54 protein-coding genes and 1 riboswitch (1 of these 55 only partly in view) are annotated in these 55,990 nt (G+C 65.6%); of the genes, 33 read left to right on the top strand and 21 right to left on the bottom strand.

Going from position 1 to position 55,990, the window contains the following annotated elements; translation table 11 throughout:
* Positions 1-13: 13 nt before the first annotated feature.
* The 4 genes from F3J43_RS11635 to tkt all read right to left on the bottom strand — a co-directional run bounded on the left by F3J43_RS11635 (position 14) and on the right by tkt (position 4,629).
* Positions 14-232 carry a hypothetical protein gene (locus tag F3J43_RS11635; protein WP_166885960.1) on the bottom strand — a complete coding sequence of 73 codons (219 nt, stop codon included), beginning with the start codon at positions 230-232 and terminating at the stop codon, positions 14-16.
* A gap of 32 nt (positions 233-264) precedes the next feature.
* On the bottom strand, positions 265-1,428 hold the full coding sequence (locus tag F3J43_RS11630; protein ID WP_166885958.1) for a phosphoglycerate kinase: 1,164 nt from the start codon (positions 1,426-1,428) through the stop codon (positions 265-267).
* Between the two features lie 12 nt (positions 1,429-1,440).
* On the bottom strand, positions 1,441-2,502 hold the full coding sequence (gene epd / locus F3J43_RS11625; RefSeq protein WP_166885956.1) for an erythrose-4-phosphate dehydrogenase: 1,062 nt from the start codon (positions 2,500-2,502) through the stop codon (positions 1,441-1,443).
* Between the two features lie 129 nt (positions 2,503-2,631).
* Complete coding sequence (tkt, locus tag F3J43_RS11620; protein WP_166885954.1) at positions 2,632-4,629, bottom strand: transketolase; 1,998 nt, start codon at positions 4,627-4,629, stop codon at positions 2,632-2,634.
* Positions 4,630-4,924: 295 nt separating this feature from the next.
* On the opposite strand from tkt, the gene F3J43_RS11615 reads away from it, so the two are divergent.
* From F3J43_RS11615 to F3J43_RS11605, 3 genes are all read left to right on the top strand, one after another.
* Complete coding sequence (locus F3J43_RS11615; RefSeq protein ID WP_166885952.1) at positions 4,925-5,917, top strand: ArsR/SmtB family transcription factor; 993 nt, start codon at positions 4,925-4,927, stop codon at positions 5,915-5,917.
* Between the two features lie 19 nt (positions 5,918-5,936).
* Entirely contained in the window at positions 5,937-7,127 is a 1,191-nt protein-coding gene (gene metK, locus F3J43_RS11610; protein ID WP_028688327.1) for a methionine adenosyltransferase, read from the top strand.
* A 180-nt stretch (positions 7,128-7,307) separates the two neighbouring features.
* A complete protein-coding gene (locus F3J43_RS11605; RefSeq protein ID WP_166885950.1) occupies positions 7,308-7,703 on the top strand; it encodes a DUF1090 domain-containing protein in 396 nt (131 codons plus the stop codon).
* Positions 7,704-7,762: 59 nt separating this feature from the next.
* Here the strand turns inward: F3J43_RS11605 and F3J43_RS11600 are convergent, their stop codons facing one another.
* Complete coding sequence (locus tag F3J43_RS11600) at positions 7,763-8,209, bottom strand: c-type cytochrome (RefSeq protein ID WP_166885947.1); 447 nt, start codon at positions 8,207-8,209, stop codon at positions 7,763-7,765.
* A gap of 119 nt (positions 8,210-8,328) precedes the next feature.
* Here F3J43_RS11600 and mltA point away from each other — a divergent pair, with 119 nt between their 5' ends.
* Complete coding sequence (gene mltA / locus F3J43_RS11595) at positions 8,329-9,480, top strand: murein transglycosylase A (protein ID WP_166885945.1); 1,152 nt, start codon at positions 8,329-8,331, stop codon at positions 9,478-9,480.
* A gap of 55 nt (positions 9,481-9,535) precedes the next feature.
* Here mltA and F3J43_RS11590 read toward each other — a convergent pair whose 3' ends face one another.
* Both F3J43_RS11590 and F3J43_RS11585 read right to left on the bottom strand, forming a co-directional pair.
* Positions 9,536-9,922, bottom strand: coding sequence for an MAPEG family protein (locus tag F3J43_RS11590; protein ID WP_166885943.1), 387 nt, complete (start codon positions 9,920-9,922; stop codon positions 9,536-9,538).
* A 31-nt stretch (positions 9,923-9,953) separates the two neighbouring features.
* The gene (locus F3J43_RS11585; RefSeq protein WP_166885941.1) at positions 9,954-10,787 is read right to left on the bottom strand and encodes a DMT family transporter; all 834 of its coding nucleotides are present in this window, start codon (positions 10,785-10,787) and stop codon (positions 9,954-9,956) included.
* A 274-nt stretch (positions 10,788-11,061) separates the two neighbouring features.
* On the opposite strand from F3J43_RS11585, the gene F3J43_RS11580 reads away from it, so the two are divergent.
* Positions 11,062-12,300 carry a cation:proton antiporter gene (locus F3J43_RS11580; protein ID WP_166885939.1) on the top strand — a complete coding sequence of 413 codons (1,239 nt, stop codon included), beginning with the start codon at positions 11,062-11,064 and terminating at the stop codon, positions 12,298-12,300.
* A 46-nt stretch (positions 12,301-12,346) separates the two neighbouring features.
* On the opposite strand, the gene F3J43_RS11575 is transcribed toward F3J43_RS11580, so the two are convergent.
* The gene (locus F3J43_RS11575; protein WP_166885937.1) at positions 12,347-12,748 is read right to left on the bottom strand and encodes an acyl-CoA thioesterase; all 402 of its coding nucleotides are present in this window, start codon (positions 12,746-12,748) and stop codon (positions 12,347-12,349) included.
* Positions 12,749-12,926: 178 nt separating this feature from the next.
* Positions 12,927-13,023, top strand: a riboswitch (S-adenosyl-L-homocysteine riboswitch).
* A 21-nt stretch (positions 13,024-13,044) separates the two neighbouring features.
* Between F3J43_RS11575 and ahcY the strand changes: the two genes are divergently transcribed.
* The 4 genes from ahcY (at position 13,045) to rhlE2 (ending at position 18,531) form a co-directional block, all read left to right on the top strand.
* Entirely contained in the window at positions 13,045-14,454 is a 1,410-nt protein-coding gene (gene ahcY / locus F3J43_RS11570; protein WP_166885935.1) for an adenosylhomocysteinase, read from the top strand.
* Between the two features lie 151 nt (positions 14,455-14,605).
* Entirely contained in the window at positions 14,606-15,451 is an 846-nt protein-coding gene (gene metF, locus F3J43_RS11565; RefSeq protein ID WP_166885933.1) for a methylenetetrahydrofolate reductase [NAD(P)H], read from the top strand.
* Positions 15,452-15,627: 176 nt separating this feature from the next.
* Positions 15,628-16,410, top strand: a complete 783-nt coding sequence (locus F3J43_RS11560; protein ID WP_166885931.1) for a substrate-binding periplasmic protein — start codon at positions 15,628-15,630, stop codon at positions 16,408-16,410.
* A 222-nt stretch (positions 16,411-16,632) separates the two neighbouring features.
* A complete protein-coding gene (gene rhlE2 / locus F3J43_RS24425; protein WP_205297791.1) occupies positions 16,633-18,531 on the top strand; it encodes an RNA helicase RhlE2 in 1,899 nt (632 codons plus the stop codon).
* 102 nt (positions 18,532-18,633) lie between these two features.
* On the opposite strand, the gene F3J43_RS11550 is transcribed toward rhlE2, so the two are convergent.
* The 3 genes from F3J43_RS11550 to F3J43_RS11540 form a co-directional block, all read right to left on the bottom strand.
* Complete coding sequence (locus tag F3J43_RS11550; RefSeq protein ID WP_166885929.1) at positions 18,634-19,233, bottom strand: YceI family protein; 600 nt, start codon at positions 19,231-19,233, stop codon at positions 18,634-18,636.
* A gap of 35 nt (positions 19,234-19,268) precedes the next feature.
* Positions 19,269-19,820 (bottom strand): cytochrome b, encoded by a 552-nt coding sequence (locus F3J43_RS11545; protein WP_166885927.1) that lies wholly within the window; start codon positions 19,818-19,820, stop codon positions 19,269-19,271.
* A 259-nt stretch (positions 19,821-20,079) separates the two neighbouring features.
* Positions 20,080-21,930, bottom strand: coding sequence for a flavin monoamine oxidase family protein (locus F3J43_RS11540; RefSeq protein WP_166885925.1), 1,851 nt, complete (start codon positions 21,928-21,930; stop codon positions 20,080-20,082).
* A gap of 202 nt (positions 21,931-22,132) precedes the next feature.
* On the opposite strand from F3J43_RS11540, the gene F3J43_RS11535 reads away from it, so the two are divergent.
* From F3J43_RS11535 to F3J43_RS11520, 4 genes are all read left to right on the top strand, one after another.
* Positions 22,133-22,618 carry a hypothetical protein gene (locus tag F3J43_RS11535; protein WP_166885923.1) on the top strand — a complete coding sequence of 162 codons (486 nt, stop codon included), beginning with the start codon at positions 22,133-22,135 and terminating at the stop codon, positions 22,616-22,618.
* An 81-nt stretch (positions 22,619-22,699) separates the two neighbouring features.
* Positions 22,700-24,106, top strand: coding sequence for an adenosylmethionine--8-amino-7-oxononanoate transaminase (locus F3J43_RS11530; RefSeq protein ID WP_166885921.1), 1,407 nt, complete (start codon positions 22,700-22,702; stop codon positions 24,104-24,106).
* Between the two features lie 87 nt (positions 24,107-24,193).
* Positions 24,194-24,913, top strand: coding sequence for a 16S rRNA (uracil(1498)-N(3))-methyltransferase (locus F3J43_RS11525; RefSeq protein ID WP_166885919.1), 720 nt, complete (start codon positions 24,194-24,196; stop codon positions 24,911-24,913).
* Between the two features lie 144 nt (positions 24,914-25,057).
* A complete protein-coding gene (locus F3J43_RS11520) occupies positions 25,058-25,657 on the top strand; it encodes a hypothetical protein (RefSeq protein WP_205297790.1) in 600 nt (199 codons plus the stop codon).
* 14 nt (positions 25,658-25,671) lie between these two features.
* On the opposite strand, the gene trhA is transcribed toward F3J43_RS11520, so the two are convergent.
* The 7 genes from trhA to pilG form a co-directional block, all read right to left on the bottom strand.
* Positions 25,672-26,289, bottom strand: a complete 618-nt coding sequence (gene trhA, locus F3J43_RS11515) for a PAQR family membrane homeostasis protein TrhA (RefSeq protein ID WP_166885915.1) — start codon at positions 26,287-26,289, stop codon at positions 25,672-25,674.
* Between the two features lie 109 nt (positions 26,290-26,398).
* On the bottom strand, positions 26,399-26,872 hold the full coding sequence (locus F3J43_RS11510) for a chemotaxis protein CheW (RefSeq protein ID WP_166885913.1): 474 nt from the start codon (positions 26,870-26,872) through the stop codon (positions 26,399-26,401).
* On the bottom strand, positions 26,865-32,150 hold the full coding sequence (locus F3J43_RS11505) for an Hpt domain-containing protein (RefSeq protein ID WP_166885911.1): 5,286 nt from the start codon (positions 32,148-32,150) through the stop codon (positions 26,865-26,867). The genes F3J43_RS11510 and F3J43_RS11505 overlap by 8 nt, the downstream gene beginning before the upstream one ends.
* Before the next feature lie 12 nt (positions 32,151-32,162).
* Positions 32,163-34,238, bottom strand: a complete 2,076-nt coding sequence (locus F3J43_RS11500) for a methyl-accepting chemotaxis protein (RefSeq protein ID WP_353618217.1) — start codon at positions 34,236-34,238, stop codon at positions 32,163-32,165.
* An 11-nt stretch (positions 34,239-34,249) separates the two neighbouring features.
* A complete protein-coding gene (locus F3J43_RS11495; protein ID WP_166885909.1) occupies positions 34,250-34,804 on the bottom strand; it encodes a chemotaxis protein CheW in 555 nt (184 codons plus the stop codon).
* Complete coding sequence (pilH, locus tag F3J43_RS11490; RefSeq protein ID WP_166885907.1) at positions 34,801-35,166, bottom strand: twitching motility response regulator PilH; 366 nt, start codon at positions 35,164-35,166, stop codon at positions 34,801-34,803. Before pilH ends, F3J43_RS11495 begins: the two co-directional genes overlap by 4 nt.
* A 47-nt stretch (positions 35,167-35,213) precedes the next feature.
* On the bottom strand, positions 35,214-35,615 hold the full coding sequence (gene pilG, locus F3J43_RS11485; protein ID WP_166885905.1) for a twitching motility response regulator PilG: 402 nt from the start codon (positions 35,613-35,615) through the stop codon (positions 35,214-35,216).
* A 259-nt stretch (positions 35,616-35,874) separates the two neighbouring features.
* Here pilG and gshB point away from each other — a divergent pair, with 259 nt between their 5' ends.
* The 14 genes from gshB (at position 35,875) to F3J43_RS11415 (ending at position 49,934) form a co-directional block, all read left to right on the top strand.
* Entirely contained in the window at positions 35,875-36,828 is a 954-nt protein-coding gene (gshB, locus tag F3J43_RS11480; RefSeq protein WP_166885903.1) for a glutathione synthase, read from the top strand.
* Between the two features lie 148 nt (positions 36,829-36,976).
* Positions 36,977-37,876, top strand: coding sequence for an energy transducer TonB (locus tag F3J43_RS11475; RefSeq protein ID WP_166885901.1), 900 nt, complete (start codon positions 36,977-36,979; stop codon positions 37,874-37,876).
* 118 nt (positions 37,877-37,994) lie between these two features.
* On the top strand, positions 37,995-38,564 hold the full coding sequence (locus tag F3J43_RS11470) for a YqgE/AlgH family protein (protein ID WP_166885899.1): 570 nt from the start codon (positions 37,995-37,997) through the stop codon (positions 38,562-38,564).
* Complete coding sequence (gene ruvX / locus F3J43_RS11465; RefSeq protein ID WP_166885897.1) at positions 38,564-38,989, top strand: Holliday junction resolvase RuvX; 426 nt, start codon at positions 38,564-38,566, stop codon at positions 38,987-38,989. The genes F3J43_RS11470 and ruvX overlap by 1 nt, the downstream gene beginning before the upstream one ends.
* Before the next feature lie 53 nt (positions 38,990-39,042).
* A complete protein-coding gene (pyrR, locus tag F3J43_RS11460) occupies positions 39,043-39,561 on the top strand; it encodes a bifunctional pyr operon transcriptional regulator/uracil phosphoribosyltransferase PyrR (protein ID WP_166885895.1) in 519 nt (172 codons plus the stop codon).
* 12 nt (positions 39,562-39,573) lie between these two features.
* Positions 39,574-40,578 carry an aspartate carbamoyltransferase catalytic subunit gene (locus F3J43_RS11455; protein ID WP_166885893.1) on the top strand — a complete coding sequence of 335 codons (1,005 nt, stop codon included), beginning with the start codon at positions 39,574-39,576 and terminating at the stop codon, positions 40,576-40,578.
* Positions 40,575-41,846 (top strand): dihydroorotase, encoded by a 1,272-nt coding sequence (locus F3J43_RS11450; protein WP_166885891.1) that lies wholly within the window; start codon positions 40,575-40,577, stop codon positions 41,844-41,846. The genes F3J43_RS11455 and F3J43_RS11450 overlap by 4 nt, the downstream gene beginning before the upstream one ends.
* A 256-nt stretch (positions 41,847-42,102) precedes the next feature.
* Positions 42,103-42,633 (top strand): ATP-dependent protease subunit HslV, encoded by a 531-nt coding sequence (gene hslV, locus F3J43_RS11445; protein ID WP_054884302.1) that lies wholly within the window; start codon positions 42,103-42,105, stop codon positions 42,631-42,633.
* A gap of 88 nt (positions 42,634-42,721) precedes the next feature.
* A complete protein-coding gene (hslU, locus tag F3J43_RS11440; protein WP_353618220.1) occupies positions 42,722-44,068 on the top strand; it encodes an ATP-dependent protease ATPase subunit HslU in 1,347 nt (448 codons plus the stop codon).
* A gap of 173 nt (positions 44,069-44,241) precedes the next feature.
* The gene (locus F3J43_RS11435; protein WP_166885887.1) at positions 44,242-44,619 is read left to right on the top strand and encodes a gamma-butyrobetaine hydroxylase family protein; all 378 of its coding nucleotides are present in this window, start codon (positions 44,242-44,244) and stop codon (positions 44,617-44,619) included.
* A gap of 336 nt (positions 44,620-44,955) precedes the next feature.
* Positions 44,956-46,635 carry a class II poly(R)-hydroxyalkanoic acid synthase gene (phaC, locus tag F3J43_RS11430; RefSeq protein ID WP_166885885.1) on the top strand — a complete coding sequence of 560 codons (1,680 nt, stop codon included), beginning with the start codon at positions 44,956-44,958 and terminating at the stop codon, positions 46,633-46,635.
* A gap of 63 nt (positions 46,636-46,698) precedes the next feature.
* Positions 46,699-47,550, top strand: coding sequence for a poly(3-hydroxyalkanoate) depolymerase (gene phaZ, locus F3J43_RS11425; RefSeq protein ID WP_166885882.1), 852 nt, complete (start codon positions 46,699-46,701; stop codon positions 47,548-47,550).
* An 81-nt stretch (positions 47,551-47,631) separates the two neighbouring features.
* Complete coding sequence (phaC, locus tag F3J43_RS11420) at positions 47,632-49,314, top strand: class II poly(R)-hydroxyalkanoic acid synthase (protein ID WP_166885880.1); 1,683 nt, start codon at positions 47,632-47,634, stop codon at positions 49,312-49,314.
* A gap of 5 nt (positions 49,315-49,319) precedes the next feature.
* Complete coding sequence (locus F3J43_RS11415; RefSeq protein ID WP_166885878.1) at positions 49,320-49,934, top strand: TetR/AcrR family transcriptional regulator; 615 nt, start codon at positions 49,320-49,322, stop codon at positions 49,932-49,934.
* A gap of 75 nt (positions 49,935-50,009) precedes the next feature.
* Here the strand turns inward: F3J43_RS11415 and F3J43_RS11410 are convergent, their stop codons facing one another.
* The 3 genes from F3J43_RS11410 to F3J43_RS11400 all read right to left on the bottom strand — a co-directional run bounded on the left by F3J43_RS11410 (position 50,010) and on the right by F3J43_RS11400 (position 51,639).
* Positions 50,010-50,750, bottom strand: a complete 741-nt coding sequence (locus tag F3J43_RS11410) for a phasin family protein (RefSeq protein WP_166885876.1) — start codon at positions 50,748-50,750, stop codon at positions 50,010-50,012.
* Positions 50,751-50,760: 10 nt separating this feature from the next.
* Positions 50,761-51,183: a phasin family protein gene (locus F3J43_RS11405; RefSeq protein ID WP_166885874.1), complete on the bottom strand. Its 423-nt coding sequence runs from the start codon at positions 51,181-51,183 to the stop codon at positions 50,761-50,763.
* A gap of 180 nt (positions 51,184-51,363) precedes the next feature.
* Positions 51,364-51,639, bottom strand: a complete 276-nt coding sequence (locus tag F3J43_RS11400) for a polyhydroxyalkanoic acid system family protein (protein ID WP_166885872.1) — start codon at positions 51,637-51,639, stop codon at positions 51,364-51,366.
* A 125-nt stretch (positions 51,640-51,764) separates the two neighbouring features.
* Here F3J43_RS11400 and ubiE point away from each other — a divergent pair, with 125 nt between their 5' ends.
* From ubiE to F3J43_RS11370, 6 genes are all read left to right on the top strand, one after another.
* Complete coding sequence (gene ubiE / locus F3J43_RS11395) at positions 51,765-52,535, top strand: bifunctional demethylmenaquinone methyltransferase/2-methoxy-6-polyprenyl-1,4-benzoquinol methylase UbiE (protein WP_166885870.1); 771 nt, start codon at positions 51,765-51,767, stop codon at positions 52,533-52,535.
* Entirely contained in the window at positions 52,535-53,161 is a 627-nt protein-coding gene (locus F3J43_RS11390) for a ubiquinone biosynthesis accessory factor UbiJ (protein ID WP_166885868.1), read from the top strand. The genes ubiE and F3J43_RS11390 overlap by 1 nt, the downstream gene beginning before the upstream one ends.
* Positions 53,158-54,771: a ubiquinone biosynthesis regulatory protein kinase UbiB gene (ubiB, locus tag F3J43_RS11385; protein ID WP_166885866.1), complete on the top strand. Its 1,614-nt coding sequence runs from the start codon at positions 53,158-53,160 to the stop codon at positions 54,769-54,771. The genes F3J43_RS11390 and ubiB overlap by 4 nt, the downstream gene beginning before the upstream one ends.
* Positions 54,772-54,844: 73 nt before the next feature.
* Positions 54,845-55,237, top strand: a complete 393-nt coding sequence (gene hisI, locus F3J43_RS11380; protein ID WP_166885864.1) for a phosphoribosyl-AMP cyclohydrolase — start codon at positions 54,845-54,847, stop codon at positions 55,235-55,237.
* Between the two features lie 2 nt (positions 55,238-55,239).
* Positions 55,240-55,575 carry a phosphoribosyl-ATP diphosphatase gene (locus F3J43_RS11375; protein WP_166885862.1) on the top strand — a complete coding sequence of 112 codons (336 nt, stop codon included), beginning with the start codon at positions 55,240-55,242 and terminating at the stop codon, positions 55,573-55,575.
* Between the two features lie 158 nt (positions 55,576-55,733).
* A protein-coding gene (locus F3J43_RS11370; RefSeq protein WP_166885860.1) for a twin-arginine translocase TatA/TatE family subunit crosses the window boundary here: on the top strand, positions 55,734-55,990 show its 5' portion. It continues 16 nt past the right edge of the window; only the first 257 of its 273 coding nucleotides appear in the window; the start codon lies at positions 55,734-55,736; the stop codon falls past the right edge of the window.

Here is a 55,990-nt window from a genome sequence, read left to right as displayed (position 1 = left end):
GCCCGGCACCCGATCAAGGGCAGCCTGGCGCCTTGCGCTGGTGCTCGTCGTCGTATTTTTCCAGGCCATCCGGACCCAGGCGCTTGTTGATCACCGGTACCGTCTCAGCCTGCCACTGCGACTGGTAGCAGCCACCCTTGGGCGGCTGCGCCGGGTCGGCGTCGGTGCCCTTGCCGCTGGAGCAGGCGCCCAGCAGCACGGCCACGATCATCACAGGCAATTGCTTGACCATCAGGTCGCTCCCTTTGCCAGGCGCCGTCGTGCTCAGGCCTTGGCCCGTGTTTCCAGAATTTCCACGGCGGGCAGGACCTTGCCCTCGACGAACTCGAGGAACGCGCCGCCACCGGTAGAAATGTAGGAGATATCGGCGCCAACGCCATACTTGTCGATGGCCGCCAGGGTGTCGCCGCCACCGGCGATGGAAAACGCGGCGCTGTCGGCGATGGCCTTGGCCAGTACCTTGGTGCCATTGCCGAACTGATCGAACTCGAACACGCCGACCGGACCGTTCCACAGGATGGTCTTCGAGGTCTTCAGCAACTCGGCGAAGTTGGCCGCAGTCTGCGGGCCGATGTCCAGGATCATGTCGTCGGCCGCCACATCGGCGATGGCCTTGACGGTGGCTTCGGCGCTCTCGGCGAACGCCTTGGCGACCACCACGTCCACCGGCAGTGGCACGCTGACCTTGGCGGCGATGGCCTTGGCGGTCTCGACCAGGTCAGGTTCGTACAGCGACTTGCCGACCGGGTGACCGGCGGCAGCGAGGAAGGTGTTGGCGATACCGCCGCCGACGATCAGCTGGTCGCAGACCGCGCTCAGGCTGTTCAGCACGTCCAGCTTGGTCGACACCTTGGAGCCGGCGACGATGGCAGCCATCGGCTTGGCCGGGGCCTTCAGGGCCTTGCCCAGGGCGTCCAGCTCGGCAGCCAGCAGCGGACCGGCGGCAGCGACCTTGGCGAACTTGGCCACGCCGTGGGTGGAGCCCTCGGCGCGGTGGGCGGTGCCGAATGCGTCCATCACGAACACGTCGCACAGGGCAGCGTACTGCTGCGCCAGCTCGTCGGCGTTCTTCTTCTCGCCCTTGTTGAAGCGCACGTTCTCGAACAGCACCAGGTCACCGGCCTTGACCTCGACGCCGCCCAGGTAGTCGGCCACCAGTGGCACGTCGCGACCCAGGGCCTTGCTCAGGTAGTCGGCGACCGGCTTGAGGCTGTTCTCGGCGGAGAACTCGCCTTCGGTCGGGCGGCCCAGGTGCGAGCAGACCATTACTGCAGCGCCCTTCTCCAGGGCCAGCTTGATGGTCGGCAGCGCTGCCAGGATACGCGCGTCGCTGGCTACCACACCGTCCTTCACGGGGACGTTGAGGTCTTCGCGAATCAGTACGCGCTTACCTTGCAGGTCGAGGTCGGTCATCTTCAACACGGTCATGAATGCAGTCCTTCAGGGCTGTTTGGTGCGGGTTGGGTGAACGACGTGCAGAAAGTGCTCCGCGACGTCGAGCATACGGTTGGCGAACCCCCATTCGTTGTCGAACCAGGCCAGCAGGTTCACCAGGCGAGGGCCGGAAACACGGGTCTGGCTGGCATCGACGATGGCCGAATGCGGATCATGGTTGAAATCACAGCTGGCGTGGGGCAGCTCGGTGTAGGCCAGCAGGCCTTTGAGCGGGCCCTCCAGGGCCGCTTCACGCAGCACCCGGTTGACCTCGGCGGCCGTGGTGTCGCGGGCGGTCTGCAGGGTGATGTCCAGGCACGACACGTTGACGGTCGGCACACGTACCGCTTTGGCCTGGATTCTTCCGGCAAGTTCCGGCAACAGACGTTCGATGCCACGCGCCAACCCGGTGGACACCGGGATCACCGACTGGAACGCCGAGCGGGTGCGGCGCAGGTCCTCGTGGTGATAGGCATCGATCACCGGCTGGTCATTCATCGCCGAGTGGATGGTCGTGATCTGCACGTACTCGATGCCGAACGCCTGGTCCAGCACCCGCAACAGCGGCACGCCGCAGTTGGTGGTGCAAGAGGCGTTGGACACCAGCAGCTCGTCGCCGCCCAGGCAATCCTGGTTGATGCCGTAGACCACGGTGGCGTCGACATCCGCCTCGCTGGCCATGGGCTGGGAGAACAGCACCCGCGGCGCGCCGGCATCCAGAAAACGCTGGCCGTCGGCGCGCGTGTTGTAGGCCCCCGAGCATTCCAGCACCAGGTCGATGTCCAGGGCGGCCCAGTCGATGCCCTCCGGGGTGGCACTGCGCAGTACTTTCACGCAGTCGCCATTGATATGCAGACAGTCGCCGTCGACCTTCACCTCGCCGGGGAAACGCCCGTGGGTGGAGTCGAAGCGAGTCAGGTATTCCAGGCTGGCCTGGTCGGCCAGGTCGTTCAGCGCGACGATCTCGAAACCGGCCTTCGCCCCCCGCTCGAACAATGCGCGCAGGACACAGCGGCCAATGCGGCCGTAACCGTTGAGTGCAACTTTGTAGGGACGCGGGTGGGGCATTCGATACTCACGTGCAGGTGCGTTGAACGACCAGCGCGGGGCAAGCCCGCTCCCACAAGGCACCCGGATGCCTTGTGGGAGCGGGCTTGCCCCGCGATCAGACGGGAGGCACGCGGCCTCCCGGATGCATCAGTCTTCCAGCAGCTCTTCGGCGGTACCCAGGATGTTGTCCAGGGTGAAGCCGAACTCCTCGAACAGCGCAGCGGCCGGGGCCGATTCGCCGTAGGTGGTCATGCCGATGACGCGGCCTTCGAGGCCGACGTACTTGTACCAGAAGTCGGCATGGGCCGCTTCGATGGCGATGCGCGCACCGACTTCCAGCGGCAGTACCGACTGCTTGTAGGCAGCGTCCTGGGCATCGAACACGCTGGTGCTCGGCATCGACACGACACGCACCTTGCGGCCCTGCTCGGTCAGCTTGTCGTACGCCTGCACTGCCAGGCCCACTTCGGAGCCGGTGGCGATCAGGATCAGCTCAGGCTCGCCAGCGCAGTCCTTCAGGACGTAGCCGCCACGGGAGATGTCGGCGATCTGCTGGGCGTCGCGCGCCTGGTGCTGCAGGTTCTGACGCGAGAAGATCAGCGCCGACGGGCCGTCCTTGCGCTCCAGGGCGTATTTCCACGACACCGCGGATTCCACGGCATCGGCCGGGCGCCAGGTGTCCAGGTTCGGCGTGCTGCGCAGGCTGGTCAGCTGCTCGATCGGCTGGTGGGTCGGACCGTCCTCGCCCAGGCCGATGGAGTCGTGGGTATAGACGTGGATCACGCGCTGCTTCATCAGCGCCGACATGCGCACGGCGTTGCGAGCGTATTCCATGAACATCAGGAAGGTCGCGCCGTAAGGCACCAGGCCGCCGTGCAGGGCGACGCCGTTCATGATCGCGGTCATGCCGAACTCGCGCACGCCGTAGAACACGTAGTTGCCGCTGGCGTCATTGGCCTCGACGCCCTTGCAACCTTTCCACAGGGTCAGGTTGGAGCCGGCGAGGTCGGCCGAACCGCCGAGGAACTCCGGCAGCAGCGGACCGAAAGCGTTCAGCGCGTTCTGGCTGGCCTTGCGGCTGGCGATGGTCTCGCCCTTGGCGGCGACTTCGTTGATGTAGGCCTGGGCCTTCTCGGAGAAGTCAGCCGGCAACTCGCCGCTGTCACGGCGCTTGAATTCGGCAGCCAGTTCCGGATAAGCCTTGGCGTAGGCGTCGAAACGCTGGTTCCACTCGGCCTCGACCTTGGCGCCGTTGGCCTTGGCGTCCCACTCGGCGTAGATGTCGGCGGGGATTTCGAACGGGCCGTGGTTCCAGTTCAGTTCCTTGCGGGCCAGGGCGATTTCGTCGTTGCCCAGTGGCGCGCCGTGGCAGTCTTCCTTGCCCTGCTTGTTCGGCGAACCGAAGCCGATGATGGTCTTGCAGCAGATCAGGGTCGGACGGTCGCTCTTGCGCGCCGTGTCGATGGCCATCTTGATCTCGTCGGCATCGTGACCGTTGACGTTGCGGATCACCTGCCAGTTGTACGCTTCGAAGCGCGCCGGGGTGTTATCGGTGAACCAGCCGTGGACTTCGCCGTCGATGGAGATGCCGTTGTCGTCGTAGAAGGCGATCAGCTTGTTCAGGCCCAGGGTGCCGGCCAGCGAGGCGACTTCATGGGAAATGCCTTCCATCATGCAGCCGTCGCCGAGGAACACGTAGGTGTTGTGGTCGACGATGGTGTGGCCTTCACGGTTGAACTGTGCGGCCAGCACTTTTTCCGCCAGGGCGAAGCCCACGGCGTTGGCGATGCCCTGGCCGAGCGGACCGGTAGTGGTCTCGACACCCGGGGTGTAGCCGTATTCCGGGTGACCCGGGGTGCGGCTGTGCAGTTGGCGGAAGGCCTTGAGGTCGTCGATCGACAGGTCGTAGCCGGTCAGGTGCAGCAGCGAATAGATGAGCATCGAGCCGTGGCCGTTGGACAGCACGAAGCGGTCGCGGTCGGCGAAGTCCGGGTTGCTCGGGTTGTGTTTCAGGTAGTCGCGCCAAAGCACTTCGGCGATATCCGCCATACCCATGGGGGCACCTGGGTGGCCGCTGTTGGCCTTTTGCACGGCATCCATGCTCAGTGCACGAATGGCGTTGGCACGTTCACGACGGCTGGGCATCGCTGAATCTCCTGGGACTTGAATAAGTAGTGAAACGAAAAAAGGCGGCCATTTTCGCCCACTGGGGGGCCGGGGGCAATGACGGATGGTCGCAGTCGGGCATTTTTCCTGTGTTTTGCCGGCAAAAAAGGTGAAACCGTGGGAGCGGGCTTGCCCCGCGATAGCGTCATCGCGGGGCAAGCCCGCTCCCACGCGCCCCTCCACAGGCCCTCTTGCCGTCCACCGATCAGTCAATATCAAAACTTTTTGATATTGGTCTTGCTAGGCCACCGTTGCCTGTCTAGACTCCCGCCCCATGAACCTGCACGCGCCCATCACCCCTCACCGCAGCGACGAGCTGGCCGCCCTGTGCAAGGCCGGCGGCGATCCGCTGCGCCTGAACGTGCTGCGCGCGCTGGCCAACGATTCGTTCGGCGTGCTGGAGCTGGCGCAGATCTTCGACATCGGCCAGTCGGGCATGAGCCATCACCTCAAGGTGCTGGCCCAGGCCGAGCTGGTGGCGACCCGCCGCGAGGGCAACGCGATCTTCTATCGCCGCGCCCTGCCCGACAGCCAGCGCTTCGGCGGCCGCCTGCACACCGCGCTGCTCGAGGAGGTCGACGCCCTGGCCCTGGCCCAGGACGTGCAGGCGCGCATCGCCCAGGTCCAGCAACGGCGTGCCGCCACCAGCCAGGATTTCTTCCTGCGCGTGGAGGAAAAGTTCCGCGCCCAGCAGGACCTGATCGCCGGCTTGCCGCAATACCGCGAAAGCCTGTTGGCGCTGCTCGACAAGCTCAGCTTCGGCGCCGGCGCCAGCGCCCTGGAAGTCGGCCCAGGCGACGGTGGTTTCCTCCCTGACCTGGCCCGCCGCTTCAGTCGCGTCACGGCCATGGACAACAGTCCGACCATGCTCGAGCTGGCCCGCCAGGTCTGCGAGCGCAACGAATTGAGTAACGTAAACCTGCAGCTGGCCGATGCACTGGGTGCAACGGATGTGCAAGCCGACTGCGTCGTGCTGAACATGGTCCTGCACCATTTCAGCGACCCGGCCCTGGCCTTGCGCCTGCTGGCCAAGCGGGTGAGAGCAGGCGGCAGCCTGCTGGTCACCGAGCTGTGCAGCCATGACCAGGGGTGGGCGCGGGACGCCTGCGGCGACCTCTGGCTCGGCTTCGAACAGGACGACCTGGCCCGCTGGGCCAACGCTGCGGGGCTGACCCCCGAGGACAGCCTCTACGTGGGCTTGCGTAACGGTTTCCAGATCCAGGTCCGACACTTCCAGCGGGCCGCTGGCGACACACAACATCGGTAATTTTTAGGAATCCTTCGAGATGAGCGAATACTCCCTTTTCACCTCCGAGTCCGTGTCCGAAGGGCATCCGGACAAGATCGCCGACCAGATCTCCGACGCGGTCCTGGACGCGATCATCGCCCAGGACAAGTACGCCCGTGTCGCTTGCGAGACCCTGGTCAAGACCGGTGTCGCCATCATCGCCGGTGAAGTCACCACCTCGGCCTGGGTCGACCTGGAAGACCTGGTGCGCAAGGTGATCATCGACATCGGCTACAACAGCTCCGACGTCGGTTTCGACGGTGCCACCTGCGCGGTGATGAACATCATCGGCAAGCAGTCGGTGGACATCGCCCAGGGCGTCGACCGCTCCAAGCCGGAAGACCAGGGTGCTGGCGACCAGGGCCTGATGTTCGGCTACGCCAGCAACGAGACCGAAGTGCTGATGCCGGCACCGATCTGCTTCTCGCACCGTCTGGTCGAGCGCCAGGCCGAAGCCCGCAAGTCCGGCCTGCTGCCGTGGCTGCGTCCGGACGCCAAGTCCCAGGTCACCTGCCGCTATGAAAACGGCAAGGTGGTCGGCATCGACGCGGTGGTGCTGTCGACCCAGCACAACCCTGAGGTCTCGCAGAAAGACCTGCAGGAAGCGGTGATGGAACTGATCGTCAAGCACACCCTGCCAGCCGAACTGCTGCACAAGGGCACCCAGTACCACATCAACCCGACCGGCAACTTCATCATTGGCGGCCCGGTGGGCGACTGCGGCCTGACCGGTCGCAAGATCATCGTCGACTCCTACGGCGGCATGGCCCGCCATGGCGGTGGCGCGTTCTCCGGCAAGGACCCGTCCAAGGTCGACCGCTCCGCCGCCTACGCCGGCCGCTACGTGGCCAAGAACATCGTCGCCGCAGGCCTGGCCGAGCGTTGCGAGATCCAGGTGTCCTACGCCATCGGCGTGGCCCAGCCGACCTCCATCTCGATCAACACCTTCGGCACCGGCAAGGTTTCCGACGACAAGATCATCCAGCTGGTGCGCGAGTGCTTCGACCTGCGTCCGTATGCCATCACCACCATGCTCGACCTGCTGCACCCGATGTACCAGGAAACCGCGGCCTACGGTCACTTCGGCCGTACTCCGCAGCAGAAGACTGTCGGCGACGACACCTTCACCACCTTCACCTGGGAGCGCACCGACCGCGCCGCCGCCCTGCGCGACGCCGCCGGCCTGTAAACCTCCCGCGCAGTACGCAAAAGCCCCTGCCGATCGCTCGGCAGGGGCTTTTTTCATCCCTGGGAAACATTGCGCAACGGATTTCAGAGGCCCCGCCCTGACAATCAAGGGTTTCTAATTTGCGCGGATCAGGGCAGCATTTCGCTTTTCTGTTGCCCAGCCCCTGAAGTGGAGCCCCCGATGAAACTGCTTTCGTCCCTCGCCCTGTCCACCCTGCTCGGCTTCGTCGCCAGCCCGCTGCTGGCCGCCGAAGAGCAGCCGGCGCTGACCGGTTGCGCGGCCAAGCGCCAGGCCATCAGCGAACAGATCGAACACGCCCGTGCCCACGGCAACAGCGAGCAGCAGGCTGGCCTGGAAAAGGCCCTGGCCGAAGTGACCGAACACTGCACCGACAGCGGCCTGCGCAAGGAGCGCGAGCAGAAGGTGCTCGACGCCCGTCACGAGGTGAACCAGCGCACCAAGGACCTGGACAAGGCCATGAAAAAAGGTGACGCGGAGAAGATCAACAAACGCAAGGACAAGCTCGCCGAGGCGAAGAAAGAACTGCAGGAAGCGGTCGACGACCTCGAGCGCTGACTGAACAGGCGCGCATTCGCGTGGGAGCAGGCTGGCCCACTCCCACGAAACCCGTCTCTTCAGTGATTACGAAACTCGCTATGACAGGCCTTGCACGCCGCCTCGACCCTGTCCATCGGCGCCTTGAGCTGCGCGGCGTCCAGCGGCTGGCTGCGGCTCACGTCGACCAGCTCGCCGGTGACGCCCTCCAGTTGCCGGGCCAGGTCATGGAAGCGCGCCTGGCGCTCCCACACCTCAGCCCGTGCGCTGCTGTCGCCATCATCGCGTACCTGCGGGAAGTGCTGCCATGGCTCATGGGCCAGTCCGTCGAGCTTCAGCGCGCCCTCGGCAAACTTCGCGCCATCGAACGGCAGCCGACCTCGCAGCATGCCCCCCATGTCCTCGCTGGTCTTGAGCATCTGCTTGAAGATCGCCTTGCGCTGGCCCAGCGGCGAGTTGGGATCGACGCCATCACAGGCGCTCAGGGCAAGGGCGGCGAGCAGTACTACGGTCAATCGCTTGAACATCACGGTCTCTTCGGCCTGGAAAAACGGGTGGCCAGTATCGCCGGCCACCGGCCAAAGACCAATAGCCACACAGAAAACAGGGCTGAATATTCATGTTCGCCCGCTACAGGACCGCATCCATGAAATCTGCATTGCGCCACCTTGCCTGGGCCTTGCCTGCCCTGGCGCTCCTGGCCGGCTGCAACGGCGGCGAGAGCGCCAGGCCCGAGCCGCACGCCATCGCCACCTACGCCCCGGCCACCTGGAAAGACCTGCCCGCCGTCAGCGACGAGGACCTGCTGGCCGGTTTCTACGCCTGGCGCAACGGCTGCGAGAAACTCAAGCGCGACCCGGTCTGGGCCGCTACCTGCGCAGCGGCCGGCAGCGACACGGCAAGCGCCGCCCAGGTACGCGCGTTCCTCGAGCAGAACCTGCAGGTCTACGGCCTGCGCTCCGCCGAGAACAACGCCAACGGCCTGATTACCGGCTACTACGAGCCGGTCTACCCCGGCAGCCTGCAACGCACCGAAGCGGCCCATGTCGCGGTGTATGGCGTGCCCGAGGACATGATCGTGGTCGACCTGGCCAGCGTATATCCCGAACTCAAGGGCAAGCGCCTGCGCGGTCGCCTCGATGGCCGGGTGCTGAAGCCCTACGACACCGCCGAAGTGATCAACCGCAACGGCGCCAAGGCACCGGTACTGGCCTGGCTGACCGACCCGATGGACCTGCAGTTCCTGCAGATCCAGGGCTCTGGCCGGGTACAACTGGAGGATGGCCGCCAGCTGCGCCTGGGCTACGCCGACCAGAACGGCCACCCCTACCGGCCAATCGGCCGCTGGCTGGTGGAACAGGGCCTGTTGAAAAAGGAAGAGGTGAGCATGGGCGCCATCCATGCCTGGGCCCAGGCCAACCCGCAGCGCGTGCCGGAACTGCTGGCCAGCAATCCCAGCTATGTGTTCTTCAGCACCCGCCCGGACAGCAACGAAGGCCCGCGCGGCTCGCTGAACGTACCGCTGACCGCCGGCTACAGCGTGGCCATCGACCGCAAGGTGATCCCGCTGGGGAGCCTGCTGTGGCTGTCCACGACCCGCCCTGACGGCTCGCCGGTCGTGCGCCCGGTCGGCGCTCAGGACACCGGCGGCGCCATTACCGGCGAGGTACGCGCGGACCTGTTCTGGGGTACCGGCCCCGAGGCCGGCGAGCTGGCCGGAAACATGAAGCAGCAAGGGCAGATCTGGATGCTCTGGCCCAAGGGCCAGCCGCTGCCTGAAGTTCCGAAGGTCCCCTGACCGGCACTGCCGCAGGGCTTGCCCGTCATGGCAGCGGCCAAGCCCTGCGGCAGACTCAGATCGACACCACGAAGAACGACACGATCAACGCCAACCCGGTAAGCCACACCAGCGAGCGCAACGCCGCCCAGTCCGCCAGGTAGCAGATGATGTAGAGCAGGCGGCTGGTGATGTAGAGCACCGCCAGCACGTCCTGGGTCACCTGCTCGGCATTGCCGACGATATCCGCCACCAGCACCGCAGCGGCAAAGGCCGGGAACGCCTCGTAACCGTTCTGCTGCGCGGCATGGGCACGTCGCGGCAGGCCCGACAGGGTCTCGAGAAACGCGCGCGGATCATGGTTGTCGCCCATGCCGAAACGTCCGCTGCTGGCCTTGGCGATCATGGCACACAACAGGGGCAGCAGCAGGGCGATCAGAATGCACCAGAAGGCTACGGTCATCGGCGGAACTCCTTGTGGATAAGTCAGCGGCTCAGAGCTTCATCACCAGCATGCCTGCCAGGACCAGCCCGCAAGCTAGGAGTCTCGGTCCGCCAAAAGGTTCTTTGAGGTAGCGCATGCCCAGCAGCACCACGAGGATCACGCTCAGCTCGCGCAATGCCGCCGCCTCGGCCACCGACCCCAGGTGCATGGCCCACAGCACCAGAGCGTAGCTCAACAGCACACACAGGCCGACTGCCAGCCCCAGCCGCCATTGCGTGCGCCAGAACGACACGAATGGTCCGGGGCGCGCGACACTGGCCAGCAACGGGAACGGCCAGGCGCTGAGCAGAGTCAGCCAGACCAGGTAGTCCCAGGGTTTTCCCCAGAGACGCACGGCCTGGCCGTCGAACCAGGTGTAGCAGCCGATGCACAGGCCGATCAGCGCCACCACCGGCAGCATCGACCAGGGCAAGCGGTCGCCGCCGCCGCCCTGCCAGAGCAGGCAGGCCATGCCACAGGGGATCAGCAGGATGCCGATGATCTGCTGGTGGCTCAGCGACTCGCCGGCGAAGGCCAGGGTCAGCCCCAGCACCACCAGCGGCGACAGGCCACGCATCAACGGGTAGACCAGCCCCAGGTCACCGACCCGGTACGCCCGGATCAGCAGGAAACGGTACAACTGCTCGGCAAAGGCCGATGCCAGCAGCCATGGCCAGATCTCGGCAGGCGGCACATCGACGAACGCCACCGCCAGCACGGCGAACAGCAGCGCCACCAGGTCCATGCTGGCGATCACCAGCAGGCGCTCGGCGCTGAACTTGATCAGGGTGTTCCAGGTGGCATGGAGCAGGGCTGCGACCAGTACGAGGGAAGTTGCCAGCACGCGGGATTCCTTGCGCAAAGACCAGGCGAGATTGCGCACTATAACGATTCGCAGGGGCCTGGGACATTCACTGCTGGAGCATGCAGGAACCGACCTTGCCGGCGGCCGCTGCAATGCACTGCGGCGCCAGCAAAGTCTGGCTCCTGCAGCCAAGGTAAAGGAACGAATCGTGCAAAACCGGTCATAAGGTGTGTCCCGAACGCCGCGCCAGATCATCAAAGAACTGCCCGAGCCATTCGGGTACGACTTGGAAGCCACTGTCACAGGATTCGGGATGCTCGAACTAGTTGCCGCGTTTATCTGCCTCACCACCCTCCTCACTTATGTGAACTACCGTTTCATCGGCCTGCCGCCGGCCATCGGCGTGATGGTCACCGCCTTGCTGTTCTCCTTGATCCTGCAGGGCCTGAGCCTGATCGGCTTCCCCGGCCTGGAGGAGCGGGTCGAAGGGCTGATGAATCAGATCGACTTCAACGACCTGCTGATGCACTGGATGCTGTCGTTCCTGCTGTTCGCCGGCGCCCTGCACGTCAACCTCAGCGACCTGCGCAGCTACCGCTGGCCGATCGGCCTGCTGGCGACCCTCGGCGTGCTCATCGCCACCGTGGTGATCGGCTACCTGGCGCACTGGGTGTTCGCCTTGTTCGGCTGGAACGTGCCGCTGATCTACTGCCTGCTGTTCGGCGCGCTCATCTCGCCGACCGACCCGATCGCCGTGCTCGGCGCCCTGCGTACCGCCAACGCGCCCAAGCCGCTGAAGACCACCATCGTTGGTGAGTCGCTGTTCAACGACGGCACTGCGGTCGTGGTGTTCACCGTACTGCTGGGCATCATCCAGCTGGGCGAGACCCCAAGCTTCAGCGACACCGCCATCCTGTTCGCCCGCGAAGCTGTCGGCGGCGTGGCCTTCGGTGGCCTGATCGGCTATGCCACCTACCGCATGATCAAGAGCGTCGAGCAGTACCAGGTCGAGGTGATGCTGACCCTGGCGCTGGTGATCGGGGGTTCGGCGATGAGCTACGAGTTGCACGTGTCGGCGCCGATCGCCATGGTCGTGGCCGGCCTGATCATCGGCAACCTGGGGCGCAACCTGGCGATGAACGACATGACCCGTCGCTACATGGACGGTTTCTGGGAACTGATCGACGACATGCTCAACGCGCTGCTGTTCGCCCTGATCGGCCTGGAACTGTTGCTGCTGCCGTTCAACTGGCTGCACCTGGCCGCCGGTGGCGTGCTGGCGGTGGCGGTGCTGGCCTCGCGCCTGCTGACCGTGGCCCCGGCGATCGTGCTGCTGCGGCGCTGGCGCGCGGTGCCCCAGGGCACCATCCGCGTACTGACCTGGGGCGGCCTGCGCGGTGGCGTATCGGTGGCCCTGGCGCTGTCGCTGCCGATGGGCGAGGAGCGTGACCTGCTGCTGTCGATCACCTACATCGTGGTGCTGTCTTCGATCCTGGTGCAGGGCCTGACGGTCGGCAAGGTGGTGCGCAAGGTCAGCGCACAGCCCGAGTGACAACGTGGGAGCGGGCTAGCCCGCTCCCACGCTCGAGCAAAGGTGCCTATTCCACGGCACTATCCGGGAACTGGTCCTGGATGTACTTGATCTCGGTACGCCCGTGCGGCGCCGGCAGGCCATCATCGCCAAGGTTGACGAAGACCATCTTGTCGACGGTCAGGATCGCCTTGCGAGTGATCTTGTTGCGCACTTCGCACTTGAGGGTGATGGAGGTGCGGCCGAACTCTGTGGCCGTGATGCCGAGCTCGATGATGTCGCCCTGGCGCGAGGCGCTGACGAAGTTGATTTCCGACATGTACTTGGTCACCACACGCTGGTTGCCCAGCTGGACGATGGCGTAGATCGCCGCCTCCTCGTCGATCCAGCGCAACAGGCTGCCGCCGAACAAGGTGCCATTGGGGTTGAGGTCTTCGGGTTTTACCCACTTGCGGGTGTGAAAGTTCATCTGTACTCCTGACCTGCTTGGCTGACGTGCGGTAATGATGGCAGACCCCTTGGTCACGCTCCATTGAACATCGACTATCGTCTCGATTAATCGACAGAAAGTCTTGGGTGTGTCACATGCCCACGGCTATAATCGCTGCCGATTCTCATGGCCCCCGCAGCGGTGGCCATCCCGCCACCCGACCGAGGGGCGCTGCAGCAGGTTCGTCCTGTCAGGCTCGGTCGGGGCGTTGTCCGCTCCAGCGGACGCTCAACGCACAACGGCGCCCATTCGCACACTACGAATGGAGGCTCTCGATGAGCGCTGCAAACACGCCTGCTGGTTTTTCCGATTTCAAGGTCGCTGACATTTCCCTGGCCGACTGGGGCCGCAAGGAAGTCATCATCGCCGAGTCGGAAATGCCGGCACTGATGGGCCTGCGCCGCAAGTACCAAGCCGAGCAACCGCTCAAGGGCGCGAAGATCATCGGCTGCATCCACATGACCATCCAGACCGCCGTGCTGATCGAGACCCTGATCGCCCTGGGCGCCGAGGTTCGCTGGTCGTCGTGCAACATCTTCTCCACCCAGGACCAGGCCGCTGCCGCCATCGCCGCCGCCGGTATCCCTGTCTTCGCCTGGAAAGGCGAGACCGAGCAGGAATACGAGTGGTGCATCGAGCAGACCATCCTCAAGGATGGCCAGCCATGGGACGCCAACATGGTGCTGGACGACGGTGGTGACCTGACCGAGATCCTGCACAAGAAATACCCGGCCATGCTGGAGAAGATCCACGGCGTGACCGAAGAGACCACCACCGGCGTGCACCGCCTGCTGGACATGCTGGCCAAGGGCGAGCTGAAGGTCCCGGCGATCAACGTCAACGACTCGGTCACCAAGAGCAAGAACGACAACAAGTACGGCTGCCGTCACAGCCTGAACGACGCCATCAAGCGCGGTACCGACCACCTGCTGTCGGGCAAGCAGGCCCTGGTGATCGGCTACGGCGACGTGGGCAAGGGCTCGGCCCAGTCCCTGCGCCAGGAAGGCATGATCGTCAAGGTCACCGAAGTCGACCCGATCTGCGCCATGCAGGCCTGCATGGACGGTTTCGAAGTCGTCTCGCCGTTCAAGGACGGTATCAACACCGGCACCGAAGCGGGCATCAACGCCGACCTGCTGGGCCGCATCGACCTGATCGTCACCACCACCGGTAACGTCAACGTCTGCGACGCCAACATGCTCAAGGCCCTGAAGAAGCGTGCCGTGGTCTGCAACATCGGCCACTTCGACAACGAAATCGACACCGCCTTCATGCGCAAGCACTGGGCCTGGGAAGAGGTCAAGCCGCAGGTGCACAAGATCCACCGCACCGGCGCCGGCACCTTCGACCCGCAGAACGACGACTACCTGATCCTGCTGGCCGAAGGCCGCCTGGTGAACCTGGGCAACGCCACTGGCCACCCAAGCCGCATCATGGACGGTTCGTTCGCCAACCAGGTCCTGGCGCAGATCTTCCTGTTCGAGCAGAAGTTCGCCGCACTGCCGGCCGCGAAGAAGGCCGAGCGCCTGACCGTGGAAGTGCTGCCGAAGAAACTCGACGAAGAAGTAGCCCTGGAAATGGTCCGCGGCTTCGGTGGCGTGGTCACCCAGCTGACCCCGCAGCAGGCCGAGTACATCGGTGTGACCGTCGAAGGTCCGTTCAAGCCGGAAACCTATCGCTACTAAGCGCCAGCAAGCGGCAACGGCAGGTCATGCCGCTGCCGCTTGCGACTCCGTCCCGGAAGACTCTTGAATGCGCCCAAGCCAGATCGGCCATCACCGATCTGGCTTTTACTTGCAGCTTGCTGCCTGAAGTTTGCTGCTTGAGGAACGAGTGATGTCACAAGAACGCCGCTACAGTTTCGAATTCTTCCCGACCAAGACCGACGCCGGCCATGAAAAGCTGATGGGTGTCGCCCGCCAGCTGGCCAGCTACAACCCCGACTTCTTCTCCTGCACCTACGGCGCCGGTGGCTCGACCCGCGACCGCACGCTGAACACCGTGCTGCAGCTCGAAAGCGAAGTGAAGGTCCCCGCTGCCCCGCACCTGTCCTGCGTCGGTGACAGCAAGGCCGACCTGCGTGCCCTGCTCGCCGAGTACCAGGCCGCCGGGATCAAGCGCATCGTCGCCCTGCGCGGCGACCTGCCCTCGGGCATGGGCATGGCCAGCGGCGAATTGCGCTATGCCAGCGACCTGGTCGAGTTCATCCGCCAGGAAACCGGGGACCACTTCCACCTGGAAGTGGCCGCCTACCCAGAGATGCACCCACAGGCACGCCACTTCGAGAGCGACCTGGCCAATTTCGCGCACAAGGTCAAGGCCGGTGCCGACAGCGCCATCACCCAGTACTTCTTCAACGCCGACAGCTACTTCTATTTCGTCGAGCGCGCGCAGAAGCTGGGCGTGGACATCCCGGTGGTGCCCGGCATCATGCCGATCACCAACTACAGCAAGCTGGCGCGCTTCTCCGACGCCTGCGGCGCCGAGATCCCCCGCTGGATCCGCAAGCAGCTGGAGGCCTATGCCGACGACACGGCCAGTATCCAGGCATTCGGCGAGGAAGTGATCACCCGCATGTGCGAGCAACTGCTGCAAGGCGGCGCACCGGGCCTGCACTTCTACACCCTCAACCAGGCCGAACCGAGCCTGGCGATCTGGAACAACCTGAAGCTGCCACGCTGAAAAACCCTGCCAGCCTCTGTTTAAGTAACAATCAGGGCTTTAGTCCTGGACTAAGGCCTTGATTGTTGCTCTCGCTGGGCAAGCGCCTGCAGGACATCGAGACCTACCTGCTAGACAGCACCCAACCCTGAGCGCCCCCTCTGGCCTTGCCCTGGCCGAGCGCGTACTCTCGCGCCATGCCCGACCTGCGCCATCTGTTCTGCATCCTGCTGCTCGCCTGCCTGAGCCCGATGGCGCTGGGCGAGCGGTTGCGCCTGGTCAGCGATGACTGGGCGCCCTATGTCTACCAGGACGGCGACCAGACCCGCGGCATCGACTACGAGGTCAGCAATGAAGTGTTCCGCCGCCTGGGCATCGAGGTGCAGTGGCAGATCCTGCCCTGGAAGCGCTGCCTGCTCATGGTCGAGCAGGGCCTGGCGGACGGTGTGCTGGACATCTTCGAACTCGAGCCGCGCAAGAGCTACCTGGTCTATCCGCAGGAGCCCATGTCCCAGGCCGAGTTCGTCCTCTACCAGGCCAGCGCCCGCCGTCATGTCGTCGGCCAGCTCGCCGACCTTGCAGGCCTGACCGTCGGTACTTCGCCTGGCTACAACTACGGCCCGGCGTTCAACGAGGCCCCCGGCTGGTACCGCGAGCCCGGCCCCAGCCACGAGGCGAACTTCGGCAAGCTGGTACGCGGGCGCATCGATCTGCTGATCACCGACCGCCTGGCCGGGCGCCACCTGCTCCGGCAACTGGACCTCAGCCAGCAGGTCGAGGAACTGCCACTGGTCATCAGCCGCCAGGCGCAGTACCTCGGACTGGCCCGCAAGCCCGGCCGCGAGCAGCTGGCCAGGGCCTTCGGCGAGGCGCTGCAGCGCTTCAAGCAGGAACCCGCCTATGCCGCCATCCACGCCCGCTATACCGTCTCCGACAATTTTCCTTTCGCCGTTGAGCAGCAGGAACGCAGCACGCGCTGATTGCTCTGTTATACTCGGGCATTCCCGCCCGGCTCACGCCCGGACGCTCGGCCTCGCAACAGGCATCCCGACTCGCGGCAGCTCACCTTCGGTGCCCGCCCGCCGCCTCCCGGATGCGCAGTGAACGCCCTGCTGGACCGGACGCGATCGCATCCCATCGATGCCCGTCGCGCCAGGCAGAACACCCCATCGGGCCCAGCCCCCACGAGAACAGGATTGCCCATGTCCTTTGCTTCCCTCGGTCTCTCCGAGGCTCTTGTCCGCGCTATCGAGGCAGCGGGCTATACCCAGCCCACTCCGGTGCAACAGCGGGCGATTCCCGCCGTGTTGCAAGGTCGCGACCTGATGGTCGCCGCCCAGACAGGTACTGGTAAAACCGGCGGCTTCGCGCTCCCCATCCTCGAGCGCCTGTTCCCGGACGGCCACCCCGACAAATCGCAACGCCATGGTCCACGCCAGCCGCGCGTGCTGGTGCTGACACCGACCCGCGAACTGGCGGCCCAGGTACACGACAGCTTCAAGCTCTACGCCCGTGACCTGAACTTCATCAGTGCCTGCATCTTCGGTGGCGTCGGCATGAACCCGCAGGTACAGGCCATGGCCAAGGGCGTCGACGTCCTGGTCGCCTGCCCGGGTCGCCTGCTCGACCTCGCCGGCCAAGGCAGCGTCGACCTGTCCCGCGTCGAGATCCTGGTACTGGACGAAGCCGACCGCATGCTCGACATGGGCTTCATCCATGACGTGAAGAAAGTGCTCGCCCGCCTGCCGGCCAAGCGCCAGAACCTGCTGTTCTCGGCGACCTTCTCGAAAGACATCACCGACCTGGCCGACAAGCTGCTGCACAACCCCGAGCGTATCGAGGTCACGCCGCCGAACACCACGGTCGAACGCATCGAGCAGCGCGTCTATCGCCTGCCGGCCAGCCACAAGCGCGCACTGCTGGCGCACCTGATCACCCTGGGTGCCTGGGAACAGGTACTGGTGTTCACCCGCACCAAGCATGGCGCCAACCGCCTGGCCGAGTACCTTGAGAAACACGGCCTGACCGCTGCCGCGATCCACGGCAACAAGAGCCAGAACGCACGGACCAAGGCCCTCGCCGACTTCAAGGCCAACACCGTGCGAGTGCTGGTGGCTACCGACATCGCCGCCCGCGGCCTGGATATCGACCAACTGCCCCACGTGGTCAACTTCGAGTTGCCCAACGTCGAGGAAGACTACGTTCACCGTATCGGCCGTACCGGCCGTGCCGGGCGTTCGGGCGAGGCCATCTCGATGGTCGCCCCGGATGAAGAGAAGCTGCTCAAGAGCATCGAGCGCGTCACCAAGCAACGGATCCCGGACGGCGACCTGATGGGCTTCGATGCATCGCAAGTCGAGGCAGAAAAGCCGGAAGTACGCGAGCGCCCGCAGAACAACGGCCGCGGTGGCCGCAACCAGCAGCCGCGCGGCGAAGGCAGCAAGGACAGCGGCGGTCGCAAGGACAAGGGCAAGGACAAAGGCCGTAACAAGCCTGCGGCCGAGAAGCCCGCCGACAAGGAGAAGTCCGGCGACAAGCAGCAACAGGGCCAGCAACGCAAGCCACGTGACAAGAAGCCACGCCAGCAGCAGGCCAACCAGGGGCAGACAGCCATTCCGAAGGCACCGGTCGACCGCGATCCGGAAGAGTTCCTGGACGACGATATCGACAATTTCGGTAACCGTGCCGACTATGTCAGCCCCTACCAGAATGCCAAGAACCAGGGCCGCAACCGCCGCCCCGGCAGCAGTCAGGGACAGGGGCAAGGCCAAGGGCAGCGCAACGCCGGTGGCCAAGGCCAGGGGCAGGCACGCGGCAATGGCCAGCAGCGCCAGGGTCAAGGCCAGGGCGGCGACAAGCGTCCCCGCAACGGCGGCGGCGGCAACGGTGGTGCCCGCCGTGACAACAACGGTGGTCGCAACCGTCGTGACGACTCGCCCCGTCAGGAGCCAGCCGTACGCAACCCGCGCGACTCGCAGAGCGCGCCAGTGATCATCCGCAAGGAGTCCAAGCTCGACCGTTACCCGACGCCAGAGCAACTGGACGACCTGCCAAGCCGCCCACGCGGTGAGCGCCCGGCGCTGCTGACCCGCAAAGGCTGATGGGCTTTCGCTGATAGCCTGCGATGAAGGCAACTCCAGCGAAAACGGCAAGTAAACAAAAACGCCGCCCAATGGGCGGCGTTTTTGTTGGTTCGCGCAGGATTACTTCTGCTGAACACCTTCGAACACGAAGTACAGCTCGACTTTCTCGGACAGCGGGCCGAGGTCCATCGACTTCGGTGCGAAGTCCTTGCGGTTGATATCCAGCTTGCCTTCGAAGCCGGCACGGTAGCCGCCCCATGGATCCTTGCCTTCACCGATGAAGGTGGCCTTGATGACCACCGGCTTGGTAACGCCGGTCAGGGTCAGGTCACCGGCGACATCGGCGGTCAGCTGACCTTCGGCGTTCTTGCCGGTCGGCGTGACCTTGGTCGACTTGAAGGTCGCGGTGGCGTACTTGCCTACGTCCAGGAAGTCCTTGCTCTTGATGTGCTTGTCACGCTCGGCGTGGTTGGTGTCGACGCTGGCGGTCTTGAGGGTGACATCGATCTTGCTGGCCTCAGGCTTGGCCGGGTCCCAGCTGAAGGAGCCATCCCAGTCCTTGAAGGTACCGGTGATGAAGCTGTAGCCCAGGTGGCTGATCTTGAAGTCCACGAACGCGTGCTGGCCTTCCTTGTCGATTTTGTACTCGGCAGCCATGGCCTGGCCGGCGCAGAGCAGAGCGGTACCGAGCGCCAGAGCGGCAAAAGTCTTTTTCAACATCCTTACGTTCCTTCCGTTGCAATTGAGGTTGAGAGTCAAGCTTTGCGGCCCAGCATGCGTGTCAGGGTCGCGTCACGGTCGATGAAATGGTGCTTGAGTGCCGCCAGCCCATGGAGGACGGCGAAGATCACGATCCCCCACGCCAGCCACAAGTGGATCACCCCGGCAGTATCAGCCTGGTCGGGCAGGTCGCTGATCAGCGCCGGTACCTCGAACAGCCCGAATACCGGAATCCCGACACCGTCGGCGGTGGAAATCAGGTAACCCGCGACCATCACCGCGAACAGCCCAAGATAGAGCGCCAGGTGCCCGAGCTTGGAGGCCAGGCGGGTGACCTTGCCATGGTTGGCGGGTGCCGGTGGCGGCGGGCTGATGAAGCGCCAGACCACCCGTACCAGCATCACCGCCAGCAGTACCAGGCCGATGCTCTTGTGCAGGTCGGGACCGGCCTTGCGCCATGGATCGTAGTAACCCAGGTCGACCATCCACAGCCCCAGGCCGAACAGGCCGAAGACCGCCAGCGCCACGCCCCAGTGCAGAACGATACTGACCAGACCATAGCGAGAAGGTGAGTTGCGCAGTTGCATGTTGGCGTATTTCCCCGTGAAAGCTGTGCACAAGATTAGCGCGTAACATATCGAAAAAAAGCGGAAAAACTTGCTACATACAATCGAAAAAAACGATATTTAGTGTGCAAGCTTCCTATTAAGGAAACATTAACGATAGCCGTTTGGAATAGGCTTGCCAGTGTGAGCACCATAAAGCACAAGCCCGCCCCTGGCCGGTTCGCGAGAACCGGCCAGGGGCGGGCTTGTGCCAGGCAGAGCCGACAGGTATCGGAAGCCGTCAGCCAGCCTTGGCCTGGCTATTGGTTGCCGGCTTTTTCGCAGGCTCCGACTTGGCGGTGGCCTTCTTCACCGGTGCAGGCTTGGCAGCAGGCTTGTGAACAGGTTTGGCCGCTGGCTTGTGGGCCGGTGCAACCTTGGCGGGCGCAGGCTTGCTGGCAGCCGGCTTGACCGCTGCTGGCTCTTCCTTGGCAACCGCCGCAGGCGCTGCCTGAGCGGGAGCAGGAGCAGGAACGCTGGCTGGCGCGGTTTCTTCGGCCTTGGCAACCGGCGCCGCCTTGGTTTCGGGCTTGTCGTCCGCGCCGAACAGGCGCGAGAAGAAGCCTGGCTTGCCCTGATCCGCCTGGGTCTTGGCTGGTGCCTGCTCGCCCTTGCCGGACGAGCCGCCGAACAGGTTGGAGAAGAACCCACCCTTCGCTGCGGCGGCGCCAGCGGCAGCAGCGGCGACTGGCGCCGCCTTGACCGGATCGAACGACTTGCCGGCGGCCAGTTCCTGGACCTGGGACGCGGCACGCTGGCCACTGCGCAGGGCGCCTTCGAGGGTGCCAGGATAGAGCGCGTCGGTGTGCTCGCCGGCGAAGGCGATGCGCTGCACCGGACGCTCCCACAGGCGCCAGTACTTGCTGATCTGGCCAGGACCGAACGCCAGGTAGGAGCCGCCGGTACCAGCATCGGTGCTGTAGCGGCGGACCTCGTAGCCGGTGAAGGCCCCCCGGGCCTGTGGATAGAAGGCGTGCAGGCGGATCAGCACCTGGTCGACCATCTGCTTGTCACCGAAGGCCTGCAGCAGGCGGGCATTGTCGCCGGACAGGTTGATCACCACGTTGGCGCCGCCCTTGAGCGCCGGCTCGATCCACAGCATGCCCAGGCCGGTGTTGCTGAAGATCTCGCCGGACATGCGCGCACGGCTTTCCCAGACCGGGTTCTTGAACTTCAGCAGCAACTGGTCGCGCCAGCCGTAGTTGGTGCCCTTGAGGGCCGCCAGGTGCTGGTTGTCCAGGCCCGGGGTGATCTGGATCTTCGCCAGGGCACGCAGCGGTACCGCCATGACCAGGTAGTCGGCCTGGTAGCCGACGGCACCGACCTTGACCGTCACGCCGTCCTTGTCCTGAACGATGGCGCTGACCGGCGCGTTGGTCTTGATGGTCTTCAACTGCTTGACGAAGGCCTGGGCCAGTACCGGGCTGCCGCCAGGCAGACGGGCAGCGCGCAGGTCGCGGTCGCTGACATTGCGATAGACCCGGTTCTGCTGGGCGAAATACAGCAGCGACAGGCGCGACGGCTCATCGTAGCGGGTACGGATCTGCTGGTTGATCAACTGGCGAGCGGTGGCCGGCAGTTGCAGCTTGTCGAGCCAGGTGGAGACGTTCATCTGGTCGAGGGCGAACAGGGTGCTGTTGGCCGCCGGATTCAGTGGATCGTCGATCGAGCGCGCCAGGTCGTCGAGGGTCTTCTCGTAGCGCTTGAGCGCCTCGGCGGTGGCAGGCTGCTTTGCCGTGAGGTCGGCGGCACTGAAGTACTCGCCATCGATCAGGTAACTGGGGGTGCGCACGAACTCCGGTGCCGGCAGGGTGGCGACCTTGAAGCGCTCGAGGTACTGGTTGAGCACCGGCTGGGTCTTGCTGTTGCCAATCCACTCGCTGGTGGCCAGGCCCGAACGCCCGCCCATGGACGGCTTGGCCTCCAGCAGGGTGACCTGCCAGCCCTTGCCCTGCAGTTCATACGCGGCGGTCAGGCCTGCCAGGCCGCCACCGACGACGATTGCCGTCGGCGTCTTGTCCTTGGCCAGCGCGGCACCACTGGACACACCAATCAATACCAACGCGCACAGGCGCACCCAAGCAGCAGCCATGTCGGCGAACTCCGGTCAAGTCGTGAGAAAGAGGGGAAGAATAGCCCCGAGAAGAAATGGCGCTAAGAATACGTCAGCGCCGCGCACCCTGCCAGCACGACGACATCAAGCGCCTTTGCCTACTGGTATTTCTGTCAGTTCTGCCGGGCCGGGCACAGGTGCAAGCTTGGCCTTCGAGGATGGCCGCAGGCAGGTACCGCACATGATCTACCAGAAACAGTTCTCCGATGTACGCCCACAACTGCTGGTTCATCAGCAGCCGTGGTTCGCCGCCGGGCTCAACATCAGGTCCAGGAGCACCCAGTACTGCGGCTTCCAGGCCGAGGACGAACTGTCCGCCACCGAACTGGTGATCGGCAAGGGCGGTGAAGTGGAGATCCGCTTTGAACGGGAAGTAGAAAGACTCACCCTTGAGTTCTACGTCGCCTGCGAAGCAGGCAGCCCCGGCATGGAAGTGTTGCTGGAGATCGAGCGCCCCGACCCCGACTGGCCGTTGCGCGGTTGTCGTCACTTTCACTGGCTGGTCCTGGCGGGCGACGACCTGAAACACCACCTGCCCGGCCGCCTGGCCAGCCAGCTGGTGCAGCAGGCGCTGCCAGGTCGGATCCAACGGTTGTACATCACCACCTCGACCGCCGGGCAGATGCACCTCTGCGGCCTGCAATGGGAGCCGGTACGGCGCAACTGAACGCGCGGGCGGTTGTCCTGCCTCCTGGCATTGCTTAGGCTTACGCGGTCTAACCAAGCCGTGCCGCCAGGAGATGTGCCCATGGGCCTCAACGATCAGTGGATGCAACGCGACCTCAAGGTCCTGTGGCACCCCTGCACCCAGATGAAAGACCACGAACAGCTGCCGCTGATCCCGATCCGCCGTGGTGAAGGTGTCTGGCTCGAGGACTTCGAAGGCAAGCGCTACCTCGACGCCGTCAGTTCCTGGTGGGTCAACGTGTTCGGCCACGCCAACCCGCGGATCAACCAGCGCATCAAGGATCAGGTCGACCAGCTAGAGCACGTGATCCTCGCCGGTTTCAGCCACCAGCCGGTGATCGAGCTGTCCGAGCGCCTGGTGGCCATGACCCCCGCCGGGCTCGACCGGGTGTTCTACGCCGACAATGGCTCGTCATGCATCGAAGTGGCGCTGAAGATGAGCTTCCACTACTGGCAGAACACCGGCAAGCCACAGAAGAAGCGCTTCGTCACCCTGACCAACAGCTACCACGGCGAAACCATCGCCGCGATGTCGGTGGGCGACGTGCCGCTGTTCACCGAGACCTACAAGGCGCTGCTGCTGGACACCATCAAGGTGCCCAGCCCGGATTGCTACCTGCGCCCCGAAGGCATGGGCTGGGAGGAGCACTCGCGCAACCTGTTCGCGGTCATGGAGCAGACCTTGGCCGAACACCACGACAGCATTGCCGCCGTGATCGTCGAGCCATTGATCCAGGGTGCCGGCGGCATGCGCATGTACCACCCGGTGTACCTGAAACTGCTGCGCGAGGCCTGCGACCGCTACGACGTGCACCTGATCCATGACGAGATCGCCGTGGGCTTCGGCCGCACCGGCACGATGTTCGCCTGCGAGCAGGCCGGCATCCGCCCGGACTTCCTGTGCCTGTCCAAGGCCCTGACCGGTGGCTACCTGCCGCTGGCCGCCTGCCTGACCACCGACAAGGTGTACCAGGCCTTCTACGACGACTACCCGACCCTGCGCGCCTTCCTTCACTCGCACAGCTACACCGGCAACCCGCTGGCCTGTGCCGCAGCCCTGGCGACCCTGGACATTTTCGCCCAGGACAACGTGATCGAGGCCAACAAGGCCCTGGCCGCGCGCATGGCCAGCGCCACCGCGCACCTGGCCGACCATGCCCATGTCGCCGAGATCCGCCAGACCGGCATGGCCCTGGCCATCGAAATGGTCCAGGACAAGGCCGGCAAGGTCGCCTATCCCTGGCAGGAGCGTCGCGGCCTGAAAGTGTTCGAGCATGCCTTGAGCCGTGGCGCGCTGTTGCGCCCGCTGGGCAGCGTGGTCTATTTCCTGCCGCCTTACGTGATCACCCCGGAGCAGATCGACTTCCTCGCCGAGGTGGCCAGCGAAGGCATCGACATCGCCACCCGCGATAGCGTCAGCGTCGCCGTGCCGGCCGACTTCCACCCTGATTTCCGCGACCCGGGCTAGGGCCAGCACCCTACGCCCTTCCCAGCAGGAGCCGCCTTGGGTCGCCCCTGCAAGGGACAATGCCCCTCTCACATGCCGAGCTGAACCATGAGACTTTCCCGCTTCTTCATCGACGCCCCCCTGGGCCTTGGCGAGCACGCGCTCCCCGAAGCCCAGGCCCACTACATCGGCCGCGTGCTGCGCATGGCCGCCGGCGACGCCGTACAACTGTTCGACGGCAGTGGCCAGGAATACCTCGGCCAGTTGCTCGAAGTGGGCAAGAAAAGCGTGCGCGTGAACCTTGACCAGGCCTTGCCAGGCCAGGTCGAGTCGCCGCTGCACATCCACCTGGGCCAGGGCCTGTCCCGTGGCGAGCGCATGGACTGGGCGATCCAGAAGGCCACCGAGTTGGGTGTCAACGAGATCACGCCGATCGTCAGCGAACGGTGCGAGGTGCGCCTGAAGGACGAGCGTGCCGACAAGCGCCTGGCCCACTGGCGCCAGGTGGCGATCAGCGCCTGCGAGCAATGCGGCCGCTCGACCCTGCCGGTCATCCATTCACCGCTCACCCTGGCCGAATGGCTCAAGAGCACCGAGGCCGACCTCAAGCTGGTGCTGCACCCCGTGGCGGCCCCCTTGACCAGCCACGACAAGCCTGCGCGCCTGGCCTTCCTGATCGGCCCCGAGGGTGGCCTGAGCGATGCCGAGGTCGAACAGGCCAAGGCCGCCGGCTGCCAGGCCGCCCGCCTGGGACCACGGGTACTGCGCACCGAGACGGCACCGGTGGTGGCGCTGTCGGTGGCACAGCAACTCTGGGGGGATTTCTGATCCGCCACGTGAAAAATCCAGGCTAAAGCCGGATTTTTCCGAAAGCCACGCGCCAGACGACAACTGGCAGTTCTGTCAGTAGCCTCGAGCACGCGAAGCCCCCTAGAGTTTTCCGTCATTTGAAAACCTTCGGACTTCGCGATCATGAGAATGATGACCCTGCTCGGCCTACTGGCAGCCTGCGTACTGGCAGGCCTGGTGTTCACCGAACAGAACACCGTGGCTCGCACCCCGCAAGCCCCAGGCTGCACCGATAGCACATACCCTTCCTGCGCAACGCCGCGTGAAACAAGGCTCGCTGCGTGCAAGGCGCAGATGAAAAAGCTCGGACATGACGCCCAGCCACGCATGCAATACGGGTTCTGCTACATCGATGCGCTGACCCCGGACCTCTCTGCCAGCCTGGCGGCAGGCGCCAAGAAATTCAGGCCACCACCGGTGGTCGACCAATACGTCAGCACCGAACTGGGCGACTTCACCCGTCTTCAGCCGACCGCCAGCCCGGCGTCGATCGAGGCCCGACGACAAGCACTGACCGACGAGTTCAACAGCCTCTGGCCTATGATCGATAGCAGCGACAGCAACGCGACATCGGCACAAGGCCGCCATATCGTGCAGGTGCTCAAAGCGTTCAACGAGCGCTGGTGGAAGATCCATGCCGAGAGCTTCCACGCCCACCTGAAGGCCACCCAGCGGCTGTGCCAGGCCCACGCGGACAGTTGCGTGATGGGGGCCTACAACTGAGGCCGGCGCTGTGCTCAGGACACGTAGAAGAGCACCGCCACGAAGTGCATCAGGCTGCCGGCGATGACGAACAGGTGCCAGATGCCATGCCAATGACGGAAGCGGCTGTCGAATGCGAAGAAGATGATGCCGACGGTGTAGAACACCCCGCCGGCCGCCAGCCAGGCGAAACCCGCGGCACCCAGGCTGGACAGCAGCGGCTTGACCGCCACCAGCACGATCCAGCCCATCAGCGCATAGATGATGATCGACAGGATCCGTGCCTCCGAACGCGGCTTGATCTCCTGCAGCATGCCGATCACCGCCAGCCCCCAGACCACCCCGAACAGGCTCCAGCCCCAGGGCCCGCGCAGGCTGACCAGACAGAACGGCGTGTAGCTGCCGGCGATCAGCAGGTAGATCGACAGGTGGTCGAGCTTGCGCATGACCTTCTTCGCCTGGCCGCGCGTGCTGTGGTAGAGGGTCGAGATGCTGTAGAGCAACAGCAGTGTGAAGCCATAGATGGAGAAACTGACGATCTTCCAGGGATCGCCCTGCAGGCCTGCCACGACGATCAGCCAGATCGCGCCGATGCAGGCCAATACCGCGCCGACCAGGTGGGTCCAGGCGTTGAAGCGTTCACCGTAGTACATGTCCCAAAGGACCTCCAGGATCGTGTCGGGTTCCCTGGCGCCGTTTCACACCTCGCCACTGGTTTCGCCAGCGAAGGCGGCAAGACGGCTCCAGGCATGTCGGCCCATCCTAACCGGCAACAGGTTGCAGATCCGCGTCACGCACCAGCCGTTCCAGCCCGGCCAGGTCCGGCACCCGCGCCACCTGCTCGCCCACCTGTACCGCGGCCAGTTCCAGCCCGGCCAGCGGCACGTCCACATAATTGAGCTGGCTGTCCAGCTTGCACGAGCGTGGAATCCCCTGCAGCAGCAACGCCAGGTAGCGCAGCCCGGTGTCGCCCAGGGCATTGAGCACCACGATCCGCGAACGTTCGCCACAGCGGGTCTGACCGCCACAGGCGGCCTCGAAACCGATCAACGGCAGGCACTGCTGGCGCCAGTCGACCCAGCCCAGGTGCCAGACCGGCTCGCCAGGCTCGCAGGTGATGGCGCGGTGGCCAATGAGCTCGGCGACGGCGACATTGGGCAACACCAGGGTGCGGTCGCCCAAGGGCAGCAACAGCCCGGTCAGGCTGCTGCGTTGGCCGGCAATGTGTTCAAGCATGGTGTTGACTCCAGTGGACGATGCTCTGCAGCAGCACCGATTCCTGATAGGGCTTGCCCAGGTATTCGTTGACCCCGATGGCCATGGCCCGGTCGCGGTGTTTCTGGCCGGTACGCGAGGTGATCATGATGATCGGCAGGCCCTTCAGCCGCTCGTCGCGGCGGATGCGCGTGGCCACTTCGAAGCCATCCATGCGTGGCATCTCGATGTCCAGCAGCAGGATGTCGGGGCGGTGCTCCTCCAACTGGGCCATGGCGTCGACCCCGTCCTTGGCAGTGAGCACGCTCATGCCATGGCGCTCGAGCAAGCGGCTGGTGACCTTGCGCACGGTCACCGAATCGTCCACCACCATGACCAACAGCGGCCGGCGAGGCACCGGCCCGATCAGCCCGCGCTCGCTGTCGGCCGCGCCCGGCAGGCGTGCCAGGCGTCGCTGCTGGCCGCGCAACTGGCCGAGCAGATCGAGAATCAGCACCACCCGGCCATCGCCGAGCAAGGTCGCGCCGGACAACCCAGGCACCGCGGCGAACTGCGGCCCCAGGCTCTTGACCACGATCTCGCGGCTGGGCGACAGGCTGTCGACCTGGATGGCGAACGACTGTTCGTGGGAGTGGGTCAGCAATACCGGCAAGGGAACGCTCTGGCCCAGCAGGTGGGGCTGCCCACCGCCCTGCACCAGCTCGCCGAGGTAACGCAGCGCGTAGTCGTGGCCGGCATAGCGGTAGCGTGGCGGATCGAGCCGGTAGCAGGCCTCGAGCTCCGCCGGGGGCACCCGGACGATGCCCTCGATGGTGTTCAGCGGGATGGCATATTGCTCGTCGCCCAGATGCACCATCAGCGCCCGGTTCACCGACACGGTGAACGGCAGGCGGATCAGGAAGCGCGCGCCACGGCCGGGACTGGACTCGATACTCATCGAGCCGCCCAGTTGCTTGACCTCTTCATGGACCACATCCATGCCCAGGCCACGCCCGGAAATCTGGGTGATCTTCTCGGCCGTGGAGAATCCTGGCCGAAGGATGAACTGCAGGATCTCGTGATCGCTCAGGCGCGCCTGCGGATCGAGCAGACCGCGCTTGATCGCCTTGCTGCGCACCGCTTCCAGCGGTACGCCGGCACCATCGTCGCTCATCTCGATGACGATGTCGGCGCCTTCGTGCAGCAGGTTCAGGTGAATGGTGCCAAGCTCCGGCTTGCCGGCGGCCAGGCGCGCCTCGCGGGCCTCCAGGCCATGGTCGACGGCGTTGCGCAGCATATGCTCCAGTGGCGCCACCATGCGCTCGAGCACGCTGCGATCGAGCTCGCCCTCGGCATTGCCGACCACCAGCTCGACCTGCTTGCCCAACTCGCTGGCCACTTGCCGCACCACCCGCTGCAAGCGCGGGACCAGGCGTTCGAACGGCACCATCAGGGTGGCGGTCAGGCCTTCCTGCAACTGGCTGTTGACCCGCGCCTGCTGCTGCAGAAGGCTGTAGGCTTCCTGCGAGCGTTGCAGCAGGGTCTCCTTGAGGTCGAGCAGGTCCGAGGCCGACTCGAACAACGCCCGGGACAGCTGCTGCAACTGCGAATGGCGGTCCATTTCCAGCGGGTCGAAATCATCGTAGGCATCGCCTTCGAACTGCTGGCGGCTAGACATCCGGCCCTGGGTCTCGATATCCAGACGCAACAGCTGGTCGCGCATGCGCTCGAGGGTCGTCTCCATCTCATTGAGGGCGAACTGGGCGTCGTTGACCTGCTGCTCGATCCGCCCGCGGATCACCGAGTGCTCGCCGGCCAGGTTGCCCAGGTCGTCGAGCAGCTCGGCATCGACCTTGACCATGTCCCCTGCCCGCTCCGGCACAGCAGCCGGCGCCTCGACAGGCGCGGCATCGGCCTGGGCCTGGCTGGCCGCGCTGTCGGTCAGCGCGGCGCTGGAGAAGTTGCGGATGTAGTCGATCAGCGCCGTGGCCGCGTGCAATGGCTGGCCCATGCGCACGGCATCGAGCATGTGCGCCAGGCGGTCGTGGCAGTTCTGCAGCAGGCTGAACAGCGCCGGCGTCGGCGGCAGGCGGCCGGCGGCGAGCAGTTCGTAGAGAAACTCCAGTTCATGGGCGAGGTCGCCGATGGCGGCGATCTCCACCATCCGCGCGCCCCCCTTGAGGGTGTGCAGGTCACGCAGCAGGTTTTCCACCTCGACCGTACTGCGCGGATCGGCCTGCCAGCGGTCCAGTGATTCGGCCGCGCTTTCGACGATGTCCGAGCTCTCCTCGAGAAAGACCTCCAGCAGCTCCTTGTCGCCCGCCGCTTCCTCTTGCTCCTCGAACGGTTCGGCAGGCAACGGCGGTGGCGCATTGTGACGGAAGTCGCGCAGCTCACCGAGCAGCGTCACCGCCGAGGCCGGGGCCTGGCCCTGGCGCAGGCCCTGCAGCATGTCGGCCAACGCCGCATGGCTGCGCTCGAGCAACGCGGGCAAGGACGGACTGGCGCCCAGCCGACGGTCCACCAGCCCTTCGTAGAGCAGCGCCAGCTCCTGGGCCAGCACTTCGATGGCGCCGATCCCGGCCATCTGCGCCCCGCCCTTGAGCGTCAGCGCATCGTGCTGCAGCATGCTCAACGCCGAGCTGCCGCCAGGCTCCTGCCGCCATTGCTCCAGGGCCTGCTCGAGGTTATCGAGGATATCCCCGGCTTCCTCTAGAAACAGCTCGACCAGCTCGGCCCCTGGCAGGTCATCAGGCCTGGCCAGTGGCGTCACCGCCTCGGTGCCGACCACCCCCATGAGCCGAGGGTCGAGCGCATCGTCGAGCAAGCCGCGCAAGGCCGCCAGGCAGTCGGGGCGCGCCTGGAGGTCCTGACCGGCGGCGATCTCGTCGAACAGGTCGAGCAGCGCTTCATGGGCCTGGCCGGCCACGGCGAAGAACCGCGGGCTCACCGCCAGACTGCCTTCTTCGACCGCGCCATACAGGTCGAGCAGGCCTTCGCAGACTTCATCCACCTGCCACAACTCGGCCTGGTGGGCGTTGTGGCTCAAGGCGGTCAACGCGTCGAGCAAGGTGTCCAGCACCTGGCGTTCGCCGGGATGCGCCTGCCAATGAGCCAGCTGGGCCTCGGCGTCACTGAGAAGGTCCATGCCCTCGGCCAGGAAGCGGGCGATCAATGCAGGGTCGCGCCGGCTGCGCCGGGGCGGGAGTGGTGCATCCTGCTGTTGCGCCAGCCGCGCATCCACGGTCAGGCCGACCTGCTCGATCAGCTCCGCCGCCCCCGCGATGGGCGCCAACGGTGTGCTGTCGAGCTGGGCCAGGCCCAAGTGGAACAGGGCCCGGGCAGCTTCCAGCAGTTCGGTTTCAACCACCAGCAAGGGCAGCTGGTGGGTCTTGTACTCGCGCACCAGGCGGTCGAGCGCCGTGGCCAGCTCCGCCATCGGCATCACCCCGGCCATCGCCGCGCTGCCCTTGAGTGTATGCAGGGCGCGCTGCAGGCTGTCGCTGACCGCCGTGCCCTGGACCTCGACGCTGTCGAGGAAGGCATCGAGGCTGGCCAGGTGTCCCTGGGCTTCGTTGCGAAAAATCTCCAGCAGTTGTGGGTCAAGCCCGTCGATGCTGGCACTGGCAGGGGCGTCGTTGAGCGCCAGGGCGTGCAAGTGCGCGGCCAGTTGTTCGATCTCGGTACTGGCCGGTACCTGGCCGGCGGCAAAATCGGCGAGCAGGTCAGGCAAGCGCACGAACACCTGCTGCAAGGCCACCTGGCCCTCGGCGCTGAGCACGATGCGGCCATCCAGCACCCGGTTGAGCAGATGCTCGGCACCCCAGGCCAGTTCCGCCACCGCCTGCGCATGCACCATTCGCCCGCTGCCCTTGAGCGTGTGCAAGGCCCGGCGAACCTCGACCAGCGCCTCACGCAAGCCGTTGTCCGCACGCCAGCGCAACCAGTGACGCTCGATTTCCGGCAGCACCTCACCGGCTTCTTCGAGAAACACCTCGCGCAACTCGTCATCGACACCGTCCAGCGCCAGCTCGGCGCCCTGCACGCTTTCGACATGCTGGCAGCGTACCCCCAGCGCGGCCAGGCTGGCCTGGGCCATGTCGATGAACGGCTGGGCGTCCGCCAGCGGATCGGCGACCCGCCATTGCAGGTAGCCCTCGGCGGCGCACAAGGCATCGGCCAGGTGCGCCAGCTCGTCGGGCAGCGGCTCGTCCTGCAGGTGCACCAGCCAGCCCTGCACATAACCCGCGCAGCCGGCGAACAGCTCGGCGGCGGCCGGCAGCATCAGCATCGCCAGCGCCCCACGTACCTGCTGCAGCAGGCCTGGCAATGCCTGCAGGCGCTGGCGCGACCAATCGGACTCGATACAGTCGCCGATCAGGTCCTTGGCCTGCTGCAGGACATTCAGCGATTCGCCGAGCACCAGTTGGCGGATCTCGGCCAGGTCGGAACCCGGCAGGCTGCCCGGCGCGCTTTCCTCCAGCGGGCCGACCATGCCGTTGAGGGTCGCCTCGACGTAGAGCAGCGCCCCAGCCACATCCATCAGCAGCGCGTCGTCCACCTCGTCGGCCTTGTCGACCAGCGCCTGCAGCACCAGTACCTGGTCGATGATGACCCGTCGTGGCTGCTGGAAACCCAGCACCGCCAAGGTGTCGGCCACGTGACGCAAGGGCGCCAGCAAGGCCTCGAGGGGTTCTCGAGACGTGCGCTCGCCACTGACGTCCAGGCGCTCCTTGATGCGCATCAGATCATCGCACAGGGCCATTACCACCGAACGCAACGCGTCGCGCCCCGGCCCCGCCTGCATATGCTCGCGCCAGTTACCCAGCGACAGGTCGAGATTGGCCAGGTCTTCGGCACCGGCCAGGCGCTGGCCGAACTCGCCGAGCAGGCTACCCTGGGCCAGCGCCTCGATCCCCCGACACGCCCGCAGTTGGTTGAGCAACGGCATCACCACCAATGGCAAGTCGTGGCGCGCGCCACGCAACCGGTCAAGGTAGGACGGCAACTGCTCCAGCCCCCGGAACAGCGCACCCAGGCAATCCCCCCGGGGGCTGACCTGGCCGTCGGCGATGGCCTGGCCGAGCAGCTCCAGCTCTTCGGCCAGGCGGCTGGCCCCGTCGAGCTCGAGCATGCGCAGGCAGCCATGCACCTGATGCAGGTTGTCGACGAAGAAGGCCAGCAGCGACAGTTCGCCGGGCTCTGCGGCAAAGCGCTCGAGGGCCTGGCGCGCCTGGCCCAGGCAATCGAGGATCGGCGCCTTGGTCCAGGCCAGGGCGACGGTGTCGTGGCGTTCGCGGCGCGGCGCGAGGGAGCTCATCGGCGGCCTCCCCTACTGACGCCCGGCCGGTTTCGGCAGGGTGAAGCCAGACACCGAGCGACGCATCTCGCTGGCCATGCGCGCCAGATGGCGGATGCTGTCGGCGGTGGCACTGGAGCCGGCGGAGGTCTGCGCGGTGATCTGCTGGATCACCGCCATGGTGTGGGAAATCTGCCCGGCGGAAGAGGTCTGCAACTGGGCGGCGTCGGAGATGCTGTGGATCAGTTCGGCCATGGTCTGCGACACCCCCTCGATCTCGGCCAGGGCGACCCCGGCGTCCTGGGCCAGGCGCGCGCCGCGCACCACTTCGGCGGTGGTCTGTTCCATGGAGATCACTGCTTCGTTGGTGTCGGCCTGAATGGTGCGCACCAGCGCCTCGATCTGCCGGGTCGCCGAAGATGAGCGCTCGGCCAGGCGCTGCACCTCGTCGGCGACCACGGCAAAACCACGCCCGGCCTCGCCGGCCAGCGAGGCCTGGATCGCCGCGTTCAAGGCCAGGATATTGGTCTGGTCGGCAATGTCGTCGATCAGGCTGACGATGTCGCCGATCTCCTGGGAGGACTCGCCCAGCCGCTTGATCCGTTTGGCGGTGTCCTGGATCTGCTCGCGGATGTTGTCCATGCCGTGGATGGTGTTGTGCACCACCTCGTTGCCCTTGTTGGCGATGGCCACCGAGCGCTCGGCCACCTTGGCCGACTCGTAGGCGTGGGCCGAAACCCGGTCGATCGACTCGACCATGTCGCCCACCGCCTCGGACGCCTCGCTGATCTGCTCGGCCTGGTGCTCCGAGGCCTTGGCCAGCTGGCGGGCGGTGTTCTGGGTATCCTGGACCGCGGCGGCCACCTGCTCGGCACTGTGGTTGATGGTGGCGACCAGGTCGCGCAACTGGTCGACCGAGTAGTTGATCGAGTCGGCGATGGCGCCGGTGAAGTCCTCGGTGACCGACACGGTAACGGTCAGGTCGCCGTCGGCCAGCTCCTCGATCTCGTCGAGCAAGCGCATGATCGCCTCCTGGTTGCGCTCGTTCTTCTCGGCGGTCTCGCGCAACTGGCGGTGAGTGGCGCGCACCATCACCAGGCCGATGAGGATGATCGATGCCAGTGCCAGCAGGCCCAGGGCATAGCCGCCGACGGTGTCGAGGGTGCGCCCGTTGGCCAGGTTCTCGAAACCGTTGGCCAGGTGCGAGGCCTCGTCGAGCAGGGTCTGCGACAGGCTGAAGATATTGCCCGCGGCCTCGCGCACGCGAAACAGTTCGGGCGAGGTCTCGAGGATCTCGTCCACGGAGCCGGCGACGAACTGGAACAGCTCGGCGATCTCGGCCAGGCGCGCCCGGGCGTCGGCGTCCTCGACCCGGGTCACCTGGATTGCCGGGTTGCCGGCAAGCATGCCCTCGAGCACCTGGCCGAAACGGCTGGCATCGCGGCCAAAGGCATCGGCGGCCTGGACCGCGGTGTCATCGCCTGCCAGCACGGTGTTGACCGAGCCGAGGATGCGCTCGGCAAGCAGCAACTGGCGCTGGGCCACCGCCACCTGGTTGGCCGGAGCGCCGCTCTGCAGCAGGATCTCCACCACCTTCTCGTATTCCACCTGCAATTGCGGCACGGTCTCGGCCAGGGTGGCCGCCACCTGGTGCAGCGACAGCACGGTCTGCTCGCTGGCCAGGATGGTGTCGGTATTCTTGCGCAGGTTCTCCCAATCCTGGCGCACCGCGTCCATCTCTTCGCGCACGGCCACCGGCGCCGGAGGCAGCGCGGTGGCCTTGTCGCCGTGGCGCAGGTAGTCCCAGCGCCGCTCGAAGTCGTTGCGCGCATCGCTCAGCTGGCGGAACGCCAGGGCCTTGCCGGCGGCAGCCTCGGTGGCGTTCTTGGCGATGCGCTGGGACAGCACGCGCAGCTCGCCGGCATGACCGATGTACTGCTTGTCATGGCTGGCCTGGGTATTGAGGTAGGCGAAGTTGGCGAACAACAGCACGATCGACAGGATCAGCACCACGAACAGCACGGTGATCTGCGCGGTGCTACGCGGGCGCTGGGCCACGGCGGCCGGGGAAACGACGGCGGGCGAAACGGAGGGTCCCGGCTTGTTCACATCACAATCCTCTACAGCGCCACATCGAGAAAGCCCGGCGCCTGGGCCAGGGCGAACGGGCTGAAGATCGCCCAGTTGCGTTCACGGGGAAAATGCCCCTGCACGAAGGGTGCGGCGGCGCGGATCAGCGGCTGCGGCGGCGACAGTTCGAGACTGCTCAGGGCGAAGTGCTGCAGGCCCACCACTTCATCCACCAGCAGCCCGGCGAACAGCTCCTCGTGGTCCAGCACCAGTACCCGCCGCTGCTTGCCCGCCGCGGCCGGACCGAGGCCGAAGAATGCGCAAAGATCCATCACTGGCAACAGCCGGCCACGCAGGTTGGCGACGCCGCGCACCCACGGCTGCACCCCCGGCACCCGACTGCTGCGTGGCTCACGCAGCACTTCGGCGACCTCGCCCATGGGCGCGACGAACCATTGCCCGGCGATGCGAAAACCAATGCCGCTCCACTGTTGCAGGCGAGTGTCCTGGGGCGGCTGGTCGGCGACCAGCAGACGGCAGCGCCGGTCGATGTCCAGCAACAGCTCGAAGGCGGTCAGCGACGCGCCCTGGGGCCGGGTGGTCAAGCGCCGAGCACCTCTTTGAGCTTGGCCAGCAGCGCGTCCTCTTCCACCGGTTTGGTCAGGAAGTCGCGGGCACCCTGGCGGGTCGCCCAGATACGGTCGGTCTCCTGGTCCTTGGTGGTGACCACGATCACCGGGATGGCGCGGGTCTCTGGGTCCTTGCTCAACTGGCGGGTCGCCTGGAAGCCGTTCATGCCAGGCATCACGATGTCCATCAGCACCGCATCGGGCTTCTCCTGGCGGGCCAGCGCCACGCCATCGGCGCCGTTGTCGGCCTTGAGCACCTGGTGGCCATGCTTCTCGAGCCACTCGGTCAATCGATACATCTCTGTCGGCGAGTCGTCGACAATCAGAACGCGGGCCATGCTGTTTCCCCATGCGGAAAAAGAAGCGCCGCCCCACTCGGGCAGCGTCAGGGTGCGTGTTGGTCCTGCACGGCGAAACCGGGCACGTGGGCGCGGATCGCATCGAGCAGTTCTTCCTTGCTGAAGGGTTTGGTCAGGAACTGGTCGGAGCCGACCACCCGGCCGCGGGCCTTGTCGAACAGGCCGTCGCGGGAGGACAGCAGGATCACCGGCGTGTCCTTGAATTCGCTGTTGTGCTTGATCACCGCGCAGGTCTGGTAGCCATCCAGGCGCGGCATCAGCACATCGACGAAGATGATCCGCGGCTTGTGGTCGACGATCTTGGCCAGGGCATCGAAACCGTCACTGGCAGTGATCACCTCGCAGCCCGCCTCGCCGAGCAACATCTGCGCGGTGCGGCGGATCGTGCGGGAATCGTCGATCACCATCACCTTCAGGGGTTGTTCCATAAAGTTCGCCATCGTTTGCGGCTCTGGTCTGAGCGGCAAGCCACAAGCTGCAAGCGTCAAGAAAAAGCAGATCGGTGTGCAGTCCGGCTTTACTTGCAGCTTGTGGCTTGGCGCTTGAAGCTGGATCGGGCATTTTTAGCATACTCCGGGTGGCCATTCCATCCGCCGCGCCCCTTGACCCGCAGCGCTCGCAGCGCCACCCTGAGCCACTTTTTTCTTTCGTGCCATCGCGGCCACTGCCGCCAAGAGGAATTACCCCATGAGCGTTCGCCTCGGGATTGTCATGGACCCCATCGCGTCCATCTCCTATAAAAAGGACAGCTCGCTGGCCATGCTGCTGGCCGCCCAGGCGCGTGGCTGGGAGTTGTTCTACATGGAGCAGCGCGACCTGTACCAGGGTGAAGGCAAGGCACGCGCGCGGATGCGTCCGCTGAAGGTGTTCGCCGACCCGGCCCGCTGGTTCGAGCTGGACGCGGAGCAGGACAGCCTGCTGAGCGACCTGGACGTGATCCTGATGCGCAAGGATCCGCCCTTCGACATGGAGTTCGTCTACAGCACCTACCTGCTGGAGCAGGCCGAGGCCGAGGGCGTGCTGGTGGTCAACCGCCCGCAGAGCCTGCGCGACTGCAACGAGAAGCTGTTCGCCACGCTGTTCCCGCAGTGCACGCCACCCACCCTGGTCAGCCGCCGTCCGGACATCATCCGCGCGTTCGCCGCCAAGCATGGCGACGTGATCCTCAAGCCGCTGGACGGCATGGGCGGCACCTCGATCTTCCGCCACCGGGCCGGCGACCCCAACCTGTCGGTGATTCTCGAAACCCTGACCGCCCTGGGCGCCCAGCAGATCATGGCGCAAGCCTACCTGCCAGCGATCAAGGACGGCGACAAGCGCATCCTGATGATCGACGGCGAGCCGGTGGACTACTGCCTGGCGCGCATTCCGGCCAGCGGCGAGACCCGCGGCAACCTGGCCGCCGGCGGGCGTGGCGAAGCCCGTCCGTTGAGCGAGCGCGACCGCTGGATCGCCGCCCAGGTCGGCCCGACCCTGCGCGAGAAGGGCCTGCTGTTCGTCGGCCTGGACGTGATCGGCGAGCACCTCACCGAGATCAACGTCACCAGCCCGACCTGCATCCGCGAGATCGACGCCGCCTACAACACCGACATTGGCGGCCGCTTGATGGATGCCATTGATCGCAAGCTGCAAGCGCGCTGACCGAGGACAGGTGGCAAAGCCGCGCAGTGGGGTATGATGCGCAGCCGCAAGCTTCACGCGACAAGCTGCAAGAACGTGCAGCCCTGCACCGAGCCGCTTATTGCCTGAAGCTTGCCGCGTGTGACTCGAAGCTGCCTTTGGATACCCGATGACGCTGCCCGCCGACATCCCCGCCGACCTGCTGCCACCCCGCGTTCGCCCGGTGGACCGACTCGGCTTCACCTTGTTCCTGGCCGCGCTGGTGCACCTGGCGCTGATCCTCGGCGTGGGCTTCACGGTGGTCAAGCCGGCCGACATCCGCCACACCATGGACATCACCCTGGCCACCTTCAAGAGCGAGAAGAAGCCGGAAAAGGCCGACTTCCAGGCCCAGGAAAACCAGCAAGGCAGCGGCACCCTGGACAAGAAGGCGGTGCCCACCACCACCGAGGTCGCGCCGTTCCAGGACAGCAAGATCAACAAGATCACCCCGCCCCCGGCCGCCCGCCCGGAAACGCCGCCGGCGCCGGAAAAGTCGGTGGTCGCCACCAAGGCGCCGAAGCCCCAGAAAGCCGAGCCCAAGCCGAAGGAAAGCAAGCCGCAGGTAAAGCCCGAGGCCAAGGTGCCCGACTTCGACAGCTCGCAGCTGTCCAGCCAGATCGCCAGCCTCGAGGCCGAGCTGTCCCATGAACAGCAGCTGTACGCCAAGCGCCCGCGCATCCACCGTCTGAATGCCGCCTCGACCATGCGCGACAAGGGCGCCTGGTACAAGGAAGAGTGGCGCAAGAAGGTCGAACGCATCGGCAACCTCAACTACCCCGAGGAGGCCCGGCGCCAGCAGATGTACGGCAGCCTGCGGATGATGGTGTCGATCAACCGCGACGGATCGCTGTATGAAGTGCTGGTGCTGGAGTCGTCCGGCCAGCCAGTGCTCGACCAGGCCGCCCAGCGCATCGTTCGCCTGGCGGCGCCCTTCGCGCCGTTCACCGGCGACCTGGCCGAGTTCGACCGACTGGAGATCATCCGCACCTGGCGCTTCGCCCGCGGCGACCGGCTGTCGAGCAACTGATCCAGGGCCTGTTGCCGCCGGCCTGACGCCATCGGGGGGGCAAGCCCGCCCCCACAAGCCCCCATACAGCCGTCCGCGCACCTTGTCAGCCTCGCCACCTGGCGCCACACTAGCGGTCATGAAAACCCTCACGCCGAGCTACCTCAAGCACCAGTTCCTGATCGCCATGCCGCACATGGCCGATCCGAACTTTGCCCAGACCCTCACCTACATCGTCGAGCACAACGCCAACGGCGCCATGGGGCTGGTGGTCAACCGCCCGCAGGAGCTGAACCTGGGCGATATCCTCGAGCAGTTGCGCCCGGATGAGGAACCACCCGCCAGCACCCTGCACATCCCGATCTACCAGGGCGGCCCGGTGCAGACCGACCGCGGCTTCGTGCTGCACAGCAACGACTGCAGCTACCAGGCCACCGTCGAGCTGCAAGGCCTGTCGCTGTCCACCTCGCAGGACGTGCTGTTCGCCATCGCCGCCGGCACCGGCCCGCGCCAGAGCCTGATCACCCTCGGCTACGCCGGCTGGGAAGCCGGCCAGCTGGAAGCGGAACTGGCCGACAACGCCTGGCTCAACTGCCCGTTCGACCCCGAGATCATCTTCGGCCTGGCCAGCGACATGCGCCTGGACGCTGCCGCCGCCAGCCTGGGCATCAACCTCAGCCTGCTGACCAGCCAGGCGGGGCACGCCTGATGGCCGAGCTGCGCCTGCTGCTGGGCTTCGACTACGGCACCCGCCAGATCGGCGTCGCCGTTGGCCAGGTTATCACCGGCCAGGCCCGTGAGCTGTGCACGCTCAAGGCACAGAACGGCGTGCCGGACTGGAGCCAGGTCGAGAAACTGATCAAGGAGTGGAAGCCTGATGCCATCGTCGTCGGCCTGCCGCTGAACATGGACGGCACACCCAGCGAAATGAGCGAGCGCGCCGAGAAGTTCGCCCGCCGCCTGCACGGTCGCTACAACCTGCCAGTGCACACCCACGACGAACGCCTGACCACCTTCGAGGCCAAGGGCGAGCAGATGGCCCGGGGCGGTCGTCACGGCAGCTACCGCGACAACCCGGTCGACGCCATCGCCGCGGCCCTGTTGCTGCAAGGCTGGCTGGAGGCCAACACTTAATTCCGCTTTGCCGCCGGTCGCTTGCCGGCGCCCGCCTACCCGAGGAGCACGCAATGAGCCTACCCAATCCCGCCGAGCTGATCCGGCAGATGGCCGTCGACCTTCGCGCCCACCTGGCCCGCCGCGCCATCGCCGAGCCACGCTTCATCGGCATCCACACCGGTGGCGTGTGGGTGGCCCAGGCCCTGCAGGCCGAGCTGGGCGACCAGAGCCCGCTGGGTACCCTGGATGTGTCCTTCTACCGCGACGACTTCAGCCAGAACGGCCTGCACCCGCAGGTACGCCCCTCGGCGCTGCCGTTCGAGATCGAGGGCCAGCACCTGGTGCTGGTGGACGACGTACTGATGAGCGGTCGGACCATCCGCGCCGCCCTCAACGAACTGTTCGACTACGGCCGTCCGGCCAGCGTGACGCTGGTGTGCCTGCTCGACCTGGATGCCGGCGAACTGCCGATCCGCCCCAACGTGCTTGGCGCCACCCTGTCCCTGGCTGCCCATGAACGGGTAAAATTGACCGGACCCGCCCCGCTCGTCCTCGAGCGCCAGGACCTCGCTTCCGCACCAGCCCTTTAAGAGTCCCCCGCGATGACGCCATTCGACGCCAAGCGCCCGCTGCAGCTCAATGATCAGGGCCAGCTACGCCACTTCCTCTCGCTCGACGGTTTGCCCCGCGAACTGCTCACCGAGATCCTCGACACCGCCGACTCGTTCCTCGAAGTCGGTGCCCGGGCCGTGAAAAAAGTCCCACTGCTGCGCGGCAAGACCGTGTGCAACGTGTTCTTCGAGAACTCCACCCGGACCCGCACCACCTTCGAGCTGGCCGCCCAGCGCCTGTCGGCCGACGTGATCAGCCTGAACGTGTCGACCTCCTCGACCAGCAAGGGCGAGACCCTGTTCGACACCCTGCGCAACCTCGAGGCCATGGCCGCCGACATGTTCGTCGTGCGCCACTCCGACTCCGGTGCCGCCCACTTCATCGCCGAGCACGTGTGCCCGGATGTCGCGGTGATCAACGGCGGCGACGGCCGCCACGCGCACCCGACCCAGGGCATGCTCGACATGCTGACCATCCGTCGCCACAAAGGTGGCTTCGAAAACCTGTCCGTCGCCATCGTCGGCGACATCCTGCACTCGCGGGTGGCCCGCTCGGACATGCTCGCGCTCAAGGCGCTGGGTTGCCCGGACATCCGCGTGATCGGCCCGAAAACACTGATTCCGATCGGCATCGAACAGTATGGGGTGAAGGTCTACACCGACCTCGCCGAAGGCCTGAAGGACGTCGACGTGGTGATCATGCTGCGCCTGCAGCGCGAACGCATGGCCGGCGGCCTGCTGCCCAGCGAGGGCGAGTTCTACCGCCTGTTCGGCCTGACCACCGCACGCCTGGCCGGGGCCAAGCCCGACGCCATCGTCATGCACCCGGGGCCGATCAACCGCGGCGTGGAGATCGAGTCGGCGGTCGCCGACGGCAAGCACTCGGTGATCCTCAACCAGGTCACCTACGGCATCGCCGTGCGCATGGCCGTGCTGTCCATGGCCATGAGCGGACAGAACGCGCAACGTCAATTCGAGCAGGAGAACGCCCAGTGACCATCAGCATCATCGGCGCCCGGGTCATCGATCCTGCCAGCGGCCTGGACCGCGTCAGCGACCTGCACCTGGACGGTGGGCGCATCGTCGCCATCGGCGCGGCCCCGACCGGCTTCAGCGCCAGCCGCACGCTCCAGGCCGACGGCCTGGTCGTCGCCCCAGGCCTGGTCGACCTCGGCGTCTCGCTGCGCGAGCCGGGCTACAGCCGCAAGGGCACCATCGCCAGCGAGACCCGTGCCGCAGTCGCCGGCGGTGTCACCAGCCTGTGCTGCCCGCCGCAGACCAAGCCGGTGCTGGACACCTCGGCCGTGGCCGAGCTGATCCTCGACCGCGCCCGCGAAGCGGCCAACAGCAAGGTCTACCCGATCGGCGCCCTGACCAAGGGCCTGGAGGGCGAGCAACTGGCCGAGCTGGTGGCCCTGCGCGACACCGGCTGCGTGGCCTTCGGCAACGGCCTCAAGGAGATCCCCAACCACCGGACCCTGGCGCGCGCGCTGGAGTACGCGGCGACCTTCGACCTGACCGTGGTGTTCCACTCCCAGGACCGTGACCTGGCCCAGGGCGGCCTGGCCCACGAAGGCCCGATGGCCAGCTTCCTCGGCCTGCCTGGTATTCCCGAGACCGCCGAGACCGTGGCCCTGGCGCGCAACCTGCTGCTGGTCGAACAGACCGGCGTGCGCGCCCACTTCACCCAGATCACCAGCGCCCGCGGCGCCCGGCTGATCGCCCAGGCCCAGCAACTGGGACTGCCGGTCACCGCCGACGTGGCGCTGTACCAGCTGATCCTCACCGACGAGGCCCTGCGCGATTTCTCCAGCCTGTACCACGTGCAACCGCCGCTGCGCACCGCCGCCGACCGCGACGGCCTGCGCGAGGCGGTGAAGTCCGGGGTGATCCAGGCGATCTCCAGCCACCACCAGCCCCACGAGCGCGATGCCAAGCTGGCCCCGTTCGGCGCTACCGAGCCTGGTATCAGCAGCGTCGAACTGCTGCTGCCGCTGGCCATGACCCTGGTCGAGGACGGCCTGCTCGACCTGCCGACCCTGCTGGCACGCCTCACCAGCGGTCCGGCAACGGCCCTGCGCCTGCCGGCCGGCGAGCTGAAAGTCGGCGGCGCGGCGGACTTGGTGCTGTTCGACCCGAAAGCCTCGACCCTGGCGGGCGAGCAGTGGTTCTCCCGTGGCGAGAACTGCCCGTTCATCGGCCACTGCCTGCCGGGCGCGGTACGGTATACCTTGGTCGATGGGCACGTCTGCCACGAGGCCTGAATAAACGCCCGCTCGCTCTTGCAGGAGCGGCCTGGTGTCGCGAAAGGGTCGCGCAGCGGCCCCGGAATCTCGACTACATATCAGAAATGCCGGGGCCGCTTGGCGGCCCTTTCGCAACACAAAGCCGCTCCTTCATCGACCGCGCTCGAGCTGGAGCCAGGAGCAACCATTCATCCAATGTGGTTGAAATCCTTCCCCCCTCACCCCATATGAGTCTGCATCAGGCATTTTCGCCCCGCTGCGTGGAGACTCTCCCTTGACTACCATCGTTTCTGTCCGCCGTAACGGCAAAGTCGTCATGGGCGGCGACGGCCAGGTTTCCCTCGGCAACACCGTGATGAAAGGCAACGCCAAGAAAGTCCGTCGCCTGTACAACGGCCAGGTCATCGCCGGTTTCGCCGGTGCCACCGCCGACGCCTTCACCCTGTTCGAGCGTTTCGAGGCCCAGTTGCAGAAACACTCCGGCCACCTGGTGCGCGCCGCCGTCGAGCTGGCCAAGGAATGGCGTACCGACCGCTCGCTGAGCCGCCTGGAAGCCATGCTGGCCGTGGCCAACAAGGATGCCTCGCTGATCATCACCGGCAACGGCGATGTGGTCGAACCCGAAGATGGCCTGATCGCCATGGGCTCCGGCGGCGGCTACGCCCAGGCCGCAGCCCGCGCCCTGCTGAACAAGACCGACCTGTCGGCCCGGGAAATCACCGAGACCGCCCTGAACATCGCCGGTGACATCTGCGTGTTCACCAACCACAACCTGACCATCGAGGAGCAGGACCTGGCCGAGTGATCAGCTGTTCTGGCGCCCCGTCCCTGCCTGAGAGCGGCCACCGACGGGGCTTTTCCACGCTGACCCACTCCGTTTCAGGACCGTACTGATCATGTCCATGACCCCCCGCGAGATCGTCCACGAACTCAACCGCCACATCATTGGCCAGGACGACGCCAAGCGCGCCGTGGCCATCGCCCTGCGCAACCGCTGGCGGCGCATGCAGCTGCCCGCCGAGCTGCGCGCCGAAGTCACCCCGAAGAACATCCTGATGATCGGCCCCACCGGCGTCGGCAAGACCGAAATCGCCCGCCGCCTGGCCAAGCTGGCCAACGCGCCGTTCATCAAGGTCGAAGCGACCAAGTTCACCGAAGTCGGCTATGTCGGCCGTGACGTCGAGTCGATCATCCGTGACCTGGCCGATGCCGCGCTGAAGATGCTGCGCGAGCAGGAAATCGTCCGCGTGCGCCACCGTGCCGAGGACGCCGCCGAGGACCGTATCCTCGACGCCCTGCTGCCGCAGGCGCGAGTCAGCAGCTTCAGTGAAGAAGCCCAGCAGTCCAGCAGCGACTCCAACACCCGTCAGCTGTTCCGCAAGCGCCTGCGCGAAGGCCAGCTGGATGACAAGGAAATCGAGATCGACGTCGCCGACAGCATGGGGGTCGAGATCGCCGCGCCGCCCGGCATGGAAGAGATGACCAACCAACTGCAGAGCCTGTTCGCCAACATGGGCAAGGGCAAGCGCAAGACCCGCAAGCTGAAGGTCAAGGAAGCGCTGAAGATGGTCCGCGACGAAGAAGCCAGCCGCCTGGTCAACGAGGAAGAGCTCAAGGCCAAGGCCCTGGAAGCGGTCGAGCAGCACGGTATCGTGTTCATCGACGAGATCGACAAGGTGGCCAAACGTGGCAACGTCGGCGGCGCCGATGTCTCCCGCGAGGGCGTGCAGCGCGACCTGCTGCCGCTGATCGAGGGCTGCACCGTCAACACCAAGCTGGGCATGGTCAAGACCGACCATATCCTGTTCATCGCCTCCGGTGCGTTCCACCTGAGCAAGCCGAGCGACCTGGTGCCCGAGCTGCAGGGTCGTCTGCCGATCCGTGTCGAGCTCAAGGCCCTGACTCCGGAAGACTTCGAGCGCATCCTCAAGGAACCGCACGCCTCGCTGACCGAACAGTACCGCGAACTGCTCAAGACCGAAGGCCTGAACATCGAGTTCGCCGACGAAGGCATCAAGCGCCTGGCCGAGATCGCCTTCCAGGTCAACGAGAAGACCGAGAACATCGGTGCCCGCCGCCTGCACACCCTGCTCGAGCGCCTGCTCGAAGAAGTGTCGTTCAGCGCCGGCGACCTGGCCAGCAGCCACGACGAGACGCCGATCCACATCGACGCTGCGTACGTGAACAGCCACCTCGGTGAGCTGGCGCAGAACGAAGACCTGTCGCGCTACATCCTGTAAGACCGCAGGGGCCGCTGCGCGCCCCTGTCGCAGGCTGTCGCCAGCCCCCACACTGAGAGCAAGGCTGTCTGTGGGAGCCGGCGACAGCCTGCGATAGGGCTGCACAGCAGCCCCTTGCACAATGCCTGGAATCACTCGAAGCTTGCAGCTTGAAGCCAAAGAGAGATTCGCCCATGGCCCGCCTGCCCACCGCCATCAACCTGCACAAAGCCTCCAAGACCCTCAGCCTCACCTATGCCCCCGGCGAGGTCTATCACCTGCCCGCCGAGTTCCTGCGCGTGCACTCCCCGTCCGCCGAGGTCCAGGGCCACGGCAACCCGATCCTGCAGTTCGGCAAGATCAACGTCGGCCTGTCCGGCCTGGAGCCCGCCGGCCAGTACGCCCTGAAACTGACCTTCGACGACGGCCATGATTCAGGATTGTTCACCTGGGAGTACCTCGAGCAACTGTGCCTGCGCCAGGAACAGCTCTGGGCCGAATACCTCGACGAACTGCACAAGGCCGGCAAATCCCGCGACCCGTCCGAATCGGTGGTGAAACTGATGCTCTAGTCCAGGGGCCCGAAGCTTTAGAGCGCATTTTCTAATCTCATCTGCTTGAATGCGAGGATGACAGCCAAAGACTGGCTGTCTTGCGCATTACACGAAAGTCGGGTAACCAATGGAGCTGGCAAGTTCCCTGCATCGCTTTTCAGCCACGCAGGATCTGGCCGGTATGTAGAGGTCGCGAGCGAAAGCAGGCTGTCTTCACACGCAGAAAAACCCGCAGCTCATCACCGACACGCATCCGGTCGCAGCACCGCTGTTCCTTATCACTGGTCACCCGAGTAGCAGTACCGGGCTGTCACAGCACGCCGGTACTCGTCTCAGGACAACGGAGCGTCGTAGATGAGTAACAAGAACAACGATGAGTTGCAGCGGCAGGCCTCGGAAAGCACCCTGGGGCTCAACCCGGTCATCGGCATTCGCCGCAAGGACCTGCTCACCTCGGCGCGCACGGTCTTGCGCCAGGCGATGCGCCAACCCTTGCACAGCGCCCGGCACGTGGCGCACTTCGGCCTGGAGCTGAAGAACGTGCTGCTGGGCAAGTCCAGCCTGCAGCCTGAAAGCGACGACCGCCGCTTCAGCGACCCGGCCTGGAGCCAGAACCCCCTGTACCGCCGCTACCTGCAGACCTACCTGGCCTGGCGCAAGGAGCTCAACGACTGGGTCGCCGGCAGCGACCTGTCGCCGCAGGACATCAGCCGTGGCCAGTTCGTCATCAACCTGCTGACCGAGGCCATGGCGCCGACCAACACCCTGTCCAACCCCGCGGCGATCAAGCGCTTCTTCGAGACCGGCGGCAAGAGCCTGCTCGACGGCCTGTCCAACCTGGCCAAGGACCTGGTCAACAATGGCGGCATGCCCAGCCAGGTGAACATGGCCGCCTTCGAGGTCGGCAAGAACCTCGGCACCAGCGAAGGATCGGTGGTGTACCGCAACGACGTGCTGGAGCTGATCCAGTACAGCCCCATCACCGAACAGGTGCACGCCCGCCCGCTGCTGGTGGTGCCACCGCAGATCAACAAGTTCTACGTGTTCGACCTGAGCCCGGAGAAGAGCCTGGCGCGCTTCTGCCTGCGCGCACAGCAGCAGACCTTCATCATCAGCTGGCGCAACCCGACCAAGGCCCAGCGCGAATGGGGCCTGTCCACCTACATCGACGCGCTCAAGGAAGCAGTCGACGCGGTGCTGGCGATCACCGGCAGCAAGGACCTGAACATGCTCGGCGCCTGCTCCGGCGGCATCACCTGCACCGCCCTGGTCGGCCACTACGCGGCGCTGGGCGAAAAGAAGGTCAACGCCCTGACCTTGCTGGTCAGCGTGCTCGATACCACGGTCGACACCACGGTGGCGCTGTTCGTCGACGAGCAGACGCTGGAGGCGGCCAAGCGCCACTCCTACCAGGCCGGCGTGCTCGAAGGCAGCGACATGGCCAAGGTATTCGCCTGGATGCGCCCCAACGACCTGATCTGGAACTACTGGGTCAACAACTACCTGCTGGGCAACGAGCCGCCGGTGTTCGACATCCTGTTCTGGAACAACGACACCACGCGCCTGCCCGCCGCCTTCCACGGCGACCTGATCGAGATGTTCAAGAACAACCCGCTGACCCGCGCCGATGCCCTGGAAGTGTGCGGTACCGCCATCGACCTGAAGAAAGTCGAGTGCGACATTTACAGCGTCGCCGGCACCGCCGACCACATCACCCCCTGGCAGTCCTGCTACCGCTCGGCCCACCTGTTCGGCGGCAAGATCGAGTTCGTGCTGTCCAACAGCGGCCACATCCAGAGCATTCTCAACCCGCCTGGCAACCCCAAGGCCCGCTTCATGACCGGCGAGGATCGCCCGGACGATCCGCAGGCCTGGCAGGAGAATGCGGTCAAGCACACCGATTCCTGGTGGCTGCACTGGCAGACCTGGCTGGGCGAGCGGGCTGGCGAGCTGAAGAAAGCCCCGACGCGCCTGGGCAATCGTGCCTACGCCGCCGGCGAGGCTTCACCGGGTACCTATGTCCATGAACGCTGAGTGAACCCGTGCTGGCGCGCCGCCCGGCGCGTCTACACGCTACGCCACCCTAGAGTTACGCGTATGCCGCAACCGTACATCTTCAGGACTGTCGAGCTGGACAACCAGTCCATCCGCACCGCGGTCCGCCCAGGCAAGCCGCACCTGACGCCATTGCTGATCTTCAACGGCATCGGCGCCAACCTCGAGCTTGTTTTTCCGTTCATCGAGGCGCTCGACCCGGACCTCGAGGTCATCGCCTTCGACGTGCCAGGCGTCGGCGGCTCGTCGACGCCACGCCACCCCTACCGTTTCCCCGGCCTGGCCAAGCTCACCGCGCGCATGCTCGACTATCTCGACTACGGCCAGGTCAACGTGATCGGCGTGTCCTGGGGTGGGGCCCTGGCCCAGCAGTTCGCCCACGACTATCCCGAGCGCTGCAAGAAACTGGTGCTGGCGGCCACCGCCGCCGGTGCGGTGATGGTCCCGGGCAAGCCCAAGGTGCTGTGGATGATGGCCAGCCCCCGGCGCTACATCCAGCCCTCCCATGTGGTCCGCATCGCGCCGCTGATCTATGGCGGCGGTTTCCGCCGTGACCCGGACCTGGCCCTGCACCACGCCTCGAAAGTCCGCTCCGGCGGCAAGGTCGGTTACTACTGGCAGCTGTTCGCCGGCCTTGGCTGGACCAGCATCCACTGGCTGCACAAGATCCACCAGCCCACCCTGGTGCTGGCCGGCGACGACGACCCGCTGATCCCACTGATCAACATGCGCCTGCTGGCCTGGCGAATTCCCAATGCGCAGCTACACATAATCGACGATGGCCATCTGTTCCTGATCACCCGGGCCGAGGCCGTCGCCCCGATCATCATGAAATTCCTCCAGCAAGAGCGCCAGCGCGCAGTCATGCATCCGCGACCTGCCGCCGGCAACTGACTACCGGCCGGCGCAAGGATCCAGCGCCGGCCTGCCCTTGCTGTGTTCCAGCACCTGCTGGCCTGACGATGGAGTGTTGGCATGAAAGACAAACCGGCATCAGGGACGACACCGGCCCCCGCCACCAGCATGACCCTGCAGAATGCGATCAATGGCCTGCGCGGCCGCGACCTGCTCTCGACCTTGCGCCATGTCGGCCGCCATGGCCTGCGCCATCCCCTGTACACCGCCCACCACCTGCTCAAGCTCGGCGGCACGCTGGGGCGGGTGATGCTGGGCGAAACGCCATTCCAGCCACACCCGCGCGACACACGCTTCAGCGACCCGACCTGGAGTCAGAACCCGCTCTATCGCCGCAGCCTGCAGGCCTACCTGGCCTGGCAGAAGCAGACCCGCCTGTGGATCGAGGAAAGCGCCCTGGGCGACGACGACCGCGCCCGGGCGCAATTCCTGTTCAACCTGATCAGCGATGCCGTGGCCCCGAGCAACACGCTGCTCAACCCTCAGGCGGTCAAGGAGCTGTTCAACACCGGCGGCCAGAGCCTGCTGCGCGGCGCCAGCCATCTGCTCGACGACCTGCGCCACAACGACGGCCTGCCCCGCCAGGTGGACGAGCATGCCTTCGAGGTCGGCGGCAACCTCGCTGCCACCCCTGGCGCGGTAGTATTTCGCAACGAGCAACTTGAGCTGATCCAGTACAAGCCCATGAGTGAACGGCAGTACGGCCGGCCCTTGCTGGTGGTGCCACCGCAGATCAACAAGTTCTATGTATTCGACCTCGGCCCGACCAACAGCTTCGTCCAGTACATGCTCAAGAACGGCCTGCAGGTGTTCATGATCAGCTGGCGCAACCCCGACCCGCGCCATCGTGAATGGGGCCTGTCGAGCTACGTACAAGCCCTGGAGGAGGCGCTCAACGCCTGCCGCAGCATCAGCGGCAGCCGCGACCCCAACCTCATGGGCGCCTGCGCCGGCGGGCTGACCATGGCCGCCCTGCAGGGCCATCTGCAGGCCAGGAAGCAACTGCGCAAGGTGCGCAGCGCCACCTACCTGGTCAGCCTGCTCGACTGCCACTTCGAAAGCCCCGCCAGCCTGTTCGCCGACGAGCAGACCCTGGAGGCGGCCAAGCGCCGTTCCTACCAGCGCGGCGTGCTGGATGGCGGCGAGGTGGCACGGATCTTCGCCTGGATGCGGCCCAACGACCTGATCTGGAACTACTGGGTCAACAACTACCTGATGGGCAAGAAACCGCCGGCCTTCGACATCCTCTACTGGAATGCCGACAGCACCCGCCTGCCCGCCGCGCTGCATGGCGAGCTGCTGGACTTCTTCAAGCTCAACCCGCTGACCTTCCCCGAAGGCCTGGAGGTGTGCGGCACACCTGTCGACCTCAAGCAGGTCGACCTCGACAGCTTCACCGTGGCCGGCAGCAACGACCACATCACCCCCTGGGACGCGGTGTACCGCTCGGCCCTGCTGCTCGGCGGCGAACGCCGCTTCGTGCTGTCCAACAGCGGGCATATCCAGAGCATCATCAACCCACCGGGCAACCCCAAGGCCTACTTCCTGCACAACGAGCGACTGTCCAGCGACCCCCGCGCCTGGTTCCACGATGCCGAACGCCAGGACGGCAGCTGGTGGCCGTTGTGGCTGGAGTGGATCAGCCAGCGCTCCGGCACGCTCAAGGCGCCGCGCGACGAACTGGGCAACGCCACCTATCCACCGCTCGGCCCGGCGCCCGGCACCTACGTCATGGCGCGCTGAACCGGATGAAGACCCGTGACCGTATCCTCGAGTGCGCCCTGCAACTGTTCAACCAGCAGGGCGAGCCCAATGTCTCGACGCTTGAGATCGCCAACGAGCTAGGCATCAGCCCGGGCAACCTGTACTACCACTTCCATGGCAAGGAGCCGCTGGTGCACGGCTTGTTCGAGCGCTTCGAAGAGGCCCTGATGCCGCTGCTCGACCCACCTCTGGACGTGCGCCTGGATGCCGAGGACTACTGGCTGTTCCTGCACCTGATCGTCGAGCGCATGGCCCAGTACCGCTTTCTGTTCCAGGACCTGTCCAACCTGACCGGGCGCCTGCCCAAGCTGGCCCGGGGCATGCGCAGCCTGATCAACGCCCTCAAGCGCACCCTCGCCGCACTGCTGGCCAGCCTCAAGAGCCAGGGCCAGGTGACCAGCGAGACCCAGGCACTGGGGCAATTGGTGGAACAGATCACCCTGACCCTGATGTGCTCGCTGGACTACCAGCGGGTGCTCGGACGCGAGGGGGATGTGGGCGTGGTGGTGTACCAGGTGATGATGCTGGTGGCGCCGCACCTGCAGGCACCGGCGCGGGCGGCGGCGGAGCAGTTGGCGATGCGCTACCTGGAAGGCTGAAATGATCGCGGGGCGAGCCTGCTCCCACGAGATACCCGTGGGAGTGGGTTCGCCCCGCAATAGTGTGACGCGCGGTCAGGCCTGGGTGGCTGCGCTCACGGGTGCCGACGGCGGGTTGCCGGCGGGTGCCGCGCTTGGCGCTGCGGCAGGTGCCGGCGCTGCGGGCTTGGCGGCTGCGGGCTTGGCCGGGGCTTTCTTCACCGCTGGCTTTTTCGCCACGGCCGGTTTGGCCGCCGGCTTGGCAGCCGCTTTCGCCGCTACGGGCTTGGCGGCAGGCTTGGCGGCTGGTCTTGCCGCTGCGGTTTTCGCCGCAGGCTTGGCCGTGGCGGTCTTCGCAGCCGGCTTGGCAGCAGCCTTGGCCAGCGGCTTGGCGGCGGTCTTGCTCGCAGCGGCCTTGGAGACCGGGGTCACCGACGCACCGGTCAGTTTCTCGATCTGCTTGGTCAAGGTATCGACCTGCTGGTGCAGGGCCTTGATCTCGTTGCGGCTCGGCACACCCAGGCGCGAGATGGCGCTGTTCAGGCGCTTGTCGAAAGCTTCCTCGAGCTCGCTCCACTTGCCCAACGCGCGGTCCTTGACGCCCGAAACACGCGAAGTAGTCGACGACTTGGCGCTGTCGGCCACGTCTTCGGCGGTTTTCTTCGCCTGCTTCTCGGCCTTCTCGCCATCCTTCACCAGCGTATCGAACAGCTTCGAACCATCCTGGTCGATCTTGGAGTAGATACCCAGGCCAGCCAACCAGATCTTGCGGGAATACTTCTCGATTCCGCCGATCCAGGAGCTGCCTTCTTTCTCGGTGTTCTTCTTGCCAGCCATCCTGCTCTCCTTATGGTTTGCGCGCGACACGCTCGAGCAGCTCATGCAGCTGTTCAAGCTTGATGGACAACGCCTCAACGTCATGTTTAGACGGAATGCCAAGGCGATTCAAGGCGCGCCCGACACGCGCGTCGAAAGCCTGCTCGATCTTGTTCAGCTGGACCTCGACCTTGCCACGCACCCGGCTCACTTCCTGGGCGGCCTCATCGATCTGGCCATTGGCGGCATGCAGCTCCTTGTCGATGCGTTTCTTGCCACGCTTCTCGACGCCTTCGCCAGCCTTGACCAGCTCCTTGAAGTAATCGGAACCTTCCTGGCCGACCCGGGCGTAGGCACCGATGCCTGCCAGCCAGATCTTGCGCGCGTAGCCGCGCACCTCGCCCAGGGTATTGCCTTGGGCGTCATCTTTTTTCTTGAGATTCACTTTGGCCATGCTCTGCACCTCATGCTCATTTGAAGGAGGGAGGAACTGCCCGGGGGTTGGGCTTGAGCGTGAAGGTAGGCGGAAAAATTAGAATCCTCACCCTAAGGTGCGGCGCTACGAGACGCTGGGAGCTTTGTGGGAGCGGGCTTCACAACGCCCGCGCCCGCAAACAGCGTGGGATTCGCAGTGTCAGGCCAGCGCCTTGTCCAGCGCCCGCTCGATCTCGCCCTTGATGCTGGAGCTCATCATCGACAGCATCATGCCCAGCTTCAGCTCGACCCGGATGCTGTCCTCACCGATCTGCACACTGCCATTGGCGCCGCTGCGCGACACCTCGACGCGATCGCCGTTCCAGCGCGCCTTGAGGTCGTACTCACGGCTCAACCGGTCCACCAGCGCCTCGGCCTTGGCACGGGCGGCCTCGCGGCCGAGGGAGTGTTTGCGTTCGACGCTGATCTGGGTCATGCGGGTGTTCCTGGATATGAAGACAATGGCCGCATTATGCCCCCGACCGCCCGGCGACACACCCTGCCAAGACAAAACCGCCCGTTGCCCATAGAATGGCGGTAATTTTTTTCTGGTGAAGCGAAATGACCGACCAGCGCAAAGGCGACCACGCCGAACCCACCACCCACTTCGGCTACCAGGACGTGCCGGAAAGCCAGAAGGCGAAGAAAGTCGCCGAGGTCTTCCACTCCGTGGCCGCCAAGTACGACCTGATGAACGACGTGCTCTCCGGCGGCATGCACCGCCTGTGGAAGCGCTTCACCATCGAGCTGTCCGGGGTGCGCAGCGGCAACCGCGTACTGGACATCGCCGGCGGTACCGGTGACCTGGCCGCCAAGTTCTCGCGCCTGGTCGGCCCTACTGGCCAAGTGGTGCTCGCCGACATCAACGACTCGATGCTCAAGGTCGGCCGTGACCGCCTGCTCGACCGCGGCGTGGCCGGCAACATCGAGTTCGTCCAGGCCGACGCCGAGAAGCTGCCGTTCCCGGACAACCACTTCGATTGCGTGACCATCGCCTTCGGCCTGCGCAACGTCACCCACAAGGACGAGGCGATCCGCTCGATGCTGCGGGTGCTCAAGCCAGGCGGCCGCCTGCTGATCCTGGAGTTCTCCAAGCCGACCAACAAGCTGATGTCCAAGGCCTACGACGCCTACTCGTTCGCCTTCATGCCATTGGCCGGCAAGCTGATCACCAACGACTCCGAAAGCTATCGCTACCTCGCCGAGTCGATCCGCATGCACCCCGACCAGGAAACCCTCAAGGCCATGATGGTCGAGGCCGGTTTCGACCGCGTCAGCTACCACAACATGACCAGCGGCATTGTCGCCGTGCACCGGGGAATCAAGCCCTGATGCTCCTGGCCGGCCTGCTCGCCAGCGTCGAGCACGGGCTCAACCGGGTCCTGCGCATGGACAGCACGGCACTGCCGCGCCTGGCCGCGCTCGAGGGCAAGGTGATCGAGATCGACTGCGTGCAACCGGCCCTGAAGCTGTTCGTACTGCCCGATGAAGAGGGGCTGATGCTCGCCGCCCACTGGGAAGGTGACGTCGACTGCACCCTGCGCGCCCCCGCCGGGCGCCTGGCGCAACTGGCCCTGGCCAAGGACAAGACCGCGGTGCTGCACAGCCCGCAAGTCGGGCTGCATGGCGACAGCGCGGTGCTGCTCGATCTGTTCGCCATCCTGCAGGACCTCGACCTGGACTGGGAGCACGAGCTGCAGCGCTGGCTGGGCCCCGTGCCCACCGCGCTGATCGCCGGCCATGTGCGCCTGCGGGCGCGCTGGACCCGGCAGGGCCTGGCCCGATTCAGCCAGAGCCTCAGCGAATACCTGGCCGAAGAGTCCCGCACCCTGGTCGGCAAACGCGAAGCCGAAGCCGCCTTCAGCGAGCTCGATGCACTGAAGGTCGATATTGAACGCCTCGAGGCGCGCCTGCGCCGCCTCGCCGCCCACACTCCTGATACCAGCGATAACGCATGAAGCTGCTCGCCGTCCGCCGTCTCTTCCGCATCCAGCGCGTGGTGATCCGCTACCGTCTCGATGACCTGCTGTTCGAACAGCCCCTGCTGCCCTGGTGGTTGGCCAGCCTGCGCCTGCTGATGCCCTGGCGCTGGCTGCCGCGCAAGCCGTCCGAGCTCAGCCGTGGCGCACGCCTGCGCCTGGCACTGCAGGACCTGGGGCCGATCTTCATCAAGTTCGGCCAGTTGCTCTCCACCCGCCGCGACCTGCTGCCCACCGACATCGCCGACGAGCTGATGCTGCTGCAGGACCGGGTGCCACCGTTCGATCCGAAGCACGCCGTGGCACTGATCGAGGAACAGCTCGGCGCCAAGGTCGGCGAGGTATTCAGCCGCTTCGACGTCGAGCCGCTGGCCTCGGCCTCGGTGGCTCAGGTGCACGCCGCGCGCCTCAAGAGTGGCGAAGAAGTGGTGGTCAAGGTGGTGCGTCCGGGCCTGAAGCCGGTGATCGCCCAGGACCTGGCCTGGTTGTTCCTGATCGCCAAGGCCGCCGAGCGCGCCTCGGCCGATGCTCGCCGGTTGCACCCGGTGGAAATCGTCGGCGACTACGAGAAGACTATCTACGACGAGCTCGACCTGCTGCGCGAGGCCGCCAACGCCAGCCAGCTGCGGCGCAACTTCGAAGGTTCCGAGCTGATGTACGTACCCCAGGTCTACTGGGACTTCTGCCGGCCCAAGGTGCTGGTGATGGAACGCATCTACGGCGTGCCGGTCACCGACATGGCGACCCTGGCCGACCAGCGCACCGACATGAAGATGCTTGCCGAGCGCGGCGTCGAGGTGTTTTTCACCCAGGTGTTCCGCGACAGCTTCTTCCACGCCGACATGCACCCAGGCAATATCTTCGTCAGCACGGTCAAGCCGTGGAGCCCGCAATACATCGCCATCGACTGCGGCATCGTCGGCAGCCTGACGTCCGAGGACCAGGACTACCTGGCGCGCAACCTGATTGCCTTCTTCAAGCGTGACTACCGCCGCGTCGCCCAGTTGCACATCGATTCGGGCTGGGTACCGGCGCAGACCAAGGTCAACGAGTTCGAAGCGGCGATCCGCACCGTGTGCGAGCCGATCTTCGAAAAACCGCTGAAGGACATCTCCTTCGGCCAGGTGCTGATGCGTCTGTTCCAGACCGCCCGGCGCTTCAACATGGAAGTCCAGCCACAGCTGGTGCTGCTGCAGAAGACTCTGCTCAACATCGAGGGCCTGGGTCGTCAGCTGTACCCCGACTTGGACCTGTGGAGCACCGCCAAGCCGTTCCTGGAGCGCTGGATGCGCGAGCGCATGAGCCCCAAGGCGGTGATCGGCAACCTGTACAACCAGGCCGAGCAGTTGCCGCACCTGGCCGACATGACCCGTGACCTGCTCGAACGCCTGTCGCAGCCACACCTGAACGACCCGCAACAGCCTGAGCAGCGCCGTGCTGGTGACAACTGGGCGCTGCGCCTGCTCGGTGCCGGCCTGCTCGGCGGCGGCGCCACCCTGGCCGCCGGCGCCGTCAGCCTCAGCGCCCCGGCCGCCTGGCCAGCCTGGCTGATGCTGGCTGCGGGCCTTTACCTAATCGTGCGCCGATAGCCAGCCGCGCGGCTGGCTGGCACACTAGCGCACAGGGGCCCGGTACGGGAGCGGGCCCGGTTTGGAGTCGACGATGAAAGACTGGCTGGACGAGATCAAGTGGAACAGCGATGGCCTGGTACCGGCGATCGCCCAGGACCACAAGACCGGGCGCGTGCTGATGATGGCCTGGATGAACCGTGAATCCCTCGCCCTGACCGCCGCCGAGCATCGCGCCATCTACTGGTCGCGCTCGCGGGGCAAGCTGTGGCGCAAGGGCGAAGAGTCAGGCCATGTGCAGAAACTGCACGAAATGCGCCTGGACTGCGACGCCGACGTGATCATCCTGATGGTCGAACAGCTCGGCCATATCGCCTGCCATACTGGTCGTGAAAGCTGCTTCTACCGCGTCTACGAAGACGGCCAGTGGAAAACCGTCGATCCGGTCCTCAAGGACCCGGACGCCATCTACAGCGCAGGACACTGAACATGAGCGACACCCTGACCCGCCTGGCCGAAGTGCTCGAACAGCGCAAGCAGGCCGCCCCCGACAGCAGCTATGTAGCCAGCCTGTATCACAAGGGGCTGAACAAGATTCTCGAAAAGCTCGGCGAGGAGTCGGTGGAGACCATCATCGCCGCCAAGGATGCCGCCGTGAGCAAGGATTACAGCGATGTCATCTATGAGACCGCAGACCTGTGGTTCCATAGCCTGGTCATGCTCAGCGCGCTGGGCCAGCATCCACAGGCGGTGCTCGATGAGCTGGAGCGCCGCTTCGGGCTTTCCGGGCACGATGAGAAGGCTGCGCGCCAGCCCTCTGCCTGACCGTATTGCCAGGGGGGCGTGGCGCCCCTTTCGCGACACAAGGCCGCTCCAGGAGTGCCCCGTGTCGCCTGATTGAATCGCAGCCCCCCCATGCAGGGCGAGCTGCAAGGCAGCCCCCAGGGCCTGATAGACCGACATACATTTTTCAGGAGTACGAAATGGGCATTTTTGACTGGAAACACTGGATCGTCCTGCTGGTCGTCGTGGTACTGGTGTTCGGCACCAAGAAACTGAAGAACTTCGGCAGCGACCTGGGCGAGTCGATCAAGGGCTTTCGCAAGGCTATGAGCGAGGAAGAGAACAAGTCGACCGAGCAAACCCCGCCGCCCGCCCAGCCGGTGCCGCCGGTGCAGAACGCGCCACAGCAGAGCCAGGGCCACACCATCGAGGGCCAGGCCCAGCCGGTCCAAGAGCC

Origin of the sequence: Pantoea sp. Cy-639, from assembly GCF_011752525.1 — a bacterium.
In the GTDB taxonomy this organism is placed as follows: domain Bacteria; phylum Pseudomonadota; class Gammaproteobacteria; order Pseudomonadales; family Pseudomonadaceae; genus Aquipseudomonas.
Note: the sequence above shows the minus strand (reverse complement) of the source record. Positions and strands in the feature narration are given on the sequence as shown.

Coding starts and splice junctions, on each gene's coding strand:
- F3J43_RS11635 (WP_166885960.1), bottom strand. CDS start 232: ATGGTCAAGCAATTGCCTGTGATGATCGTGGCCGTGCTGCTGGGCGCC.
- F3J43_RS11410 (WP_166885876.1), bottom strand. CDS start 50,750: ATGGCTGGCAAGAAGAACACCGAGAAAGAAGGCAGCTCCTGGATCGGC.
- phaC (WP_166885880.1), top strand. CDS start 47,632: ATGAAAGACAAACCGGCATCAGGGACGACACCGGCCCCCGCCACCAGC.
- F3J43_RS11525 (WP_166885919.1), top strand. CDS start 24,194: ATGAGACTTTCCCGCTTCTTCATCGACGCCCCCCTGGGCCTTGGCGAG.
- F3J43_RS11605 (WP_166885950.1), top strand. CDS start 7,308: ATGAAACTGCTTTCGTCCCTCGCCCTGTCCACCCTGCTCGGCTTCGTC.
- F3J43_RS11390 (WP_166885868.1), top strand. CDS start 52,535: ATGCTCCTGGCCGGCCTGCTCGCCAGCGTCGAGCACGGGCTCAACCGG.
- F3J43_RS11575 (WP_166885937.1), bottom strand. CDS start 12,748: ATGAACTTTCACACCCGCAAGTGGGTAAAACCCGAAGACCTCAACCCC.
- tkt (WP_166885954.1), bottom strand. CDS start 4,629: ATGCCCAGCCGTCGTGAACGTGCCAACGCCATTCGTGCACTGAGCATG.
- epd (WP_166885956.1), bottom strand. CDS start 2,502: ATGCCCCACCCGCGTCCCTACAAAGTTGCACTCAACGGTTACGGCCGC.
- F3J43_RS11520 (WP_205297790.1), top strand. CDS start 25,058: ATGAGAATGATGACCCTGCTCGGCCTACTGGCAGCCTGCGTACTGGCA.
- metF (WP_166885933.1), top strand. CDS start 14,606: ATGTCACAAGAACGCCGCTACAGTTTCGAATTCTTCCCGACCAAGACC.
- F3J43_RS11375 (WP_166885862.1), top strand. CDS start 55,240: ATGAGCGACACCCTGACCCGCCTGGCCGAAGTGCTCGAACAGCGCAAG.
- hisI (WP_166885864.1), top strand. CDS start 54,845: ATGAAAGACTGGCTGGACGAGATCAAGTGGAACAGCGATGGCCTGGTA.
- F3J43_RS11590 (WP_166885943.1), bottom strand. CDS start 9,922: ATGACCGTAGCCTTCTGGTGCATTCTGATCGCCCTGCTGCTGCCCCTG.
- pilG (WP_166885905.1), bottom strand. CDS start 35,615: ATGGAACAACCCCTGAAGGTGATGGTGATCGACGATTCCCGCACGATC.
- F3J43_RS11545 (WP_166885927.1), bottom strand. CDS start 19,820: ATGCAACTGCGCAACTCACCTTCTCGCTATGGTCTGGTCAGTATCGTT.
- F3J43_RS11510 (WP_166885913.1), bottom strand. CDS start 26,872: ATGCTTGAACACATTGCCGGCCAACGCAGCAGCCTGACCGGGCTGTTG.
- F3J43_RS11535 (WP_166885923.1), top strand. CDS start 22,133: ATGATCTACCAGAAACAGTTCTCCGATGTACGCCCACAACTGCTGGTT.
- F3J43_RS11505 (WP_166885911.1), bottom strand. CDS start 32,150: ATGAGCTCCCTCGCGCCGCGCCGCGAACGCCACGACACCGTCGCCCTG.
- ahcY (WP_166885935.1), top strand. CDS start 13,045: ATGAGCGCTGCAAACACGCCTGCTGGTTTTTCCGATTTCAAGGTCGCT.
- F3J43_RS11615 (WP_166885952.1), top strand. CDS start 4,925: ATGAACCTGCACGCGCCCATCACCCCTCACCGCAGCGACGAGCTGGCC.
- metK (WP_028688327.1), top strand. CDS start 5,937: ATGAGCGAATACTCCCTTTTCACCTCCGAGTCCGTGTCCGAAGGGCAT.
- phaZ (WP_166885882.1), top strand. CDS start 46,699: ATGCCGCAACCGTACATCTTCAGGACTGTCGAGCTGGACAACCAGTCC.
- F3J43_RS11580 (WP_166885939.1), top strand. CDS start 11,062: ATGCTCGAACTAGTTGCCGCGTTTATCTGCCTCACCACCCTCCTCACT.
- F3J43_RS11630 (WP_166885958.1), bottom strand. CDS start 1,428: ATGACCGTGTTGAAGATGACCGACCTCGACCTGCAAGGTAAGCGCGTA.
- pilH (WP_166885907.1), bottom strand. CDS start 35,166: ATGGCCCGCGTTCTGATTGTCGACGACTCGCCGACAGAGATGTATCGA.
- ruvX (WP_166885897.1), top strand. CDS start 38,564: ATGGCCGAGCTGCGCCTGCTGCTGGGCTTCGACTACGGCACCCGCCAG.
- F3J43_RS11400 (WP_166885872.1), bottom strand. CDS start 51,639: ATGACCCAGATCAGCGTCGAACGCAAACACTCCCTCGGCCGCGAGGCC.
- F3J43_RS11540 (WP_166885925.1), bottom strand. CDS start 21,930: ATGGCTGCTGCTTGGGTGCGCCTGTGCGCGTTGGTATTGATTGGTGTG.
- phaC (WP_166885885.1), top strand. CDS start 44,956: ATGAGTAACAAGAACAACGATGAGTTGCAGCGGCAGGCCTCGGAAAGC.
- F3J43_RS11600 (WP_166885947.1), bottom strand. CDS start 8,209: ATGTTCAAGCGATTGACCGTAGTACTGCTCGCCGCCCTTGCCCTGAGC.
- ubiB (WP_166885866.1), top strand. CDS start 53,158: ATGAAGCTGCTCGCCGTCCGCCGTCTCTTCCGCATCCAGCGCGTGGTG.
- gshB (WP_166885903.1), top strand. CDS start 35,875: ATGAGCGTTCGCCTCGGGATTGTCATGGACCCCATCGCGTCCATCTCC.
- F3J43_RS11405 (WP_166885874.1), bottom strand. CDS start 51,183: ATGGCCAAAGTGAATCTCAAGAAAAAAGATGACGCCCAAGGCAATACC.
- ubiE (WP_166885870.1), top strand. CDS start 51,765: ATGACCGACCAGCGCAAAGGCGACCACGCCGAACCCACCACCCACTTC.
- F3J43_RS11470 (WP_166885899.1), top strand. CDS start 37,995: ATGAAAACCCTCACGCCGAGCTACCTCAAGCACCAGTTCCTGATCGCC.
- F3J43_RS11475 (WP_166885901.1), top strand. CDS start 36,977: ATGACGCTGCCCGCCGACATCCCCGCCGACCTGCTGCCACCCCGCGTT.
- mltA (WP_166885945.1), top strand. CDS start 8,329: ATGAAATCTGCATTGCGCCACCTTGCCTGGGCCTTGCCTGCCCTGGCG.
- F3J43_RS11415 (WP_166885878.1), top strand. CDS start 49,320: ATGAAGACCCGTGACCGTATCCTCGAGTGCGCCCTGCAACTGTTCAAC.
- F3J43_RS11455 (WP_166885893.1), top strand. CDS start 39,574: ATGACGCCATTCGACGCCAAGCGCCCGCTGCAGCTCAATGATCAGGGC.
- F3J43_RS11560 (WP_166885931.1), top strand. CDS start 15,628: ATGCCCGACCTGCGCCATCTGTTCTGCATCCTGCTGCTCGCCTGCCTG.
- F3J43_RS11435 (WP_166885887.1), top strand. CDS start 44,242: ATGGCCCGCCTGCCCACCGCCATCAACCTGCACAAAGCCTCCAAGACC.
- F3J43_RS11550 (WP_166885929.1), bottom strand. CDS start 19,233: ATGTTGAAAAAGACTTTTGCCGCTCTGGCGCTCGGTACCGCTCTGCTC.
- rhlE2 (WP_205297791.1), top strand. CDS start 16,633: ATGTCCTTTGCTTCCCTCGGTCTCTCCGAGGCTCTTGTCCGCGCTATC.
- trhA (WP_166885915.1), bottom strand. CDS start 26,289: ATGTACTACGGTGAACGCTTCAACGCCTGGACCCACCTGGTCGGCGCG.
- pyrR (WP_166885895.1), top strand. CDS start 39,043: ATGAGCCTACCCAATCCCGCCGAGCTGATCCGGCAGATGGCCGTCGAC.
- F3J43_RS11530 (WP_166885921.1), top strand. CDS start 22,700: ATGGGCCTCAACGATCAGTGGATGCAACGCGACCTCAAGGTCCTGTGG.